Origin of the sequence: Sutcliffiella cohnii (assembly GCF_002250055.1) — a bacterium.
Classification (GTDB): domain Bacteria; phylum Bacillota; class Bacilli; order Bacillales; family Bacillaceae_I; genus Sutcliffiella; species Sutcliffiella cohnii.
On sequence record NZ_CP018866.1, the window covers coordinates 4767501 to 4825171 of the forward strand.

The following is a 57671-nucleotide window of genomic DNA, read 5'->3' on the forward strand; positions in this document are numbered from 1 at the left end:
AGAGCGTTCTAAGGGCGTTGAAGCTAGACCGTAAGGACTGGTGGAGCGCTTAGAAGTGAGAATGCCGGTATGAGTAGCGAAAGAAGGGTGAGAATCCCTTCCACCGAATGCCTAAGGTTTCCTGAGGAAGGCTCGTCCGCTCAGGGTTAGTCGGGACCTAAGCCGAGGCCGAAAGGCGTAGGCGATGGATAACAGGTTGATATTCCTGTACCACCTCATTCCGTTTGAGCGATGGAGGGACGCAGGAGGATAGGGTAAGCGCGCTGTTGGATATGCGCGTCCAAGCAGTTAGGCTGGATAAGTAGGCAAATCCGCTTATCCTAAAGGCTGAGCTGTGATGGCGAGGGAAATATAGTACCGAAGTTCCTGATTCCACACTGCCAAGAAAAGCTTCTAGCGAGGAATATGGTGCCCGTACCGCAAACCGACACAGGTAGGCGAGGAGAGAATCCTAAGGTGAGCGAGAGAACTCTGGTTAAGGAACTCGGCAAAATGACCCCGTAACTTCGGGAGAAGGGGTGCTCTGTTAGGGTGTTAAAGCCCGAGAGAGCCGCAGTGAATAGGCCCAGGCGACTGTTTAGCAAAAACACAGGTCTCTGCGAAGCCGTAAGGCGAAGTATAGGGGCTGACGCCTGCCCGGTGCTGGAAGGTTAAGGGGAAAGGTTAGCGCCTCGGCGCGAAGCTTTGAACCGAAGCCCCAGTAAACGGCGGCCGTAACTATAACGGTCCTAAGGTAGCGAAATTCCTTGTCGGGTAAGTTCCGACCCGCACGAAAGGCGTAACGATCTGGGCACTGTCTCAACCAGAGACTCGGTGAAATTATAGTACCTGTGAAGATGCAGGTTACCCGCGACAGGACGGAAAGACCCCGTGGAGCTTTACTGTAGCCTGATATTGAATTTTGGTACAGCTTGTACAGGATAGGTAGGAGCCTGAGAAGCCGGAGCGCTAGCTTCGGTGGAGGCGTCGGTGGGATACTACCCTGGCTGTATTGAAATTCTAACCCGCGAGCCTTATCGGCTCGGGAGACAGTGTCAGGTGGGCAGTTTGACTGGGGCGGTCGCCTCCTAAAGAGTAACGGAGGCGCCCAAAGGTTCCCTCAGAATGGTTGGAAATCATTCGTAGAGTGTAAAGGCACAAGGGAGCTTGACTGCGAGACCTACAAGTCGAGCAGGGACGAAAGTCGGGCTTAGTGATCCGGTGGTTCCGCATGGAAGGGCCATCGCTCAACGGATAAAAGCTACCCCGGGGATAACAGGCTTATCTCCCCCAAGAGTCCACATCGACGGGGAGGTTTGGCACCTCGATGTCGGCTCATCGCATCCTGGGGCTGTAGTCGGTCCCAAGGGTTGGGCTGTTCGCCCATTAAAGCGGTACGCGAGCTGGGTTCAGAACGTCGTGAGACAGTTCGGTCCCTATCCGTCGTGGGCGTAGGAAATTTGAGAGGAGCTGTCCTTAGTACGAGAGGACCGGGATGGACGCACCGCTGGTGTACCAGTTGTCTTGCCAAAGGCATAGCTGGGTAGCTACGTGCGGACGGGATAAGTGCTGAAAGCATCTAAGCATGAAGCCCCCCTCAAGATGAGATTTCCTTTAGCGCAAGCTAGTAAGATCCCTGAAAGATGATCAGGTTGATAGGTTCGAGGTGGAAGCGTGGCGACACGTGTAGCTGACGAATACTAATCGATCGAGGACTTAACCAATTTAAATGAACGATATGAATGATCTTGATGAAAATATATTATCTAGTTTTGAAAGAATAATTCTTTCAACTAAATATGTCTGGTGATGAAGGCGAAGAGGTCACACCCGTTCCCATACCGAACACGGAAGTTAAGCTCTTCAGCGCCGATGGTAGTTGGGGGCTGTCCCCCTGCGAGAGTAGGACGTTGCCAGGCTAACATTGTTCCACCATAGCTCAGCGGTAGAGCATTCGGCTGTTAACCGAAGGGTCGTAGGTTCGAATCCTACTGGTGGAGCCATGCTTCCATAGCTCAGTTAGGTAGAGCACTTCCATGGTAAGGAAGAGGTCACCGGTTCGAGCCCGGTTGGAAGCTTACGAAAACAGTATGGCCCGTTGGTCAAGCGGTTAAGACACCGCCCTTTCACGGCGGTAACACGGGTTCGAATCCCGTACGGGTCACCATTTTTTATATTCGGAGGATTAGCTCAGCTGGGAGAGCACCTGCCTTACAAGCAGGGGGTCGGCGGTTCGATCCCGTCATCCTCCACCATTACCAACTCACATATGGAGGGGTAGCGAAGTGGCTAAACGCGGCGGACTGTAAATCCGCTCCCTTGGGTTCGGCGGTTCGAATCCGTCCCCCTCCACCATTTAATTTATCTGCTATGTATAATTCCCCTTAATTAAGGAAGGATAAATAGTACATAATTGGATATAACATACAACTCACATTGGGCTATAGCCAAGCGGTAAGGCAACGGACTTTGACTCCGTCATGCGTTGGTTCGAATCCAGCTAGCCCAGCCAAGTGCCATTAGCTCAGTCGGTAGAGCATCTGACTTTTAATCAGAGGGTCGAAGGTTCGAGTCCTTCATGGCACATAGATATTTAACGGAAGTAGTTCAGAGGTAGTTGATTCTTTTCGAAGAACTATTCCTCTTAACTACTTTTTTTGGGGCCTTAGCTCAGCTGGGAGAGCGCCTGCCTTGCACGCAGGAGGTCAGCGGTTCGATCCCGCTAGGCTCCACCAACTATCTTAAATACGTACATAAAAATATAAAAGCGCTAGAATTATATCTAGCGCTTCTTTATATTTTCATAACGTTATTAGTACATGTAAAGAAAATGAGAAGTCTTGTGTATATATATTCATTATTTTGTCGAGTTGAGCCAACCTCAGCTTAACAGATACAATGTAGTAGAGGGTAAGAGAGTAGAAGGAGGAATTACGGTGAAAAAGTCTATCGCGATCATTGGTGTTCCAATGGACCTAGGTCAAATGAGAAGAGGCGTTGACATGGGACCCAGTGCTATTCGATACGCTGGTGTAGTAGAACGCTTAGAAAATTTAAATTTAGAAATTGAAGATCTTGGTGATATAGAAATTGGTAGTGCAGATAGAAACGCTAACTCTGAAAATAATTTAAAGAATTTAAAAGCTGTGGCAGATGCTAATGTATTATTAGCCTCTAAAGTAGATGGGGTATTTAGAGAAGGGAAGTTTCCGTTAATATTTGGAGGAGATCATAGCATTGCTATTGGATCCATTGCAGGTGTTGCTAAACACTTTAATAACTTAGGAGTTATCTGGTATGATGCCCACGGGGATTTAAATACGGCAGAAACATCTCCTTCTGGTAATATTCACGGAATGTCATTGGCGGTTAGCCTTGGATTAGGTGACCAATCATTAACTTCTATTGGTGGCTATGCCCCAAAAATTAAACCTGAAAATATTGTCATTATCGGTGCTAGATCATTAGATGAAGGTGAGAGAAAGTTAATTAAAGAAAAAGGAATCAAAGTATATACAATGCATGAAATTGACCGATTAGGTATGACTGCTGTAATGGATGAAGCAATTCATTATTTAAAAGAAAGAACGGATGGAGTCCATTTATCATTAGATTTAGATGGGTTAGATCCTCATGATGCTCCAGGTGTAGGTACACCTGTTAATGGTGGAATTTCATACCGAGAAAGCCATCTTGCTATGGAAATGTTAGAGGAATCAAAACTAATAACTTCTGCTGAATTTGTGGAAGTTAACCCTATTTTAGATGAACGAAATAAAACGGCTGAAGTGGCTGTTGCATTAATGGGATCATTATTTGGTGAAAAACTATTATAAAAACAAAAGGTGACAAAGACAAGATTTATATGCTACAACATTAGAAAAGAAAGCTCAGCTTATAAACAGCTGGCTTTTCTTTTTTATAGGAAGAATCACATTATTACATCCTAGAGAAGGAGTGTATTAAATAAACTAATCTAAAAACTCTCACTTCAAGATAATTGATAATATTTCTCAATATTTCCTTATTTTTAACAAATGTATTATTGTTTTTGTTAAAATAATAGTTAGAAAGAAATATTTGAAACCTTTTTGAATATAGGCCGTATAATATAGACGACCGCAACAAGCGGAGGTAGGGTATGGAAGACTTAATAAAAAGAAGAATAAAACAGTTAAAAAAGGGAGACCAAGATGCATTTGCAGATATTGTCGATTTTTACAAAGACAAAATATATCAGCTATGTTATCGGATGGTTGGTAATGCACATGAAGCAGAAGATATATCTCAAGAAGCATTCATACGTGCTTATGTTAACATTCATAGTTATGATCTGAAGCGGAAGTTTTCTACTTGGCTTTATCGAATTGCTACAAATCTGTGCATCGATAGAATTAGAAAAAAGAAACCGGACTATTATTTAGATGCGGAGGTAGCTGGTACAGAAGGTTTAAATATGTACTCTCAGGTTGCTGCAGATGTTGTACTGCCAGAGGATGAAATTGAGACCTTGGAACTACAAGGGGAAATTCAACAACAAATATTAAAATTACCAGACAAGTATCGTTCAGTAATTGTTTTAAAGTACATCGACGAACTGTCACTAAAAGAGATTAGTGAAATATTAGAGTTACCAATTAACACAGTAAAAACTAGAATTCATAGAGGGCGAGAGGCTCTACGAAAGCAATTGCGCCATGTATAGTATCGGAGGTGTTATTAATGAAGAAGTGTCCTGATTCCATCGTCACAGATATTCATAATTATTTAGATGGGGATTTAGAAGAGGAAAAAGAAAAACTATTGAAATCTCATTTACAGGAGTGTACAGGATGTTATCAGCACTTTCATGAGTTAGAAAAGGCAATTGCTTTAGTCCAAAGTACTTCACATGTTACTCTGAGTGAGGATTTTACAAACAAAGTGATGGCGGCATTACCGAAAGAAAAGAAAACGATAAGTGTTAACCGCTGGTTCCGAGCGCATCCATTATTAGTAGCTGCATCCATTTTTATTATATTAATGACTGGGAGCCTGTTTGGAAGTTATCAAGGCAACAATGAATTCTCTTTTTCAAAACAGCCTAACCTCATTGTAGAAAATGAAATAGTCATCGTACCAGAAGGGGAAATCGTACAAGGTGATGTAATAGTGAGAAATGGTAATATCCGAATTGAAGGAGAAGTAAATGGCAATGTTACCGTCATTAATGGGTCTGTATTGGACGGGGAAAATTATTTAGCTTCTGCCGGCAATGTAACAGGGGAAATAAAAGAAATTAATGAAATATTTGATTGGATCTGGTATCAAATCAAAACAATTTTTACTAAAGCAATTGCAGTTGTGAAAGAATAATAAAAACAAGCTTAGAATATATTTTCTAAGCTTGTTTGTTTGAGTAAAATATCTATTATATATGTTATAATACGAATGATACGTTTTCGTACATATTCTTGTACAGATGAGGAAGTGTGAGAATGCCTTTTGGACTACCCATTGGAGACTATCCAATCTTGAGCTATTTAGCCAGTATTATAGATATTTTATTAGTATGGTTTGTTGTATATAAACTAATTACCATTGTTAGGGGAACTAAAGCGGTTCAGTTGTTAAAAGGAATTATTGTTATCGTTTTAGTAAGAGTTTTTAGTTACTTACTTGGTTTAAAAACATTACAATATTTAATGGACCTAGCACTAACTTGGGGATTTTTAGCGATTATCATCATTTTTCAACCAGAGTTACGTCGTGCGTTAGAACATTTAGGTCGTGGACGGCTATTCTCACGAAGTAACGTACCAGAGGATGAAGAACAAATAAAAACGATAGAAGCCATCACGAAGTCTGTTCAATACATGGCAAAACGTCGTATTGGAGCGCTTATTTGTATTGAAAGAGAAACAGGATTAAGTGATTACATAGAAACTGGTATACCGCTAAATGCGAAAACTTCGTCCGAATTATTAATCAATATTTTTATACCAAATACTCCGTTGCATGATGGAGCGGTAATATTGCAAAAAAATCAAGTTGCTGCCGCTGCTTGTTATTTGCCATTATCAGAAAGTCCATTTATATCAAAAGAGTTAGGTACAAGACACCGTGCTGCATTAGGTATAAGTGAAGTAACAGATAGCATTACAATTGTTGTTTCAGAGGAAACAGGAAGTATTTCCCTTACAAAAAACGGTGAATTACACCGTGATTTAGAGCCAGAAGCATTTCAAGAGTTGTTAGAAAAAGAAATGCAAGCAAAAAACAAATCTGCTTCTTCAACACGTTGGCAATGGAGGGGGAAGAAGAGTGGATAAACTATTTGATAACCGTTGGGCAATGAAAATCATTGCTCTATTATTAGCACTAACATTGTACTTGTCTACGAATATTGATAATACAGCTAATCAAGCAGAAACAACTGCTTTTCCGCCTCTTTCAAATCGTGATACAGAAACGATTACAGATGTTTCGGTTAGTGCTTATTATGACCGGGAGAACTTAGTTGTTTCAGGAATACCACAAACGGTTGTTGTCACGATGGAAGGCCCTACTTCTATTGTAAAACCTGCAGCTGTGCAGCGAGAGATAGAAGTGTTTGTTAACTTAACAGATTTACAAATTGGAACACATGAAGTGCAAATACTTTACCAAAATGTATCTGACAAACTCGATGTTATAATTGAGCCTGCAGTTGCAAATATAACAATACATGAAAAGGTAACGAGAGATTTCCCAGTTGAAGTGGACTTTATAAATCGGAATAAGATTGAAGAGGGATATCAGCCAGAACAACCGATAGTTAAACCAAACGTTGTAAAAGTTACAGGTGCTAAAGAGTTGATAGATAGAATTGCACTCGTAAAGGCAAGGGTTGATTTAGATGGTATTAATGAGTCCCTTGAAGCAGAATCGACCGTGACCGTCTATGATCGTGATGGTAACGTGTTGAATGTCGAAGTAGAACCACCTGTTGTTGATGTAAGTGTTCCGATAACTAGTCCTTACAAAAATGTACCATTCCGAGTGAGCCGTAAAGGGACGCTTGAAGATGATTTAAGTATTACGAATATAGAACCACTTACGAAAGAAATTACAATTTATGGACCGAAGAATGTTATTGACAAAATAGAGTTTCTTGATAATATCAGTATTGATTTGTCAGAAATAACGGAAACAACAGAGATAGAAGTAAAGGTACCTGTACCAGAAGGTGTTAGACGAGTGGTACCAGAGACAGTTTCGATTCGAGTAGAAGTGGAAAGAGAAGAAGAAAAAACTTTTCCGAACTTATCAATCCGGTCAGTTGGACTATCCGATAACTTAGAATTAAATTTTTTAGATCCAGAGACCGGAAGGCTAGATTTAACGGTATTAGGGTCACCGACTGTATTAGCCGACTTACGTAGCAATGATATGGAATTATATATAAATGTTACCGACTTAGGAGTAGGAGAACATGAAGTGTCCCTTGAAGTAAATGGACCTCAAAATGTAACGTGGGAAGTACCCCAATCTACTATAAAGGTAAATTTAACGGAAAAGGAATAAAAAGGAGCGAATAAAAGAATGGGAAAATATTTTGGTACGGATGGTGTTCGTGGAATTGCAAACTCAGAATTAACACCAGAACTTGCATTTAAATTAGGTCGTTTTGGTGGATACGTACTTACGAAAGATGAAAGCCGTCCTAAAGTATTAATAGGCCGTGATACGCGAATTTCTGGACATATGTTAGAAGGAGCGTTAGTAGCTGGTCTATTGTCAACAGGAGCAGAAGTAATGCGTCTTGGTGTTCTATCGACTCCTGGTGTAGCATATTTAACAAAAGCATTAGGTGCTCAAGCAGGTGTAATGATCTCAGCCTCCCATAATCCAGTCCAAGATAACGGTATTAAATTTTTTGGACCAGATGGTTTTAAATTGTCAGATGAACAGGAAACAGAAATAGAAGCGTTGCTTGATCAAGAAGTAGACAAACTTCCTCGTCCAGTAGGTTCTGATTTAGGGCAGGTAAACGATTATTTTGAAGGTGGACAAAAGTATCTGCAATTTTTAAAACAAACAGTGGATGAAGATTTTTCTGGTCTACATGTAGCTCTAGATTGTGCACATGGTGCAACCTCATCATTAGCAACGCACTTATTTGCAGATTTAGAGGCAGATATTTCTACGATGGGAACTTCACCAAACGGTTTAAATATTAATGATGGTGTAGGTTCAACTCACCCTGAAGAGTTGGCAAAACTAGTTGTTGAAAAGGGGGCTGACGTTGGATTAGCATTTGATGGAGATGGAGACCGCCTAATAGCAGTTGATGAAAAAGGTCAAATCGTCGATGGTGACCAAATAATGTTTATATGTGCAAAATATTTAAGTGAACAAGGACGCCTTCGTCATAATACGGTCGTTTCTACTGTAATGAGTAATTTAGGTTTCTATAAAGGATTAGAAGCTATTGAAATTGGTACGAAGCAAACAGCAGTTGGGGACCGATACGTAGTGGAAGAAATGAAAAAAGGAAACTATCAACTTGGTGGAGAACAGTCAGGTCATATTATTTTCCTCGATTACAACACGACTGGTGACGGAATGTTAACCGGGTTACAGCTTGTTAATATAATGAAAGCAACGAAGAAAAGCCTTTCAGAGTTAGCAGCCGAAATGACAAAGTTTCCGCAATTACTAGTGAACGTAAAAGTAACAGATAAACATCATGTTACAGATAATAATCGTGTGAAATCGGTAATTGACGAAGTAGAAGCAGCTATGGATGGAAACGGAAGAGTGTTAGTACGTCCATCAGGTACAGAGCCTTTAGTTCGTGTAATGGCAGAAGCTCCAACTGAGGAACTTTGCGAACAATATGTGAACAAAATAGTGGAAGTAGTAAAAGCAGAAATGGGAACAGAATAACGCTACTATTCCTAACAAAAGATATGTATACTAGCACGAAAAATGCTAGTACTGCATATCTTTTTTATAAGTATCTTACTTCAATTCTAGGGGAATACTAATGATTTTGATTGACGATTATCCTAATCATGTGTAAGATAAATATTGTCTTTATTCGAAGATAGAAAGGAGCATAGTGGGGGAAAATAGAAAAGCGCCTGAACTAAACTGTGAGCGGAAAAGAGTTTAGTTGACGAGGAGAAGGTTTATCGAAAGTTCGGCGGATACCTTCCGGTTGTTCAGTCACAACTGTAACGTTTTAATTAAAACCATAGAGGCAACTTTATGTACAAAGATTAAAACATGATTGAAACAATATTAAATATAAATGTGGGGGCTAAATCTGCCCCTTATTAGGTGTAGTTTAGTCCCTTACTTTTTGGGAGGAAACTAACTTATGTGCGGAATTGTAGGATATATTGGAACTCAAGATACGAAAGAAATTTTACTAAAAGGCTTAGAAAAATTAGAATATCGTGGTTATGACTCAGCTGGAATTGCTGTTATTAATAATGAAGGTGTGCATGTGTTTAAAGAAAAAGGACGCATTGCGGATTTGCGTACCATTGTAGACGATAGTGTAAAAGCTACTGTTGGAATCGGTCACACACGCTGGGCAACTCATGGTGTGCCTAGCAAGGTGAATGCTCACCCACACAGAAGTACATCTGGCCGCTTTACATTAGTACACAATGGTGTTATTGAGAACTATGCCATCTTAAAAAGAGAATATTTACAAGATGTTAACTTTATTAGTGATACAGATACAGAAATAGTAGTACAGCTTATTGAAAAGTTTGTTAACGAAGGTCGTTCTGTAGAAGAGGCATTTAGCCATACGTTATCTATTTTAAAAGGATCTTACGCAATTGCTTTAATCGATAACGAAAATGATGAAACTATTTTTGTTGGTAAAAACAAAAGCCCATTACTAGTTGGTATCGGTAAAGACGGATTTAATGTTGTCGCTAGTGATGCGATGGCGATGATCCAAGTAACGGATCAATATGTAGAGCTTATGGATAAAGAAATTGTTATTGTGAAGCGTGAATCTGTAACTATTAAAAAGTTAACAGGTGAAATTGTAGAACGCTCTCCTTATACAGCTGAGTTAGACGCAAGTGATATTGAAAAAGGCACATACCCACATTACATGTTAAAAGAGATCGATGAGCAACCATTAGTTGTTCGTAAAATTATTCAAAAGTATCAAAACGATAATGGAATATTAACAATTGATTCAGACATTTTAAATGCTGTAAATGATGCAGATCGTATTTACATCGTAGCGGCAGGAACGAGCTATCATGCGGGTCTTGTAGGAAGCCAAATGATTGAAAAATTAGCAAAGGTTCCAGTAGAAGTACATGTTGCGAGTGAATTTAACTACAATATGCCAATCCTATCTGCGAAACCGTTATTTATTTTCATCTCTCAAAGTGGTGAAACAGCAGATAGTCGTGCAGTATTAGTTCAGGTGAAGGAGCTTGGATACCCAACATTAACGGTTACAAATGTACCTGGGTCGACTCTTTCCCGTGAAGCAGATTACACATTGTTATTGCATGCTGGTCCTGAAATTGCGGTTGCTTCAACAAAAGCATATACAGCTCAAATTGCAGTATTAGCTATCTTTGCATCTGTGCTAGCAGAATCGAAAGGATATTCTTTAGAATTTGATTTAGTAAAAGAACTAGGAATTGTTGCTGCTGCAATGGAAGTACTATGTGATACAAAAGAAGAAATCGAATCAATTGCACGTGACTTCTTATCAACAACGAGAAACTGCTTCTTTATCGGACGTACGATGGATTACTATGTTGGTTTAGAAGGAGCTTTAAAATTAAAAGAAATCTCTTACATCCAAGCGGAAGGATTCGCTGGAGGAGAATTAAAACACGGAACAATTGCTCTAATTGAAAACGGGACACCAGTTATCGCAATCTCTACACAAGAGCATGTAGACTTAAGCATTCGCGGTAACGTAAAAGAAGTAGTAGCACGTGGTGCAAACCCTTGTATCATTTCAATGAAAGGGTTAGATACTGAAGAAGATACATTCGTTGTTCCACAAGTACACGAATTGTTAACACCATTAGTTTCAGTTATTCCGTTACAATTAATTGCTTACTATGCAGCACTTCACAGAGACTGTGACGTTGATAAGCCGCGTAACCTTGCGAAGTCTGTAACAGTTGAATAATTATTTTTTGACCTCTACTTCAATTAGAAGTAGAGGTTTTTTATGGTTGCTTCATTTATATCCGCTTTCACCTTAAAATTCGTATTTTATATAGACTTAACGTATTTTCTCTACTATAATTTATTTTAATTAAATAAAAAACGTACAATAGGGTGAAATATAAATGAGATATTCGGTTATCTTTCAAGGTACTGCATTTACAAGTAAATCTTCAAAAGAAATACAAGTAATAAAAGATCATCTTTTTTGCATTAACGAGGACGGAATGATTGAAAAAATCGTTGCGCCAGAAGAGGAAGAGTACGATATCATTTTAAACCAGTACGGTGGAACGAACAATTTTCACCGTTTAGAGAGAGGTCAATATATATTACCTGGATTTGTTGATTTACATGTACATGCTCCACAATGGGCGCAAGCAGGTACGGCATTAGATATCCCTCTTTACGATTGGTTGAATACGTATACCTTCCCAATAGAATCAAAGTTTTCGGACATGAATTTTGCGAAAGAGGTATATAACGACTTAGTTAGTACGTTGCTCGCAAATGGTACAACGACTGCTCTTTATTTTGCGACTGTGCATAAAGAATCGAGTTTATTACTAGCTGAAATTTGTGCGGAAAAAGGTCAAAGAGGACTTGTGGGGAAAGTAGTAATGGATGATGTGGAACAAAATCCAGAATACTATCGTGACACAAATACTGCTACTGCCCTTGAAGAAACGGAACAATTTATTTTAGCTGTAAAAGAATTAGCCGAGTCAACGAAACAAGGTGTTTACCCAGTCGTTACCCCGCGCTTTATTCCGAGTTGTACAGATGAAGCGTTAGAGGGATTAGGTAAATTAGCTGCTAAATATGATACACATGTGCAGTCCCACTGTAGTGAAAGTGATTGGGAACACCAGTTTGTAAAAACAAGATTTCAAAAGAATGATGCCTTCGCACTTGATGGTTTTGGCTTATTACGAGAAAAATCAGTAATGGCCCATTGCAACTTTTTAGATGAATCCGATGTGGAGCTTTTTATAGAAACTGGAACAGCGGTTTGCCATTGTCCCATATCTAATGCTTATTTTGCTAATAGTGTTCTGCCGGTAGCCCGTCTTCATGCAAAAGGTGTTGAAATTGGGTTAGGTACAGATATTTCGGGAGGGTTTTCACCAAGTCTATATGATAATATTAAGCAGGCTGTTATTTCTTCAAGAATGCTCGAAGACGGGGTAAATACAACTTTACCAGCTGATATAAGAGGAGTAAAAGGTTCCAGTATTACAGTTAACGAAGCATTTTTTTTCGCAACGGCTGGAGGAGGAGAAAGTTTAAGTTTACCTATCGGTCGTATTCAAGAAAAGTATACTTGGGACATTCAAATTATTGATACAAAGGTCCCGTCTGCCAAATTACCAATTTACGATGATCATGAAGAGTTGTTAGATATCTTTCAAAAAATGCTGTATCACGCCCGTCCAGAAAATATTCGTGAAGTGTGGGTACAAGGGAAAAAAGTGCATAAGAGGGAAGGGAGACTAGCTCTGATAGAAAGTGGCGGATTATAGTTCTGCCCTTTTTCTATTTTTCACCAAAAAACTCTAAAATTTATTAATATTTTTGAAACTTAAAGTTCTCCAAATACGTCTTAAGTTCTATAAGAAATATTTCTCGAGTACGTTAACCTTTTTAGAAGTTTTTTCTAAAATATGATAAAGACGTGAGTGCAGAGGGAATTGCATTCGTTAGGGAGAGCGAGTCCATGGGGGAAAAAATATATTTAGTACTTTCTGATACAGGAACTGTACTGACAAAAATGATTAAGTTATATACGGGAACACCTTATAATCATGCTTCGATTGCTTTTGATAAAGAACTAGTAGAATTATATAGTTTTGGTCGGAAACAGCCAAGGAACCCTTTTATTGGAGGGTTTGTTAAAGAGAATACGAGTTCACCGATATTTTCAGGTGCTACCTGTGCTATTTATAGTTGTGAAGTAACGAAAGAGCAATTAATAAATATGAAAAATTATATTGGAATGATAGAAAGAGAGAAGCAAAAGTATAAATATAATTTTATAGGTTTGTTCGCAATAATGCTTAATATACAATTTAGTAGAGATTACGCTTTTTGTTGTTCTCAGTTTGTGGGGCGTGTTTTGTCAGAGTGTGACAACATACATTTCCCAAAACCTCTTACTCTACTAACACCAAATGACCTTCGCTTGGCCCCTTACTTTCAGCTAGAGTATGAAGGATGTATAAATAGTTATTTAAATAGTAGGAACTCACTGTCAGTTAGTAGTGTGCAGAATAATGAAGTTATAGTGGATATGTAGGATCAGCAAGGCTTATAATAAGCCTTTTTTTACTTTCTGTAATCTAACATTTAGGAGATGAGAGGAACGTGGAAAAATGGTAAAAATAATTTATCTCGTAAGACATTGTAAAGCAGATGGACAGAAGTTTGATGCGCAATTAACAGTGGAAGGGATAGAACAAGCGAAGGTGTTAGCTGAATTTTTATCGAATAAACAGATTGATACCATTATTACTAGTCCATTTTCAAGGGCTTTTCAATCTGTTCAACCGTTAGCCGACATGCTACAACTTCAGCTTGTTAAAGACGAACGGCTAGGGGAAAGAGTATTGAGTGAACATGATCACCCTAATTGGTTACATATGCTAGAAGAATCTTTTAAAAGGCTAGACCTAACATTTCCAGGTGGAGAGTCTAGTTTCCAAGCAATGGAACGAGGGAGTTCTGTCATAAACGAAATAGTCCGAAGTGATAGTAAAGTATCAGTTGTCGCAACACACGGAAATTTAATGTCGTTAATATTAAAGAATTACGAGCCCACTTTTGGTTTTAAAGAGTGGCAATCGTTAACAAATCCAGATGTATTTAAAATAACTTTTTTAGGAACAGATGTAGCTATAGAACGTATTTGGAGTATGAGCTAATTCTTGCGCCAGTTAAAACGATTTAATAATTTTAAATATTCTGTTAAAATATTAATTATCTGACATGCGTTCATCGTTCAAAGTATCCATCATGTTTACCGCATGCACTTTTCGTTTTTTAAAAGGGGGATAACGGAATGGCTAATTTATTGAAGGTAACGGTAGGGGAACTGTTAGAAAATGTTGCAAAGCGGCAAGGAAAGCGAGAAGCAGTTGTTTATGCGGATAGAGGTCTGAGATATACATATGAACAATTTAATGAAGTTTGTAGGCAAGCGGCACGAGGGTTTATGGCTTTAGGTATTGAAAAAGGAGAAAATGTAGCAATTTGGGCAACGAATACACCAGAATGGCTTGTTACGCAATTTGCGACAGGTAAAATGGGGGCTGTATTAGTAACGGTTAATACAAATTATCGTGAAGCCGAATTAGAATATTTGTTAAAGCAATCGGATTCTTCGACGATTATTTTAATTGAGCAATTTCGTGACCACTCTTATATTGATACGTTGTATAGCCTCGTGCCGGAATTAAAAAGCAGTGAGCCAGGTAAATTGGTTAGTAAAAGGCTACCTAAGTTAAAAAACGTAATTGTGCTGAGTGAAAAGAAATATGAAGGTACATTTAATTGGCAAGATGTGATAGAAAAAGGGAAGGAAATAACGGAGGAGCAACTACAGTTTCGTATGAACTCGTTGCATTATGACGATGTAATAAATATGCAGTATACTTCTGGGACGACTGGCTTTCCGAAAGGGGTCATGCTTACACACTCCAACATTGTAAATAATGGACTCAACATTGCAAATTGTATGAAGCTAACGTATGAGGATAGAATGTGTATCCCAGTTCCATTTTTCCATTGTTTTGGTTGTGTGCTAGGTGTATTAGCATGTGTTAACGTAGGGGCAACCATTGTACCGTTAGTAGAGTTTCATCCAGAAAAGGTACTGCAAACTGTTCAAGATGAAAGATGTACCGCACTCCATGGAGTTCCGACAATGTTTATTGCCGAATTAAACTTGGAAAACTTCGAATCGTTCGATCTATCAACGTTACGAACAGGAATAATGGCAGGCTCCAACTGTCCAATTGAAGTGATGAAGGCTGTAGTGGAGAAAATGGGGGCCGATGAAATTACAATAGCATATGGTCAAACAGAATCATCACCAGTTATTACACAAACGAGAACCGATGATCCAATAGAGTTAAGGGTATCATCAGTAGGAAAAGCACTTCCTAATGTTGAAGTAAAGATAGTGGAGCCAGGTACAAATAAAGAAGTACCAATTGGGGTTCAAGGTGAACTATGTACGAGAGGTTATCATGTAATGAAAGGTTATTACAACAATCCAGAAGCAACACGTGAGGCAATTGATGAAGATGGGTGGCTCCATACTGGTGACTTGGCTGTAATGGATGAAAGTGGATATTGCAAAATAACGGGAAGATTAAAAGATATGATAATTCGTGGAGGGGAAAATATTTATCCTCGCGAAATAGAAGAATTCCTCTACCAACATCCGAAAGTATTAGATGTGCAAGTAATTGGTGTACCAGACGAGAAGTATGGAGAAGAAGTAATGGCTTGGATTATATTGAAAGAAGGTCAAACAGCTACACATGAAGAATTAAAAGAATTTTGTAGAGGGAAAATATCTCGTCATAAAATTCCTCGTTTCATAGAATTTACGGTAAAGTACCCGATGACAGCCTCTGGGAAGATTCAAAAATATAAATTAAGGGAAGAAGCTCTTGGAAGATTAAGTGTGAAATAGGATGAAAGCGCTAAAACATTTTGTTTTAGCGTTTTAATTTTTAAATGCATTTTCATCCTTGTTTGATATAATGAGTAGTGTAATTGAAAGAAGGTGTAAACGTGAATAAAAAAATCGTATTACTAGGTGTCGGTGCAATTATGTTAATTATGAGTGGGATATTAGTTAACATGATTGTCAACACATATAATGATGATGAGCATATGGAGCTTGTAAAATTTCATGATCAAATATATTTTGTTTCCGGGTCAGCTACAGAAGGTGACTATACGTTAAAAGAAGAAATCGGCGTAGTGAAATATTGGGATTCTGAGTTTCCAGAAAGAGATTTTTCGTCTAACTCGTACGGGTTAAAAAAAGGTGAGATATACACTGTCCTAGAGCGAGATGATGTTTATGTCATTCCATTCGTGGATTCTGATTACACAACAAAGTACCATGTGCTAGAAGTTTATAAAGACTAAAAACCTGTTCTCTTATTGGACAGGCTTTTTTACGTCATTAAACATACTGTTGTAGTCAAATAACTTTCATTTTACATTCCTTAAAAGCAGGATTAGAGAGTGAAGAATAGAATATATTCGTTACAAATCTACAGTGAGGTGGGCTATATGGAAGAATGGATTGAAAAGTTATTCAGTATGGAACTATTGGAAGAAGCGGCGCAAAAATATAATGCTAGTACGATACAGTCCAAAAAATTAGGAGACTTTGAAAACTATGTTTATGAAGTACATAAAGAAGGAAAACCTTATATTCTAAGATTAACACATGATTCACATCGTACAAAAAAAGAGATCGAAGCGGAAGTTCAATGGATCAATTACCTTCATGATCATGGAGTAAACGTTTCTCTCGTTCACCTATCTATTATGGGTGAATTGGTGGAAGAAGTAACTGTTAATGGTTCCTCTTTTTATGTGTGTCTTTTTAATAAGGCACCAGGTGAAATTATAAGAGGAAATGATAATAGGTTTGGGTCAGCACTTTTTAAAGAGTGGGGAAAAGTGACTGGTAAAATGCATAAATTGACTAAGTTGTATAAGGAAGAGAAGAGAGAAAGGCCTCGTTGGGATGAAGATGACTTGTTACAGTTTCACCTCTATTTGAAGGAAGAGGATCGCGATATTATACAAGGTGGTAATGAGTTAGTAAAAGAATTACAACAATTACCGGAAACAGAAGATGTGTTTGGCCTTATTCATTCAGATATTCATCCGGGAAATTTTTTCTATCATGAAGGAGAAATTCATGTGTTTGATTTTGATGATAGCATGTATTTTCACTATATTAGTGATATTGCCATCCCGCTTTACTACTCAGTTTGGTTTGCCCATCGAAATGAAACGTTAGAGGAGAGGTCCGAATTTGGACAAGAGATGCTTTCTCATTTTTTAATCGGTTATGTAGAAGAAAATTCGCTATCGGAAGAATGGCTTGAAAAAATTCCGATGTTTATAAAGTTTAGAGATTATGTGCTATATACCGTCTTTCATAAAAAAGTGAATTTGGAGGTAGCGGATAATAAAACGAAAGAACTTGTACAACAAATTGGAGAGCGTCTTAAGGAAGATGAGCCTATTGTAAAATTAAATATAGATGTATTAAAGGAAATAATAGCAAAGTAGAAAGGAAAGAATGTTATGCTGAAAAAAATCACTGTCCATACAAAGAAACGTGATCAAATGATAGAGGTGACAGATACTATCCAGCAGTATGTTACAGAGCACGGTTTAACAGATGGAGCGGTAATTGTCTATTGTCCGCATACAACAGGAGGAATTACAATAAACGAAAATGCGGATCCAGACGTGAAAAGAGATATGATTCGCCGATTTGATGAAATGTATCCTTGGCATCATGAACTAGACCATCACATGGAAGGAAATACAGCAGCACATATGAAAGCAAGTACAGTTGGTGCTTCTCAACATGTCATTATCGAGAATGGTCGCCTACTTTTAGGTACATGGCAAGGTATTTATTTTTGTGAATGGGATGGGCCGAGAACGCGTACATTTTTTGTGAAATTATTATAAATAGTTAAGAGCCTAATCGTTTATACTTGCGATTAGGTTTTTTAACCAACAAAAAAAGAAATAGCACGGCTATTTCTTTTACTCATTTACTATTTGTTGCAATTCTTTTAATAATAGGTCTACGCCCTCACGGCTTAGAGTGACTTTACCGTTAGCGAAAGTATAGTTTTGGTCACTAATTTCTCCAGTCATTACACATTCCTTTTGAGGCTTGTACTTTTGGAGAATTATCATATCATTCTCAACAAATATTTCAAGACCATCATTTTCGTTAATGTTAAAGTTTTTTCTTACTTCTTTTGGAATAACGATTCTTCCAAGTGTATCCGTTTTACGAACAACACCAGTCGCTTGCATAATGCTTTCACCCTTTAAAGTATATTTGTGTTTATTATAACAGAAGTTGTTAGGTAATTTACACTATTTTCTAATAAGTTGCAATATTTTATTTTAATATTGTATCTTTAGGCAAGGCAGTAATAGCTCCACGCTTCGTTGTCGCTAGCGCACCTATTTTGTTTCCAAGCTTCGTATATTTGATTAAAGAAGACTCGTCTTCAGGAATACCTTCTTTATAAATGGAAGATAAAATACTAGCCATAAAAGCATCACCAGCTCCTGTAGTGTCAATTACCTTCACTTTTTCAGCAGGTACATAGTATGTTATACCGTGAAAAATAGCGTATGTGCCTTTCTCACCTGCCGTAACAAAAATAAGTGGAAGTTGATATGGTGCAAGTTTTCGAACGCCCATTGCTCGATTGTTTGTTTTTGTTAGAAAGTAAAGCTCTTCCTCTGTTACTTTTAACACGTCTACAAAGGGTAAAAATGACGTAATCGTTTCCCGACAAATTTCTTCGTTTTCCCATCGAAGCGGGCGGATGTTTGCATCAAAAGATACAATTAAACCATTCTTATTCGAAACGGTCACGGCATGCATTGTTGTTTCAAGTGCATTCTGTTGGAACATCGTACCGGAACTAAAGTGGAAAATGGAAGCCTCATGGAAAACACTCGGTTGAAAAGCTTCTTTTGTTACTTGAATAGTAGGGGTACTATCTTCATATCGATTAAATATCCGGTCACCGTTTGGAAGAAGGTTCACATAAACGTTGCTAAGCATTTTGTGCGGTACAGTTTGTGAATAGGTAATGTCTACCCCTTCTTCTAATAGCCTAGTCTTTGCAAATGTAGAATCTTCTTGTTCCCCAAAGACTGTCACAAAATTTGTAGGGACTCCTAACCGTCTAACACCGACCGCAACATTAACAGTGGCACCACCTAAAAACTTCTCGCACTGATTATTTTCTACACGAGTAGAAAATTGATCAATAAGAACATCTCCATAAATTAATACATATTTCATACGTAAACTCCTACTGAAAAAAAATATAAAAAGAAAAAGCTATAAGAAGTGTGCTAATTTATTCTGCAACTTCTTCAGCTTTTAACCATGTTTGAGACCAATTTTCTATTTCTTTCATTATTGGTTGAAGAGATAATCCTTTTTCCGTTAAGGAATATTCTATTCGTACAGGTGTTTCTGGAAAAACTTCACGTTTTACAATCCCGGCGCTTTCTAAATCCTTTAGTCTTTCTGAAAGTACTCTTCCGCTAATACCAATTGCTGATTCTATGGAACAAAACCGCTGAGGTCCATTCATTAATTGATAAATGACGAGCCCAGTCCATCGTTGACTAAAAAAACCCATTGCTTGTTCAAATCTAGAACAAATTTGTTTATTATTCATTGGCGATCACTCCTAGTTTTATTTTACTACATTCACGGTAAGAAGATAAATAAATAATAAACTATAATTGGAAAATATAATACTTGACGACATGAAATTACTAAAATATAATTACTTACATAAAGTAAGTATAGTGTTGTTTAAACAATAGGATATATTAAGTATAGAAAATTAAAAAGAGGTGTAGAGAAATGGGATTTCATACAAAACCCAACATTTTTGTGAGTAATGTACACTTAAAAGTAGCTAACTTAGAACAATCATTAGAATTTTATAAAAATGTAATCGGCTTTCAAGTTTTATCGAAAACTGCAAATAAAGCAGATTTAACTACTGATGGGAAGAGAGCGCTTTTAACGATTGAACAAATAGAAAACGCAACTCCAAAAAGCCCAAGAACGACAGGGCTATATCATTATGCATTATTATTACCAACACGCAAAGATTTAGGAAAAGTAATTCAGCACTTCATCGACACTCGTTATCCAGTCCAGGGCGCATCTGATCACCTCGTTAGTGAAGCTTTATATTTAGCAGATCCAGATGGAAATGGAATTGAAATTTATTCTGACCGTCCAAAAGAAGTATGGCAATGGCAAGGGGAAGAAGTATTAATGGATACAAGACCGATGGATGTGGAAGGTGTACTGAAAGAAGCAGGTGGAGAAAAGTGGACCGGACTTCCAGCAGAAACGGTAATGGGTCATATTCACCTTCATGTCGCGGATACAAAAGAAACAGTAAATTTCTACTGTGAAGGTCTAGGTTTTGAAGTTGTATGTCGATACGGAGGGCAAGCGTTCTTTATTTCAACAGGTAAGTATCATCATCACATCGGCTTGAATACGTGGGCAGGGGTTGGTGCACCTCCAGCAGCGGAGGATAGTGTTGGTCTCCGTACTTTTACGTTAGTACTCCCAGACGAAGAATCAAGAGGAAAAACAGTAGAACAGCTCAAAGCGATTGGTGCAACCGTAAAAGAAGCGGATGGAGTGATCACTACAAAGGATCCATCTAAAAATCGTATTGTTCTTCAAGTTTAATGCAAAAAGAAAGGAGTATGACTATAAGGTCACACTCCTTTTTGTTTACATATTATTGGTTGAACTATATTTAAAGTTATGTTGTCTTCTTAACGCGCTAAAATAGTGATAAATATCCGTAAATTCTATATCACGTATAAAAGAAACTGTACTTCCATCTTGGAAAATAAATTCCATCCGATGTTTTTCTTTTTCTCCATCTTGCTTTTCTTCAGGTACATGGAGAATGACTTCTTCAATTTCGTCCCAAGCATACGTATTAACTTTAAAGGAAAGTGGTTCACTCCATGATATCTCTTCTTGACTTAAATATTGATAATTGTAAGTTCCTGCTCCGATAAGGAGTAAACAAAAGAGTGCACCTACAACTGTAAGTAAAGGCGCAAATCTTGAAAAGAATGCTGCCAAAATGAGAAAAATGGCTAACGCTATACAAGAAAAGGCAAAAATCCACCGAGAAGAAACTGGTGTTTGTAAAAGGAAAACGGAAGTACTATCGAAAAATATCCCTTGTAATATAAATGGACCTACAAGTAATACTAATGGCATTGCTACTAGAGCAATAAGTGCACTTGCCATATATAGATGTTTCGTTTCGTAATTTTTCATAGGAGTGATCACCCGCCTAAAATTTCTGAAATTTAGCAAACATCTATATTTTAACGCAATTGTAATAATATTGAAAGGAAAAATTAACAGTGAACATGAAATTGTTTTGCGTCTGTCTCAAAAGGGTTATCCTCTATTTCAAATCCGAGATCTTCAATCATTTTGTAATCTTCTGTAACCTCTTGTCCACGTGTTGTTAAATAATCACCTACGAAAATAGAATTCGCTATATATAGCCCTAAGCTTTGTAATGTTCCTAAATTGTGCTCTCTTCCACCTGAAATCCTTATTTCTTTTGTTGGATTAACAAAGCGGAATAATGATAATATTTTCAAACATTTAATTGGTGTAAGTTCATTTAAATTCTCTAATTTCGTTCCTTTTATCGGATGCAAGAAATTGACAGGAATGGAATCGACATTTAGCTCTTTTAAGGAGAATGCCATATCGACAATATCTTCTAACGTTTCTCCCATTCCACAAATAACACCTGAGCATGGGGAAATACCTGCTTGTTTAACAGCCTGTAACGTATCAATACGATCGTCATACGTGTGAGTCGTCGTAATCTGCTCATGGTGTTCTTTACTTGTATTAATATTATGATTGAAGCGGTCAACACCGGCGGTTTTTAACAGTGCAGCTTGTTCATTATTAACAAGCCCTAAACACGCACAAATTTTAATATTATCCATTTCATCTTTAATTTCTTTTACCGAATCCGTGACAATGTTCACTTCCCGGTGAGTCGGTCTTCTACCACTCATAACGATACAATACGTCCCGATTTTTTTTCTTTTTGCTTCTCTAGCTCCCTCGACAATAGTCTGCTTACTAACGATAGGGTATGTATCAATTACGGTGTCTGCTCTAAAAGATTGAGCGCAATACCCACAATCTTCCGGACAAAGGCCGCTTTTTGCGTTAATAATTAAATTTAGCTTTACTTTATTTTGATAATAGTGGTGACGAATCAAGTAAGCAGCGTTCACCAGTTCTAATATCTTTCCGTTATCAGTCTGTAAAATAGATAGAGCCTCCGCTTTTGATAGTTCGTACCCGTTTATTACATCTTGAGCTACTGTTGAAAAATTCATCGTTATCCCCCTGTCTTATATGTTAACTTTTATTATATTTAAGTTAACATATAACCTTTTTATGTATCAATGTATTTTTTATATAAAAAAGAAAATTGCAAATAATTGTAACAAGGCTTATAATAGTAAATCCGGCATATAAATCCGAAACTATTTGTTGCAACACCCAAGAAAATACAGAGAGTAGTCCATGGATAAGTGTTCATGGTTTTTATTCGTTTCCTAAAAAAAGCATAGTAGGAGAGTGAATCGTTTGGGAAAAAGGCAACACCCGGATTTTCAAGAAGAAGTAGAGCGGTTAACGTTTACGAAAAAGTATATGGAAATGGTCATTCAAGCTTCCGAGCTAGACGAGGAAACATTTAAGAAAAATGCAAAAGAATCATTAGAAGGCATTGATTTAAAGGACAGTAGTTTAAGCTATTTAAACATGTCGATGAATGCGAATTTGCTTCAACGGACGCAAGAAGAGATACGAAATTTAAAAAAGATTTATAACAAACCTTATTTCGCTCGAATTAACTTTCTTAGAGATGGAAAAGAGGTAGAAGAAATCCTCTACTTCGGAAAAGCATCTCTATTTGATCGTGAAACACAAGATCCAATTATTGTCGATTGGCGTTCTCCAATTGCGAACCTTTATTACGATGGCCGACTTGGCGAAGTCAATTATGAAGCAGAAGGGGAATGTTACGAAGGAAACCTCTCGTTAAAACGGCAATACATCATTGAAGACGGTGAATTGCAAGAAATTCGCGATGTGGATTTAACAACAACGGATGAATTGTTGCAAGAGTCGTTAGCTGGTAGTTCGAGTAATCGGTTAACAGACATCGTAACGACGATTCAAGAAGAACAAAACCGGATTATTCGTGCAGACTTAAATAAACCGATTATTGTGCAAGGTGCAGCAGGAAGTGGTAAGACGACGATTGCGTTACACCGAATCTCGTATTTTATTTATACGTACGCAGAACAATTTCGTCCAGAGCAGCTCATGATCTTAGCGCCTAATAATTTGTTTATTGATTACATATCGGACGTCCTTCCAGAATTGGGAGTCGACCGTATTTTGCAAACGACGCTAATAGATTATGTGAAGGGCTGTATCGGGAAAAAGGTGCAACTTGTCCCGCCATCAGAAAAATTAAGTAAGTTTATAGATGGCAGTTTGAATAATGCCGAAATGGTTCAATGGATTTCTAGTTTTAAAGGTTCATTGGAGTTAAAGGACATTATCAATCGTTACTTAGAAGATGTATTGCAATCGATTGTCCCGCGTGGGGATTTTTATTTATCGAAGTTTAAGTTATATAGTGGGGAAAGGGTCGAGAAATTAATAGTAGAGCAGTATAACTATTTACCTTATTATCGTAGATTAGAAAAAGTTGGCGAAGTGCTTAAAAATATCGTCCGAACGGAAAAGAAAATACTTTTACAAAAGGTCGACAAATTTTATGAAGACAAAATTGAAGAGGCTTTGTTTAAGTTAAAATTAGACCCAGCAAAGCGAAAAAGCTACGTAACAAAGGCGATGGATAAAAAAGACGAGCTAATGGAAGAAATTCAGAAGGAGTCGCGAACAGCGGTACGAGCTTACTTAAAACAAGTTGCCAAGCATGATTTATATCATTATTTTGATGAGCTATTTACAAGTCGTTCTGTGTTAAAAAAGTACGCTTCCGATATTTTAGATGATTATCAAATTAATTTTTTCTGTGATTATCAGGGGAAGTTGCGTACTAAGCGGAAATTTGAAGTTGAGGACTTAGCTAGTCTTCTTTACTTACAGCATCACCTGTTCGGGGTTCCAAAAGAGTTGCGAGCACGTAATGTCGTTATTGATGAAGCGCAAGATTATAGCTATTTTCAACTGTACGCTTTGAAGAGTGCACTAAATACGGATATGTTTACAATCGTTGGGGACCTTGCACAAGGAATTCATTCCTACAGAGGTATTAACGATTGGCACCTCGTAAAGGAAGAAATTTTCCCGCGAGCCACCTATACAACATTGCAAAAAAGCTACCGTACAACAGTCGAAATTATGCAAGTGGCAAATGAGGTGCTGGCGCTGTTGCCACTAGACTTACCCAAGGTCGAACCAGTCGTACGACACGGTACTAGACCAGTCTTTTATGAATGGGCTAATGAGGCGGAGGCCGTTGAACTCGTTTTAGCGGAAATAAGTAGACTATATGACGATGGAATGAAAACAATCGCAATTATAGGAAAAACAGAAAAAGAAAGTGTCAAGTTGGAGAAGCTTATGAGTAAATACGGTAATGGGGTATACAATACCCAATTGTTACGCGAAAACGAAGAGATCAACCAAGAAGACGTCGTTATTGTACACTCACAACTCGCGAAAGGGCTAGAGTTCGATGCGGTATTGCTATGGTCGGTCGACGAGGTTTACAGCTTGAACGAGATCGAATTGAAGCTATTATACGTCGCGATGACCCGCCCGTTACATCGTTTGACGTTGTTCGGCCACTCCCCGTCCGTGTTCTTATTAGAGCATGTGGGAGAAGGATTAGTAGAATATAAATAGGATATGGTTTTGTTTAGTTTACCCCCCTCTGCAGTTGTGGAGGGGGTTTTGTTGATGGAATTGAAAGTGAGGTGTTATTAAACGGAGATTAGGCAGGAAATAGTAAAGTGTCTGATTCGGAAGTGAGTGGGATGTTGAACAGAAAATAAAAGATGTTGAACGCAAATCCCGTTGTGTTGATCAGAAGGGTTGAATAGATAGGAAAGTTACACCCAAACAAGGTGTAGTTGCGCAGAAGTGAGTGGATGTTGAACAGAAAATGAAAGATGTTGAACGGAAATCCCGTTGTGTTGTTCAGAAGGCCAGGCAAGATAGGGACAGGTACACCCAAACGAGGTGTAGTTGCGCAGAAGTGAGTGGATGTTGAACAGAAAATGAAAGATGTTGAACGGAAATCCCGTTGTGTTGTTCAGAAGGCCAGGCAAGATAGGGACAGGTACACCCAAACAAGGTGTAGTTGCGCAGAAGTGAGTGGATGTTGAACAGAAAATGAAAGATGTTGAACGGAATCTCTGTTATATTGTTCAGAAGACCAGACAAGATAGGAAAGTTACACCCAAACAAGGTGTAGTTGCGCAGAAGTGAGTGGATGTTGAACAGAAAATGAAAGATGTTGAACGGAAATCCCGTTGTGTTGATCAGAAGGGTTGAATAGATAGGAAAGTTACACCCAAACAAGGTGTAGTTGCGCAGAAGTGAGTGGATGTTGAACAGAAAATGAAAGATGTTGAACGGAAATCCCGTTGTATTGTTCAGAAGGCCAGACAGGAAAGGAAAGGTACACCCAAACAAGGTGTAGTTGCGCAGAAGTGAGTGGATGTTGAACAGAAAATGAAAGATGTTGAACGGAAATCCCGTTGTATTGTTCAGAAGGCCAGACAGGAAAGGAAAGGTACACCCAAACGAGGTGTAGTTGTGCAGAAGTGAGAGGATGTTGAACAGAAAATCAAGGTTGAATGTCCGGAATGTCTGTTGTGTTGTTCAGAATAAGCACAACCAATAAGAAAGTACATCCAAACATAATAATGAATAAAATTAATACAAAAACGTAAGTTTGCAAAGCCAAAATGAACATTTGTTATTACAAAAAGAATTTCAGAACATAAAAACTAGCTTTTTCTCAAGTGGATATATCAAAAAAATCATGATAACAATTATTTGAACTGGAAAGGGTGATGTTATGATAATAGAAGAACGGAAATTACCGGTGAAGATATTAACGTTAGAAGCGCTTTTGCGGAGGCTACCTGATAATCATCATGCACGGCTACAAATTGAAGAAGAATATGGAATAATGATGGCAGGATATAAGGGCGAAAAGGCAGTAGATTTTTATTTAAAAGAAATTCCTAAAGAAAACTATCATGTCATGACCGGTCTAAGAATTTACGAAGGGGAAAGTTTCTTTCAGATGGATAATCTAATAATCACCCCTAAATATTTATTAATTATAGAGGTGAAAAACTTAGCTGGTATCTTGTTTTTTGATCATCAATACCAACAGTTAATTCGGACACTTAATGGGGTAGAAGAGGTATTTGATTATCCTATTGTACAAACAAATAGGCAACGGAAGAAATTGAGTAATTGGTTAGTGGAAAATAAGTTTCGTCCCGTACCTATAGAAACATTAGTTGTAATTAGTAACAAGAAAGCCATAATAAAATCTTCTATATACCTTGAGGAAGTGATTAGAAGCCCGAGTCTCCCTATTAGAATTGATAATTTGGAATCAAAGTATAAAACGAAACTCTTCACTGAGAATGAGATGAAAAAATTAAAAAAATTACTCTTAAAGAAGCATGTTGAAGAAAAATTAGATTATATGACAAGGTTTAGCATGGAGCAAACTGACTTAATAGTAGGACCGCATTGCCCAATTTGTTATAGTTTAGAAATAACGAAGCAGCCAAAAGGATGGATATGTAAAAATGAATGTAACTTTACCTTAGTGCAGTTATTAAAGAGTTCGTTACTAGATTTCCGATATCTGTTTTCTAGTACGATTACCAATAATCAGTTTAGATATTTTATGAGAATTAAATCGAAATCGACATCTAATCACATGATCCGTTCACTAGGCCTAAAACCCAATGGCGCACAAAAAAACCGCACCTACCACATCCCCTACTAACTTCGGTCTACCCTTTTTCCTCTTTTTATTAAATATCCAACGACCATAATAAAAAATATTATTAATATGACTTGCCCAACCCAATTCCACTCGAGCACATAGTAAACAGAGGTAGCTTCGATTAACAAGGCGGGAATTTTCCCTATTGAACTTGCAAGGGTAAAGGAAACTAAACTCATACTACTTAGTGAACCAGCTAACGTCACCAAACCGGATGGTGCAAAAGGGAACAGGCGAAAGGCTACGATTAAATAAAAGGCTTCCCAGCCGCTAGTATTCTGTAGCTTCCTTAAAGGTTTGTAACGATCAAGTATGTTTGGTGCAAAAGTTTTTACCCCCATGCGGTATAAATAAAAGCTTACAATCGCCCCGACAGATTCGCCTAGAAATGAGATAACCGTACCATGCCAAAAGCCGAAAAACGTAATGTTAGCGGCTGTTAGAAAAACACTCGGAATGATCGCTAAAATACTAATTACGATATTGATGATAATACTAATAATAATTGCTAATGCTCCAGCAGATTGAAGCCATTCCAAAACTATATCTTGAGCCATTAATGGAACCTCCACAGAATAATCAAACATTTTTACTTTACATACCATATAGGGGTATGTTAATCTATAATCGACAGGGGGTCAAGTGATGGAAAACCTTACTGATAAAAGTATACAGGATTCATGTTGTCATACGAAATCTGATGTGAGAAAAAGTCATCATTCGGAAGAAGTTAAAAAAAACCTTACATCTCGTTTAAATAGGATTGAAGGCCAAGTGCGTGGAGTAAAAAGGCTAATTGAAGAGGATACTTACTGTGATGACGTATTAACACAGATCGCGGCTATTCAATCTGCGCTAAATAGTGTTGGTAAATTGCTATTAGAAGGGCATATGAAGTCTTGTATTGTCGAACGTATTCAAGAAGGCGACACAGAAGTAGTCGATGAATTATTAGTTACCGTAAAACGATTAATGAAATAAAAGGAGAGATAAAGATGGAACAAGTAACGTTAAATGTTGGCGGAATGTCATGTGGTCATTGCGTAAAAGCAGTAGAAGGTAGCGTTGGAACATTAGATGGAGTTCAAACAGTTCAAGTTGATTTATCAGCTGGTAAAGTGACAGTGGACTTTGATGGCTCCAAAGTTTCAGTTAATAAAATTAAAGAAGTAATCGATGAAGAAGGTTACGATGTAGAGTAATAGATACTACGTGCTGACATAAGGGCACGTTTTCTTTTCAGATAAATATACCCCCGTGTGGTATAGGAGGGATTCGCAATGAGTTCTAACTCAAAAGAAGTAACGATGCAGATAACTGGAATGACGTGTGCTGCATGTTCAACGAGAATAGAAAAAGTGTTAAATAAAATGGACGGTGTCGAGCAAGCTAACGTGAACCTTGCGGTGGAAACGGCAAAAGTTCAATTTGACGCTAAAAAAATAACAGTTGCCGATTTAGAAAGTCGTGTAGAAAAGCTAGGGTACGGAGTTATTTCCGAAAAAGCGGAGTTCGATATTACAGGAATGACGTGTGCAGCGTGTTCTAGTCGTATAGAAAGAGTACTAAGCAAAATGGAAGGTATTCATTCTGCAAATGTAAACTTAGCGCTAGAAACTGGAACAGTCGAATTTAATCCAGCCGAACTTAGCGTGGCCGACATTATTGCTCGAATTGAAAAAGCTGGCTACGGTGCCATGGAAAAGGTAGAAAATGAAAAAGAACGGGTTGACTTTCGACAAAAAGAATTAGAAAAGCAAACAGGGAAATTTATTTTTTCCGCGATTTTAACTCTTCCCCTACTATGGGCGATGGTTAGTCACTTTTCGTTTACTTCGTTTATTTACTTGCCAGAAATGTTTATGAATCCGTGGGTTCAATTAGCTCTTGCAACTCCAGTGCAATTTTACATCGGGTGGCAATTTTACGTAGGAGCGTACAAATCACTCCGAAATAAAAGTGCCAATATGGATGTGCTCGTTGCACTAGGTACGTCCGCGGCTTATTTCTATAGCATTTATTTAGGAATTGAAGCAATTGGCACAAATGCTCATATGGTGGACTTGTACTTTGAGACGAGTGCCGTTATTATAACGCTTATTATTTTAGGGAAACTTTTTGAAACGAGGGCAAAAGGCCGTTCATCGGAAGCGATAAAAAAATTAATGGGCCTTCAAGCAAAAACGGCTACAGTTGTACGTGATGGAGTGGAACAGGAAATTCCGTTAGAAAAAGTAATGGTGGGCGATATTCTTTATGTAAAGCCTGGAGAGAAAATTCCTGTCGATGGGGAAATTATCGAAGGCCGTTCCGCTGTTGATGAATCGATGTTAACGGGAGAAAGTTTACCAATCGATAAAACAGTAGGTGACCCTGTTATCGGTGCAACCATTAATAAAAATGGTTTCTTAAAAATGAAAGCAACAAAGGTTGGACGTGAAACAGCCTTAGCTCAAATTATTAAAGTTGTAGAACAAGCGCAAGGATCGAAAGCGCCAATTCAACGTTTAGCGGACAAAATTTCTGGTATTTTTGTACCTATCGTTGTAATCATTGCGATTTTAACATTTGTTATTTGGTATGTAGTTGTAGATCCAGGGAATTTCGGGGGAGCGCTCGTAAAATTAATTGCTGTCCTTGTTATCGCATGTCCATGTGCACTTGGGCTAGCAACACCTACTTCCATAATGGCGGGTTCGGGTCGTGCTGCAGAACTAGGAGTTCTCTTTAAAGGTGGAGAGCATTTAGAACAAACACATCATATCGACACAGTTGTTTTAGACAAAACTGGAACGGTAACGAATGGAACACCAACACTTACCGATGTTTTGTTTGTAAACGAGGAAAAAGAACAAGAAATACTAGCTTTAATAGGAAGTGCAGAAAAACAATCAGAGCATCCGTTAGCTGAAGCAATTGTAGAAGGTATTCAACAAAAGGGGATTACGGTTGTGGACCCAACTGCATTTGAAGCGATACCCGGCTACGGTATTGAAGCTATTGTTGAAGAGCGAAAAGTATTAATTGGTACAAGAAAACTGATGAATAAGTATGAAGTGACTATTGAAAAAAGCACATTAACTAAAATGGAAGAGCTCGAAAACGTTGGGAAAACAGCCATGCTCATTGCAGTTGACAATGAGTTCGTTGGAATTGTTGCAGTTGCCGATACAGTAAAAGAAACTTCGGCTGAAGCAATTAAGCGTCTGAAAGCTTTAAATATAGAGGTTATTATGATAACTGGAGACAATGAACGTACGGCAAAAGCAATTGCTGCAGAAGTAGGGATAGATCGTGTCATAGCAGAAGTGTTACCGGAAGGAAAAGCGAAGGAGATTGAAAAACTGCAAGGAGAAGGAAAAAAGGTTGCGATGGTTGGGGACGGTATAAACGACGCGCCGGCTTTAGCAACAGCTAATATTGGGATGGCAATTGGTACTGGTACAGACGTAGCAATGGAAGCAGCTGATATTACGTTAATGCGTGGCGATCTAAATAGTATTGCAGACGCGATTATTATGAGTAAAAAAACAATTAGAAACATTCGTCAAAATTTATTTTGGGCATTCGCTTATAATTCGATGGGGATACCGATTGCAGCGATAGGCTTATTAGCCCCTTGGGTAGCTGGAGCCGCGATGGCATTTAGTTCTGTATCTGTCGTATTAAATGCGTTACGTCTTCAAAAAGTGAAACTGTAAAGGATGATTCTTTTGAAAAAATGGGTAATAGCAGCAGTTGCGTATTTAGCAGTTGTCATTGGTGCTTACTATATTGTAGGAGCTTTTGTAGATAATGAACCAGTTGATCATGCAAGTGAACATGACGCAGAGAAACAAACTCCAGAGCAACACGCTCATGATGAGGAAGAAAACAGTGACGACCATGCGCACCACGACCATGGCGATTCACCCTCACATAGCGAGAACGAAGTATTTCCAAACATCGAATCACAGGATGATAAGTTAGTAGTAACATTGCTAGATGAAGAGAATAATCCGGTAGATGATTTGAAAATGAACCATGAAAAATATATGCATTTAATCGTCGTAAGTGAGGATATGGAGACATTTTTACACCTTCATCCTGAGCGGATAGCTCCTGGTGTGTTTGAAGCAGACCATTTGCTCAGTGAGGGGATGTATAAAGTATACGTTGATATTGTCCCTACTAATTTAGCATATGAGATTGAGCCACTGTCACTGATGATGGGAGATCATGCTCACCATGAACATGGCCCCGATCTAACGGCAGAACAAAATTGGACGAAAACGACAAATGGATACGAGGTAACGTTAACTAGCCCGTCCTTTTCTGTTCAAGGGGATGTACTATTGCAATTTGAGATTGATGGCGGGGAGCCAGAACAGTATTTAGGAGCATTAGGTCATGTTGTAATTATTGATGAAAGCATGGAGCAGTTCATCCATGTTCATCCAACAAATGATGTGAATCCGACATTTAATGCTCACTTTACGGAGGCTGGGCTATATAAATTGTGGGCAGAATTCAAATTAGATGGAAAAGTATACGATTTTCCTTTCGTAATCGAAATCACGGAATAAAGGGGACGGCATAGCTTGGAAGAAAAAAATGTGAAATTAGCGATAAACGGTGGAATAGGCTTTGGGGCAAAATTAACGCCGAAACAACTGATGTTAATTGCTTCTTATATGGATGAAAATGATGAATTAGAGCTCACAACATTTCAACAGCTATATATCGATATTCCCGAGGAGAAAATGGATGAAATAGTAGCAGAGTTCGAGCGTGTAGGTTTATCTGTTTATCCGGTCGGTAATTTCGTGAAAAGCTTACGGACGTGTAATTTCTGTAAAGGGGCAGAAGAAGAGGGAATGCCTGTTGCAATCGAATTAAATAAAAGAATCGCTGGAAAACCTGTTCCTTTTACACTTCGACCTGCCTACACAGGCTGTCCAGTCGCTTGCGGTGAACCATTAGTCAATGACATAGGAGTAATAAAAATGAAGGAACATTACGATCTTTATGTTGGTGGAAAAGCAAAAGGGAAAGATGCTATGACTGGTGTGATATTTGCTGAAAAATTAGAAGAACAGAAGCTTTACGAAATAGTAGAAAAGTTAATTAATATATATGCGGAAAATGGTAAGAAACGCGAACCGTTTACGAAATTTGTTCATCGGTTCGGGCTAGATAATTTAAAAGAACATGCAATGTAAGTCGGTGGTGGGAATCTTAGTGATTCCTGCCGTTTTTATTGCAGTCGAGCTGTTACGTCCTCTAAAACACCTTCATTTTTTATTCGAATATTTACACACCTGAAAACCCTATCTCTATTTTCTAAATAAGCTGTAACGTTTTCCAAGAGGTAACGTCTAACGAGGTAAGAAAGATACGTGTAGGAGGTATGGAGCGTGAACAAAAAGGCGATTATCTTTTCGTTATTAGTAGCACTCGTCGTAACCATTTTTGGCTATATTTATTATTACAGTAAGCCGTATGTTGTAAATGGCTATGGAGATGTTCCGTTAATTGTATTATCGAATAAAAAGTTTGTGTTTAATGTCTCAGAAGAGATTGACGAACAATCATTAACGGACGAGACGATATTTGTTACAAATAAAAATGGCGAACGGGTTCCTATAACTGTTGATAGTACCAGTAACACAATAAGTATTTTGCCACCTTCTAACGGATATGACATCGATATGGGACCATACAAACTAAAGCTTAGTAATAAAATAAAATCGATAAATGGGGAAAAAATTCGATCAGGTTTAGAAGTAGTTTTCGACGCGAAAGAGAATTTACCGTCTGTTACATCAAAGAAGGAACTCAATCAACTATTTTCCCAACGTCTAAAAGAGATGCAAAAGGAAACAAAAAGCTTCTTTGGCTGGGCGCGTGGTGAAACCTTTACTTCATCAGACGAAGCAATGGACAGCAGCGATAGTGGAATGGCGATGAGTGGCGCAGAGGCGGAATACTCCGAAACTAACATACAAGTTACTGGTGTCGATGAAGCGGATATCGTGAAAACGGATGGAAGCTATATTTACCAAGTGATAGATAATAGATTAACCATCACCAACGCACAACCGGTTGAAAATGTTGAAAAGGTCGCGGAAGTACGTTATCAAAACTTTTCCCCGTTCCAACTTTATGTTGATGGAAATAGGTTAGTAGTAATCGGAAACGACTGGAAATCATATGCAGGAAACAATGCTCGAGGGGGGATGGCGATACTTCCTATTTATGAATCTGCAAAGGTAATAATTTATGACATTACGAATAAAGAAGAGCCAGTTGAATTGCGAGCAGTCTCATTAGAGGGGCATTATTTAACATCGAGAAAAATAGATGACTACGTGTATTTAATTACAAATTTATATCCGAATATATGGGAGTTAAGTGAAAATAGTGAAATAGATTTACGGCCAAGATATATGGACACTATCTCAGGGGCAGATACGAAAATTTCACAACCAGAGTACGAAGATATTTATTATATTCCAGAGTCGAATGAAAATAACTTTATGAATATAATAGCAATAAACATTAAGGATTCAACAGAAGAAATTTCTACCGTGTCGTATTTGGGAAGTGGTCAAGAGCTATACATGAACAGAGAGCACCTTTATACGACCGTTCCAACGTATAATGTGGAAGATTCTTTTTATGGGACAATGCATACTGATATTTATAAGTTTTCTATTAACGGTCCAAATATTGAGTTTGTCAATACTGGAACAGTTGATGGGCGACTCTTAAATCAGTTTTCAATGGATGAACATAATGGCTATTTCCGAGTAGCAACGACGAAAGGGGATGCTTGGGATGAGCGCTCTCCATCCTCTAATAATCTATTTATCCTAGATGATCAACTAAATATTATAAGTACGGTGGAGGATTTAGCTAGAGGGGAAAGAATATACTCCGCACGCTTTATGGGAGATAAAGGATATATCGTAACCTTTAAAGAAGTAGATCCACTATTTGTGTTCGATTTGAGTGATCCTTATGGGCCAAAAGTGTTAGGAGAGTTGAAAATTCCAGGATTCAGTAATTATCTTCATCCGTACGATGAAAATCATTTAATTGGTTTTGGTCATCATACACGTTTAGAAAAGGGAGAAATAGGTGTTCAGCCGCGAGTTGTGCAAGATGGTGTGAAAATATCATTATTTGATGTTAGTGATCCGACTAATCCGACAGAGAAATTTTCTGAAATTGTAGGCAATGAATTTTCTTATTCTCCTCTAAATCACGACCATAAAGCATTGTTGTTCAACAAAGAAAAAGATATTTTTGCCTTTCCGATTACAACATACAACGAAAGGGGACTTTTACAGTTCCAAGGGGCACTTGTATATGGAATTGATCCGAAAAAAGGATTTACGCTTCATGATGAAATTACACATGCTGAAAAAACGAACAGTTACGAATCGTGGGAGGATGGTATTTTGAGGGTGCTCTATATTAACGATTATTTGTACGCTGTTTCGCCTAATAAAATATCGACACATAAAATAAGCTGGTAGTTTCAAATAATTGAAGTTGCAAAAAAGGTTGCCTTTTTCGTACGGGGCAACCTTTTTTGGCGTAGTAATTAAGAAATTATATAGAGCGTTATATCCACTATATCAAAAAAGAAACACACTCAACTCGCATCGTCTAAAGCTCGAGAGTTGAATGTGTTTCTAATAAGAACGCGTTAATTTAGTGGCGGTCTTGGGTTGTCACTGCTAGACCAGCCTTCGTAAAGACCGATATCATCAAAGGCACTTAAAAATGCATTATATTCTTCACTGCCTTCCCCATATAGATCGGTAGCAGATTGAAGAATTGCTTCGCGAAACTCAGCGAATGAAGCATCGTAATGCAAATAATCATACGCACGGTACCAAGTGTCTGCTACAACCTCTCTACCCATTCCATATTCTTCAGAAACTAAATACGCAGAATGTTGTAAAATAGTACAGTTAATGTGTACCCCACCGTTATCCATATTAGCAGGAAGGTAATAGTACTCATCCATATGTGCTGGATAACGTCCTTCTCCATCGATACTATAAGCCCAATATTGAGCACCAACTTTGAATTTACCAGGTTCTTCGCTGCTACGTAAGGCTGTACGGCCATCAGCGATCCAATCCGATCCCATAATATCTTCACCAACATCCCAACTACGGTCATCCACGATGCTTGCAAACGTATCAGAATATGCTTCGTTAATAGCTCCTGTTTCAAAGCGGTAACGTAAGCCACCGTTATAGTGAGTAATTCCATGTACCATCTCATGTGCAGTAACATCGAGAGAGGCTAGTGGGATAAATTGTCTACCGTCACCGTCACCGTACGTCATCATTGCAATACCATTACTCCAGAACGCGTTGTTGTATGCTCTTCCGTAATGAACACGAGAGCGAATGGCCATTCCGTTATCGTCTAACGAGTTACGTCCATGATTGTTTAAGAAATAATCATAAACAATTTTAGAGTTTGCGTGAGCATCAACAGCCGGACCTTGTCCAACCGCTTCCCAAGAAATACTGTCACCAGCGTATAAAACATCTTTCCATGACGCATCCTTGTTAGAATATAACCAAATTTGATTGCTAGTGTTTCTCATATTATAAGTAAAAATACCATCCATTCCGGGTACTCTTGTATCCGCTAAGTAGAAAGTAGATCCTTCACCGCTTGTTGGAATATTTCCGTGAGATAGATCTAAATTTTTCGTTACACCAGTTGTACCTAAACCAGAGCCACCTGCTGGTTTTAGACGACTAGCCCTTTCAATTGCTCTTGGGTTCGGTCCGTGATTAGATTCTTCCGATTCAACTGAAGCAAATTCTAAAATATCACTAAAAAACCCTAACCCATACATAGCATTGTAGCTATCGATGATTTCTCCTGTATGAGCATCTACATATACGTTCCAGTTCCCTTGTTCTTCGTTGTAATATTCTAAGTTAATTTTGTAAGCTAAGCGGGAGTTATTTTCAACTGGATAAATAACAAGCTCCGACTGTTCGATATCTACCTCTTCAGGTGCGTTTACTTCTTCTTTTGCCATTTGTAAAGCGGCAGACTCTTCAATTCCAGGTGTAGTATTAATATGTAACTCGTCTATTTTCGTATTAAATGTCCCATTTACTGATACAATCTCGTTTTCTTCATTGAAATGTACATTTAATTGATGGTGTTCAACTGGGATGCCGTTTTTTGTTTGTTGAAATCTAATATGTGTCATGCCAAGTTCATCTGTATTGGTACGAATTTCTGTTAAATCAGTAGTAGGGTTATTCATTTGGAAAAAATGTTTATGTTTGTTTAAAAACTTTTTTGCATTTTGAGCATCGGCCCTATTATGTTTTTCAGAAAGTAACCCAGTAACGAATGATGGGGGGCCCTTTTGATCATTTACTTTAACAACCTTAACGTCGCCTTTATTTAATGTTTTGAATTCAGATAGGGAATCGCCTGCTGCAAACGATGACCCACTAGAGAAAAAAAGATTACCTAGTAAAACGAATACTGCGAATATTGCTATCAACTTTCTCAAAAAACATCCCTCTTTCCTATTTTATTTAGTTAGTCGAAAATACCGGAACCTGAATGATACTTTGACTAACTTGAGCGTAAAAGAATGGAAAGGAAATATCAACAGAAGATTCTGTCAATTGGCGCGATGTAAATAAACGCATGAAAAAAATTTTTCATACGTTAGTCCGATGAAAAATAATTAGTTAGTCTATTTGGCAGATTGAATAGTTAAAAAAGAAAAGTTTTTTAACTGAAAAATAGGGAAATAGGGACAACGTGAAAGATACGAGGATGAAGCCATTTTAAAAAAATTGTCGACCATTTAGTACGATAGTCTTCTGTTAAGTGTATTTGTGCAAAATATGAACATTTACCTGTATCGATTGTAGGGAAAAATTTATAAAGAATAGTTGTTCATTCACGTTTTAATCAGTATAATTCACCTGTTGAAGTAACTTCCTTTAACGAAACGAGCCTACGAGGCATACTATGAAACAAATGGTATGGAAAATAGGCTGATGACACATTTAGACATTATATTTCCCAGGAAAAGAAAATTTGTCGATTAGTGGACGGACTAAATAAAAGGTTGACGTTTCGAACAATTGTTAGAAAGTGCTATAATAAAACGATACTAGTGTGATGAATAATTTGAGTAGATAATATATTTATGTAGGGGGAGCCTTATGAAAACAACGCTTCATTTATTATATGGTGGAAAATCAGCAGAGCATAAAGTATCTTTGCAAACTGCATTAGCGGTAACGAAAGCATTAAATAAAGATAAATTTAATGTTTTCCCGTTATTTATAACAGAAGAAGGCCAATGGGTACGCGGGAAACAACTGACAGGGGAAGTAGAAAGTGTAGCACAATTGCAACTAACTGATAAAGGCACTTCCATTGCTCCATTAGCATTAACAGAGGTTAATGAACAAACAGACGACAAACCTGTCATTTTCCCTCTGCTACATGGTCCAAATGGAGAAGACGGTACGGTGCAAGGAATGTTAGAACTATTAAATTTACCTTATGTCGGTAACGGAGTCTTAGCTTCATCAGCTGGAATGGATAAAGTAATAATGAAGCAACTTTTTGCTCAAGCTGGTTTACCACAAGTCGGATATGTACATTTCCTCCGTTCTGAATGGGAGAAAAATGACGAATTAGCTTATAAAAAAGTGGAAGAGGAGTTAGGTTATCCTGTATTCGTAAAGCCTGCTAACTTAGGTTCTAGTGTTGGGATTAATAAGGCAAAAAACCGCGAAGAACTCGCTTCTGCTTTTAAAGAAGCTTTTGATTTTGACCGAAAAATTATTGTCGAGCAGGGCTTAGAAAATGCAAGAGAAATTGAAATAGGTGTGTTAGGAAATGACGAGCCTCAATGTTCTGTTTTAGGTGAAATTGTTCCGAAAAAAGAATTTTATGACTATAAAGCGAAGTATGAAGACGGAAATACAGCAATGATCATCCCTGCTGAAGTGGATGAGCAAACGTATGAAAGTGTTAAAGAAATGGCGATCAAAGCTTTTAAAGCAATCGATGCCTCAGGGCTAGTACGCGCCGACTTCTTCTTAACAAGAGATGGTGAGTTATACATTAATGAAGTAAATACGATGCCAGGCTTTACTCCATATAGTATGTTTCCTTTATTATGGCAACACACTGGGGTTGCTTACCCAGAATTAATTGAAAGACTCGTGCAACTAGCAAAAGATAGACATGATGAAAAACAAAAAATCAAGTTTACATTTTGATTGTAGGGTAGGGGGAGGACGAATCGTTCTCCCTTGTTTATACGTTAACAGTTATAAAAAAACATAGAGATTAAAGGAGGTATTACAATGATTAAACGCACATTATCTCAAGTTGCAATGATGGCTAACGGCAGTCTAGTAGACGCTCAATTTAAGGATGTTGTAATACACGGAGTGACAAAAGATACGAGAGAAGATTTAACAAATAGTTTATACATACCAATCGTCGGTGAAAATTTTAACGGGCATCAATTTGTAGAACAGGCGATAAAGGAAAAAGGAGCTGCAGCATCTCTCTGGCAAAAAAGTGAGCCAAACCCACCGACTAAAATACCACTCATATTAGTAGAAGATACAGTAGAAGCTCTTCAGCAAATGGCTAGAGTGTATCGCGATGAACTACAGTTAACCGTAATAGGTATAACAGGAAGCAATGGGAAGACAACGACGAAAGATATTGTTACATCTTTATTAAAAACAACGTTTCGAGTACATAAAACAGCGGGTAATTATAATAACCATATAGGTCTTCCGTTAACGTTACTTTCTATGCAGGAAGATACAGAGGTTGCTGTGTTAGAAATGGGTATGAGTGATTTTGGAGAGATTGAACTGTTATCTGAAATTGCAAAACCAGATGCGGCTATCATAACAAACATTGGAGAATCACATCTGCAGGAATTAGGTAGTCGAGCGGGAATAGCAAAAGCGAAATTAGAAATCGCGGTAGGGCTAAAGGAAAAAGGGATTTTAGTTATTAATGGGGATGAGCCGTTATTGACGGAAAACGTATCGTCCATGCCTTTTGAAATAATTACATTCGGTATGAAGGAAAAAAATGATTATAAAACAACTATCGAAGAAATTAGTAAAGATAATACAAGGTTTTCTGTAAACGGATTGACGTATACTATTCCTGTTTTAGGTCAACACAATGTAATGAATGCTGTTGCTTCCATTGCAGTTGCCCATCATCTGAATGTAAGTCATCAAAGTATAATGGAAGGTTTAGAAAATGTTTCTATTACAGGCATGCGTAATGAAGTGGTGCATGGGAAAAATAAAGTAACACTAATAAATGATGCTTATAACGCAAGTCCTACGTCGATGAAGGCGGCTATTGACCTTTTAGCTAGCCTAAAAGGGTTTAACAGAAAAATTGCTGTATTAGCTGACATGCTGGAGCTAGGGGAAGACGAAAAACAATTTCATTACGATACAGGTGCACATGTAAGCGGAAAAGATATTGATTATGTTTTTACGTTTGGACCGTTAGGAACGGATATTGCGGCAGGTGCTAAAAGTGCTATGAAGAAATCGAATGTCACTGCTTTTCAATCGAAAGAGGAACTAATTAGTTTTTTAAATGGTTTTGTCCAGCCTGGTGATATCGTTTTAGTTAAAGGCTCTCGCGGAATGAAACTAGAAGAAGTAGTTCAAAGCTTATCCTAATAAAAATATGCGAGAATAAATGAATATAGAAGGGCTAACAAAGCTAAAACTATTGACGGAAGCATAACATCAATCGTTCATTAACTGGAAGGTTAAATTTGTGGAATCAATTCTTTATTGTCTTGTTTAATAAAGAGTAAAAACATAAATTATGATGATAAGGAAAGTAATCGTGAAGACTGTATTGAATAATTGGTCTTATTGCAATTGTGTAACAGTAGTGTTATGATTACAGAATGTGTTTTTCACATTTCTATTTATAACCAATAACCTTCGCCCGTAATGAATAGATTAATTTGTATAGATAGGAGTAGGAATAATTTGGCTTTATTTAAAGATTTAGGTTTATCAGAACAATTGATGAAATCAGTTGAAAGAATGGGGTTTGAGGAAGCAACTCCAATTCAAGGTGAAACAATTCCGATTGCGCTTCAAGGAAAAGATGTAATAGGTCAAGCGCAAACAGGAACAGGTAAGACGATTGCGTTCGGTTTACCGTTAATTGAGAAAATTGATGTTAATGACAACAACATTCAAGGGATCGTTATCGCTCCAACTAGAGAATTAGCAATTCAAGTTGCAGAAGAATTATATAAAGCGAGCTACCATAAGCGAGCTCGTGTTTTATCGGTATTTGGAGGACAAGATATTAATCGCCAAATCCGTTCTTTAAAGAAATTCCCACATATTGTTGTCGGAACTCCAGGTCGTGTTTTAGACCATATTAATAGAAAAACAATCCGTTTACAAAATGTGCATACAGTTGTACTTGATGAAGCAGATGAAATGTTAAACATGGGCTTTATTGAGGATATTGAGAAAATTTTAGCGCAAGTTCCTGCCGAGCACCAAACACTTCTTTTCTCAGCAACAATGCCTCCGCAAATTAGAGCAATCGCTGAACGCTTTATGACTGAACCGGTAAATGTAAAAGTTAAAGCGAAAGAAGTAACAATGCCTAATATCCAACAATATTACATTGAAACTCATGAGAAGAAGAAGTTTGATGTGTTAACTCGTCTTTTAGATATTCAATCACCTGAATTAGCGATTGTTTTCGGTCGTACAAAACGTCGTGTTGACGAATTAGCGGAAGCGTTAAATGTACGTGGATATGCAGCAGAAGGTATTCATGGAGATTTAACCCAAGCGAAACGTATGAGTGTACTTCGTAAATTTAAAGAAGGTACTGTTGAAGTTCTTGTTGCGACAGACGTTGCAGCGCGTGGTCTAGATATTTCTGGCGTAACACACGTATATAATTTCGACCTACCACAAGATCCTGAAAGCTATGTTCACAGAATTGGTCGTACTGGCCGTGCAGGAAAAAGTGGTCTAGCAATTTCATTCGCAACGCCTCGCGAAATGAGTTACTTAAACCATGTAGAAAAAGTAACGAAGCGTAAAATGGAAAAAATGAAAGCTCCTACTCTTGATGAAGCATTAGAAGGTAAGCAAAAAGTTTCCATGGAGAAGTTAACAGCTGCGATTGAAGGGGATAACCTTAACTACTATCGTAATGCTGCAGAACAACTTCTTGAAGAGCATGATTCTGTATCAATAATTTGTGCAGCATTAAAGGTATTAACGAATGAACCAGATCAAACTCCGGTTAAATTAACGGAAGAATCACCGGTTTACCGTAAAGACTCTAGGGATAACCGTTCTCGTGGCGGAAGCGGTGGAAAAGGTAAAAACAATAATTGGTCTAAACGTCCAAGTAACAATAAACCTTCAGGTAACAAACGTCAAGGTGGCGGCTATAAACGCTCTCGTAAAGAGCGCGTCTAAAGAGGAAACTGTTCTCTATTATAGAGAACAGTTTTTTTTATACTTATGATAAAAGGAAATAGTTTTTATTAGCTTTTTAAAGGGAATATTATTGAAGAATGTACTAGGGAAAAGGAGTTAATATAATGACTATTGTAAAGCTTGGATATGTAGCGATGAGTGTCACGGTAGCAAATGCTTCTCCGTCTAAAACGATGACGTTTAAGCAATTTCAAACATTAGCAGACCGTGAAGCAGCAATTGAGAAGTTAGAGCGTATCGCAATTGAAAATTTAGAAAACTGTTTACGTTTGTTGAAACATAATGTTGGTAATAATATACGTTTTTTTCGCTTTAGTTCAAAATTAATACCGCTTGCGAATCATGAAGAATTAGCAGATTGGAACTACATACAACCGCTAAAATCAAAATTAAAAGAGATAGGTGAATTTTTAAAAGCACATCCTATTCGTGTTGACTTTCATCCGGATCATTTTGTTTTATTAAACTCCACTAAAAAAGATATTATGAATCAAAGTATTAAAACACTTGCTATGCATAGAGCTTTGCTTAAAGGAATGGGAATTGACCCAACGCATCGTTGTGTTCTACATGTTGGTGGAGCCTACAACGACAAGGAACAAGCACTAGAACAATTTATTCATAATTGGTCGTTATTACCGCAACCTCTACAAGAAATGATTATGTTAGAAAACGATGATACAACTTTTCATATCCAAGATACATTATACCTTTGTGAAAAATTAAACATCCCGTTAGTATTCGATTACCACCATCACATAGCCAACCATGACAATGAGAATTGGGAAGAAGAATGGGAAAGAATTGTAAGTACATGGTCCCACTCTCCACTTCCAATAAAAATGCATATTTCTAGCCCTAAAGATGATAAAATGTTCCGAGCTCATTCCGACTATATTGATCCAGATATGTTTATGGATTTTTTAAATAAAATAAAGGGAAGTGTTCCGGAGATTGATTGTATGATAGAAGCGAAAATGAAGGACCACGCTCTCTTTCAATTAGTAAAAGATATAAAAAAATATCCAAACGTGGAAATGTTAGATGGAGCTTCATTTAGTATTGTTTAATAAAACCCTTCCAATTAATGAGAAAGTGTACTTTAATTAAAGTATAGTAGTAAATGTGGAAGGAGAGAGAAATATGAGACCTGAACCTACACAGAGAATTCATCGAAAAGCACTTACAGTGTGGAGAGTCATTGCATCACTACAGGCTGTATTTAATTTAGCTTTACTAGTTGGAGGAATATGGGCTGTTCGCTTTTTTAATTGGCCAACATGGATTATTTATATCGCCATCGCCATTTTTGTTATATCGTGTGTTATTAATATATGGATATTGCCGACATTAAAATGGAGGCGTTGGCGTTATGAAATACATGAACAAGAAATTGAATTGCAACATGGTATTATTGTTAAGAAACGAACGCTCATACCAATGGTCCGAGTACAACATGTTGATACGAATCAAGGTCCGTTTTTAAGATACTATAAATTAGCAACTGTACATATATCAACAGCCGCCAAAATGCATGAAATACCTGCATTAGGAGAAGAAGAGGCCGATCAAGTTCGCGATCGTATTTCAACGTTAGCGAGGGTGGCGGAAGATGATGTTTGAACGAAGACGAATGCATCCAGCCGCTACAGTAGTGTTGTTTATTAAACAATTAAAAGATTTAATTGTGCCGTTTATTTTCATTTTTATTTTTGGTGCTGCTGGTAATTCATTTAACCTTTTTTCGATTTTTTTCATGATTTTCGGTTTATTGGCGGCATTGTTAACTGGGGTGTTACAGTGGCTCCGTTATTATTACTGGGTGGAAAATGGTGAATTACGAACAGAGTACGGAATTTTTGTAAGAAAGCGTCGGTTTATTCCGATTGAAAGGATACAATCCATCGATACGTCTGCAGGAATCATTCAACGGTTATTCCGAATCGTTAAATTGCAAGTGGAAACTGCGGGCGGAGGACAAGAAGCTGATGTGATGATCTCGGCTGTAACAAAGGAAGAAGCAGAAGAGTTGCGTAACATTTTATTAGCGAAGAAAAAGGAAATAGTAGAGAATGCACCAAGTTTCGAAATAGATAGCAATGAAAAAGAAGTAGAAGAAAACATAGAAGTGCAAGAAGAAATCACACATACATATCGCATAACGTGGGGAGATTTACTAATAGTTGGTACAACATCTGGAGGTATCGGTGTTGTTTTATCTGGTGTGTTTGCGACTGCTACTCAATTAGAACAATTTATTCCTTATGAAAGGGTGTTTACCCAGTTTGGCGAATTTTTGCAAAGAAGCGTTGTTATTATTTCTATTTTCATTTTTCTAGTTTTGTTCATTTCATGGATTATTTCAATTGGAATGACAATGATAAAGTATGGAAATTTTACCGTTGTAAAGCGTGAAGATGAGATCGTTATATCAAGAGGAATAATAGAAAAAAGACAGATGACCATTCCGCTCGAAAGAATTCAAGCTATTCGGGTAACGCAAAACTTATTACGACAACCGCTTGGATTTGCTACCGTTTATGTGGAGAGTGCAGGGAGCTCTTCTGGACAAGAATCCGATCACTCTACTATTTTATTTCCGTTATTAAAGAATAAGGACGTAAGCAAATGGCTACATGACTTTGTTCCGGATTATAAGTTACAGGAGGATGTACATCCTTTACCTAAAATAGCACTTGTCCGTTATTTAGTTCGTCATGTCGTTCCTGCTATTGTTGTCAGTGGACTACTCGCTTATTTTATTCCACCATATGGATATTTTGCCCTGCTACTAATCCCGATAGCGGGCGTGTTAGCTTATTTTCGTTATAGGGATGGAGGTTGGAAGTTAGACGGAGACCTACTTCAACTATCGTTTAGAATCATTAACAAAAATAAAGTAATTTTAAAGAAAAAGCGAATACAGTCACTTGAGTGGCGAGAGTCTTTATTTCAACGTCGTCAAAATGTAGGAACGTTAGAAGCGGCAATTAAGTCAAGCTTCACGTTTAAAAACTTTAAAGTGATAGATGTAAAAGTAAAAGACGGAGCAAATGTGTATAAGTGGTACTCCTATAAAAAATAAAATGGATGAGGAATGTTCCTCATCCATTGTTTTTAGAATTGACTCAATATCCCTAAAATAACAAGAGCGATTAATATAATCCAAACGACATTTTGTGAACTGGAACCGCTTCTTCGTTGTGTCATGCCGCGGGGGAAAATATCTCGTAGCGAACGAGTATAGTTTCCACGACCAACGAAAATTGGCGATAAAGCAAAACCACTTAAGAAGCCAAAAAGATGAGCGGTACCATTAATATTCCGCATTCCACCACCTAATAAACTCATAACTAAGCTGACTCCGAGAATAACGATGACAATTTGTGCGTTCGAGGAGCTAATATGTTCTGGACGAAAAAACACCATATAAATATAAATTCCAAATAACGCAAAAATCGCGCCTGATGCTCCTAGGTGGACATACATAGAAGGTTTTAAAAGGAACGTAGCAATATTGGCAATGATTCCACCAGCAAAGTATAGGGCCAAGAATTTCACTTTCCCTAATATACGTTCCAATCCGGGACCAAACAGTATGAGAGAAATAGAATTAAATAAAAGATGTGTTAAAGAACCGTGTAAAAAAATAGGTGTTATTAATCTCCACCATTCTCCTTGTTCTACAGCAAAGTTAAAGCCTACAGTCGTTTGGTAAAAAAGGTTTGAAAATGGGAAAGATAGAGCGATAAACAACCATAATACAATATGTATAACGGTTAAAGCGGTAATAATAGGATATAATCGAGTAAACGTACGAAAATTTTCGGTTCGAACAAACATGGAATCTCTCCTTTATATAAACGTAATTATATTTAATTGGACATCTCTATTATATATGAAAAAAAGGTGATCGTATGATAAAAGGAATCGGTATCGATATTATTGAACTTTCAAGAATTGAAAAATTGATGGAACGTCAACCATCGTTTATAAATAGAATACTTGCAGATGAAGAACGGACGCAATTCCATACATTAAAAGGAAAACGGAAACTTGAATTTTTAGCAGGTCGATTTGCGGCAAAAGAAGCCTTTTCTAAAGCGTATGGTACAGGAATTGGCAAACATTTAAGTTTTCATGATATTGTCATCGCTAATGAGCCGACAGGTAAACCATATATTCAAAAGCCTGTAGGAGAAAATATCCATCTTTCTATTTCTCATAGTGAACAATATGCAGTTGCACAAGTAATTATTGAAAGCTTGTCAAGCTAGTCTGCATATTCCTAAAACTCCGCTCATATACATGTTCTAGAAAGAGAGACAAGGTGTCACGTACGAGGTATCCAATTACTAGTTGACCTTTTAACTAGTAACATATATTCCTCTACAATTCTCACTTTTCTCAAATAGGTAAACATGTATAAGGCAAAGGAGATGAAGGAATTGAGGAAGATTTGGCTATTATTAGCAGTAAGTATTGTGTCAGTCCTAATTTTAGCAGGGTGTGGTACAAAGTCACAAGAAGATGTAACAGGAGCTCTAAAAGAAAAAGTTTCGGAGATGACAGGTTACAAAGCGAATGCAAAGATGACGTTGCAAACTGGTGCAGAACCTCAAGTTTACGAAGTGGAAATTTGGCATAAAAAACCAACATTTTATCGCGTGAACTTAAAAAACTCTGAAAAAGATCAAAACCAAATGATTATTCGTAACGATGAAGGAGTATTTGTATTAACTCCAGCGTTAAACAAAAGCTTCCGTTTTCAAAGCGATTGGCCGAAAAATAGCAGTCAAGCTTATTTATACGAATCGTTAGTTAATGATATTATTAATGATCCGGAAGCTACTTTTACGGCAACGGAAGATGGGTATGTATTTGAAACGAAAACGAATTATCAGAACAATAAATTGTTACCAATGCAAGAAATTACATTAGGGAAAGATTACACACCAGTTTCGGTAAAAGTGTTAGATCCGGACCGACGTGTATTAGTGCTTGTAGAATTCTCTGACGTAGAGTTTAACTCTAAATTTGACGATGACTCGTTTAATGTAGAGAAAAATATGACAAGCATGAGACTAGATGAAGAGCTTCCAACGATGGGTGCAGTAAATGAAGAAAGTAAATCATTCAGTGTATTTTATCCAGAAGATACTCCAGCTGGTACAGAGTTGAAAGACGAGCAAGAAATTGCTACAGAAACTGGAAAACGCGTCATTATGACGTATGAAGGAGATAAATCCTTTACATTAGTACAAGAAACAGCGTATGTAGCTCCTGTTAGTACAGTATCATTTATGAGTGGCGAGCCAGTAGATTTAGGCTTTACGGTCGGTGCGCTAACAGAAAATACGATAACTTGGACGCTTAACGGAGTAGACTACATGTTAGCCTCCAATGACCTATCAAAAGATGAGATGCTAATGGTAGCGCGATCTGTTCAAGGTCAAGTAATAAAATAAATGTTCATATTACAGGTCCATTATTGGGCCTGTTATTTTGTCTTATTTTATAATTTTTTGACTAATCTAACAATATTCAAAGTGACATTTTTGCCTATTTTAGATAAGATAAAAGGACAAAGTATACAGTATTAAAGGAAGTGCTTAAAGCCATGTCAAGTTTTCATCGAGACTCTTGGGTGGAAGTAGATTTAGATTGTATTTATAACAATGTACAGTCAATGAAAAGTTTTTTACCAGATGGGGTTAGTATTATTGCGGTCGTGAAGGCGAATGCTTATGGACATGGTGATGCTCAAGTCGCCAAAACAGCGTTAGATGCAGGTGCCACATATTTAGCGGTCGCTTTTATAGATGAAGCTCTGTCTTTAAGGCAGCAAGGGATAAAGGCACCAATACTTGTATTAGGTGCGTCTAGAGTGAAAGATATTAATATTGCCTTACAGGAAAATATAACTTTAACGGTTTTTCGAAAAGATTGGTTAGTCGAAGCAATTCAACAACTGAACGGCAAAAATCCATTAAAAATTCATTTAAAGCTTGATACAGGAATGGGGAGACTTGGTTTTACTTCCATGAGAGAGGTGGATGAAGTTTTACAACTAGTAGATGAAACCTCTTCGTTTGAATTAGAAGGAGTGTACACACATTTTGCAACTGCAGACGAATTAGATACTACTTATTTTGAACAACAATATACAACATTAACGGATATGATTGGTTTTATAAAAGAAAAAACATCCATTCGTATGATTCATTGTGGAAATAGTGCAACAGCACTTCGCTTTCCCGATAAAGTATTTAATGCCGTTCGATTAGGTATTGCTATGTATGGACTAACTCCTTCAAACGAAATGATACATCTACTTCCTTTTGAGCTGCAGGAAGCCTTTTCCCTTCAGTCAAAACTTGTGCATGTAAAAAAGTTAGCAGTCGGACAATCTGTTAGCTATGGAGCTACCTATACAGCGGAAGAGGAAGAGTGGATAGGTACAGTACCAATCGGTTATGCTGATGGTTGGTTAAGAAAATTACATGGTGCTCACGTATTAGTAGATGGAAAAAGAGTTCCAATCGTAGGTAGAATATGTATGGATCAATTAATGATTCGACTACCGCATGAACTTCCTATCGGTACTAGAGTAACCCTTATTGGCGCTCAAAAAGATGAGAAAATTAGTAGCAATGATATTGCACGTTTATTAGATACAATAAATTACGAAATACCTTGTATGATAAGTTATCGAGTGCCACGTATTTTTCGGAGAAATAAGAGTATAATGGAAGTGAGAAATTATTTACTGGACAACTAATGTTAAAACATTCTTATGCATAAAACAGAAGTCGTTTGGTGGATAATAGAGAAGGAATGTAATTTTAGCTTTGCAATTATTTATAATAATGGTATTATGGTATTTGGAATAGTATTAATGGTCTGTAGTTCTTGGAGGTGTAAGCTGTGTCAGAATCCAGCGCAACAACTGAAATTATGGTTCGATTACCTCAAAACTTAGTATCCGAATTAGATGGATTAGTGAAACAGGAAAACGGAAATCGAAATGAGTTAATTTATCAAGCTACAAAAATGTATCTTCGAGAGCGCAAAAAGCGACAAATACGTGAATCTATGAGACGTGGCTATATGGAAATGGCAAAGATCAACCTAAATATTGCATCAGAAGCATTTCTAGCAGAATATGAGGCAGAGCATACAGTTGAGCGCTTAGTTAGCGGGGGGTAATCAATTGATTGTCAAACGCGGTGACGTTTATTTTGCTGATTTATCCCCTGTAGTTGGGTCTGAGCAAGGAGGCGTTCGACCAGTTCTGGTTATACAAAACGATATTGGTAACCGGTTTAGTCCGACCATTATCGTAGCAGCCATAACAGCACAGATTCAAAAAGCTAAACTCCCGACACATGTCGAGATTGATGCGAAACGCTATGGCTTTGAACGTGACTCTGTAATATTGTTAGAACAGATTCGAACCATTGATAAACAAAGATTAACGGACAAAATCACTCATCTTGATGAAGAGATGATGGATCGAGTTGACGAGGCTTTACAAATAAGTTTAGGTCTTATTGATTTTTAATATAGCAATAGTATGAGCTCCTCTTTCAGTATGAGGTGCTTTTTTTTATACTTTTTACAAAAAAGTAGAATATGCTAACTCATAAGCGGCCAAATATATATCAAATGCTAAGAAGTTTCATTTAATGTGTAAATGGGTATATAAAGTACGTTACGATAGTTTATTAGCACTAAAAGATTGAGTATTTCGAAACGTTTAAACAAATCCAATTGACAGTCAAAACAATTAGCTTTTATAGTTGTAGTAGTGCCAAGTTCGAATAACGGAACAATGTGTAAAGGGGAAGAGTTAAATGAAAAGAGAAATTTTACAGTTTGTTATAGGGAATGAGGAAAGAATATCGGAAAAATGGATTTACAAGATGGATGAGGTTGGGGAAAAGAAAGAATACCAAGTCATTTCAGAGAAAATGTACATAACGACTAGTAGAGAATATATTAATTTACTTTTAAATAATATAAGTCAAGATTTAGATGACTTATCTACCGTTTTACATGATTTTGCAAATCGAATTATTCGTTTCGGATGGCCGCTAATTTACGTAACCGAAGGACTAACAGTATTTAAAAATACTATATTTGAACTAATGTCTGACCAAAAAGATGACACGCTTAAACTAAAGTTGCAATCAGACTTAGACAATTGGCTGAAACCAGTTCAAGATGAAATAATAAAAACATACACTGGTTCATGGGAGCATACAGTTTCCATGCAAAAAATTGCTCTACAGGAATTAGCTGCGCCTTTAATTCCGGTATTTGAAGGGATTTCTGTCATGCCGTTAGTTGGTACAATTGATACAGAAAGAGCTAGACAAATTATGGAAAATTTACTACAAGGAGTAGTAAAACATCGTGCGGAAGTTGTTTTAATTGATATAACTGGTGTACCGGTAGTAGATACGATGGTTGCGCAACATATCATTCAAGCGGCAGAAGCGGTTAGACTTGTTGGTGCTAACTGCCTGTTAGTAGGTATTCGTCCGGAGATTGCCCAAACGATAGTGAATTTAGGCATTAATCTTGATCAAATTATTACGAAAAATTCATTGAAAAAAGGGATGGAAGCGGCATTAGAAATGACAAATAGAACGATAGTGAATGTGGGGGATCGTCATTGAGAATACCTATTTTAAAACTTTACGACTGTCTTCTAATTTCGATACAGTGGGAATTAGATGATCAGACAGCTTTACAATTCCAAGAAGATCTCTTAAATCGGATCCACGAAACAGGAGTAAGTGGAGTGGTTATTGATTTAACATCTATTGATATGATTGACTCTTTTATTGCAAAAGTATTAGGTGATGTTATAAGTATGTCCAAATTAATGGGAGCCCAAGTTGTTCTTACTGGTATTCAACCTGCAGTAGCTATCACTTTAGTAGAATTGGGCATTCATTTAGATGAAGTGTTTACAGCGCTTGATCTAGAAAAAGGTTTGGAGAAATTACAACAGGAATTGGAGGATTAGAAAGATGACTGTCCAATCCTGTGTTACGATTAGAAATGAGTGGGATATAGTAGCGGCTCGTCAAATGGGTAGAAATGTGGCGAAAGAAATGGGCTTTGGTACGGTTGACCAAGCGAGAATTACTACTGCTATTTCCGAGTTAGCGCGAAATATTTATTTATATGCGGGAACAGGTCAAGTTTGTTTAGAAGCAGTGACGGAATATAGTAAAACGGGGCTGCGTATTATTGCGCAAGATAACGGGCCGGGAATTGCTAATATTAGGCAAGTGATGGAAGACGGATATTCCACTTCTGGGGGTCTTGGAGCGGGGCTTCCTGGTGTAAAGCGGTTAATGGATAGCTTTCAAATTGACTCTAATGTTGGAGAAGGTACTCGAATCGAGGCGGTGAAATGGGTTCGATAATCTAGGAGGTAGACTTATGAAGCTACAAGGCTTTGAAAAGACATATAAAGAGATTCTATCTGCTTATTTACGAGACCAATCGGAGGAAGTCTTATATAGAGGTCAAGAATTTAGTAGAAAATTATTAGCTGAAAAAATTTCCCCAGATGAAATAATTAGTGTACATAAATCGATGCTACAGGACCTTTCACCTGAAATAGCAGATGATATACTTCATTCGTTAGATTTCTTATTAGAAGTAATGATAGGGTACGGCATAGCGTATCGTGGTCATCAAAGTTTAATAGATAGACAGCAAGAATTGCAAACGGAAATTGACATAGCAGCAAGAGTGCAGCAGACAATTTTAGAGACGAAAATCCCTAATTTACCTGAGGTAGAAATTGGTGTAGTTAGTGTTCCTGCAAAAAAGATGAGCGGTGATTATTTTCACTTTTTACAAGATGAACATTCTTTCGGTGTTGCGATTGCGGATGTTATAGGAAAAGGGATACCAGCAGCAATGTGTATGTCGATGATTAAGTATGCGATGGACAGTGTATCTGATACTAGTAAGGATCCTGTATATATACTTAGTAACTTAAATAGAGTAGTTGAGCAAAATATAGATGCAAGTATGTTTATTACGATGTTCTATGGAATGTATGACTTGAATAACCATCTATTTACATATTCATCTGCGGGGCATGAGCCACCTTTGTATTACGATTCGAATGCAGGTGAGTTTGTTGAAATTGAAGCAAGAGGTATTGTACTAGGGGTAGACCCTAAGGCTAAGTATGTTCAATATGAAAAACAAATCCAAAAGAATGATATGGTAGTGCTATATTCAGACGGTGTTACGGAGTGTAGAACGGAAGAAGGATTTATTGAAATTGACCTTATTACTCAAATGATTCAAGAAAGTATCGAAGAACATCCTCAACAAATAGCGGAAACAGTTTTTAAAAAGTTAGAGAAATTACAACACTTTTCATTACGGGATGATTTTACACTAATCATTTTAAAAAGAAGTGTTTAATAAGAATAAAAACGGGTATTAAAACAGTAGTGAGTGAGCTAGTCTCGAAAACAATGGGTAGTAATAACCTTTTATACAATAGATGACTACTTTTTTAATGGGGTGAGATGATGAATATGGATATCCAGATTAATACCGAAAACGAACAAACGACCGTTTTCTTAACTGGTGAAATAGATGCGTTTACTGTTCCGAAAATTAAGGAAAGTGTAAGTCCTATATTACATGAATTTAAAGGCAAAATTGTTTTTGATTTATCTGAAGTTAGTTATATGGACAGCACCGGTTTAGGGATGTTTGTAGGTTTTTTTAAATTAGTTAAAGAAAACGAGGGAGAGTTCGTGCTAACAGGTTTATCTCCTCGTTTAAAAAGATTATTTGATATAACAGGATTAGCTGGAATTATGAAAGTAAAATAAGTTCAAGGTGGTGCAGGAAAAGATGAATCGCACGTACGATTATATTGAGATGGTATACCCAGCTAAACCAGAATACGTGGGAGTCATTCGGTTATCCCTCTCTGGAATCGCAAATCGCATGGGATTTTCCTATGATGAAATAGAAGACATGAAAATTGCAATAAGTGAAGCTTGTACGAATGTAGTGGACCACGCTTATCAGGGTGAAGAAAGTGGGAATATTCGTATTGGATTCGGTGTTTATTCTAATCGTCTAGAGTTAGTTGTTGCGGATAATGGCCAAAGCTTTAATTTTGAAGAAATCAAAAATGAATTAGGTCCAATCTCAAAAACCCACCCTGTGGAAACTTTGCCTGAAGGAGGTTTAGGACTATTCCTAATCGAAACGCTAATGGACACCGTCAAAGTGCACAATAATCAAGGCGTAACGGTGTTCATGACAAAGTATCTACAAGGAGAGCAGGTGGAATGGGATGAAGAAAAAGTCTCAGCCCAATAAACTAGATGTTGACCAGCTACTACTCCAATATCAACAAAATGAATGTAAAGAGGCCCAACTACAATTAGTGGAGCACTATAAACCGCTTGTGGAATCGCTTGCGAGGAAATATTCAAAAGGTAAAGCGTTCCATGAAGATTTATCCCAAGTTGGTATGATAGGGCTTCTAGGGGCGATGAAGCGTTATGATGCGAGTTTTGGAAGAAGTTTTGAAGCATTTGCAGTTCCTACTATTATCGGAGAGATAAAAAGGTTCCTGCGAGATAAAACCTGGAGCGTACATGTGCCCAGAAGAATTAAAGAGATTGGTCCCCGTATAAAAGTGGCGGTTGAGGAATTAACGACAAAATTCCAAAGGTCGCCGAAAGTAGTAGAAATAGCTGAGTTTTTAGAGGTTTCGGAAGAAGAAGTGTTAGAAGCTATGGAAATGGGGCAAAACTATCAAACGTTATCGGTTGATAACGCCATTGAAGCGGATTCTGACGGTAGTACAGTAACGATATTGGATGTAGTTGGCTCAACGGAAGATGGATATGAAAAAGTAGACCAACGACTGTTACTTAAGAAAGCCTTTTTTGTTTTATCAGAAAGAGAACGTCAAATTATTGAATGTATCTTTTTTGAAAACTTAAGTCAAAAAGAAACGGGTGATCGCCTCGGTATTTCCCAAATGCACGTTTCTAGACTACAGAGAAAAGCTTTAGAAAAACTGAAAAAGGCAATAGGGAAAGAACAATTAGATTCGGAGATTTTAACATGATCGAACAACTAACACATCGTCATGTACAAGTGAGTGCATATCAAAATGCGAAAAATGGTAAATATTATTGTGGAGATAGTTACTACATTAACGCTACGAATGACTTTTTCATATGTGTAGTAGCTGATGGGCTAGGTAGTGGTGAATATGCTTACGAATCATCTAAATCAGTAGTTGAAGTGGCGAGGGAATATGAAAACGAAAATGTCGCCACCATTATGGAAGAATGCAACAAAAGTTTACGGTTAAAAAGAGGAGCGGCTGTCTCTATACTTAAAGTGTATTACGAAGAGGAGAAACTGGAATATAGCTGTATCGGAAATATTCGCTTTTTTTTATATCCACCTGATGAAAAATTAATTTATCCGTTACCGGTTAAAGGCTACATGTCCGGTAAACCATTGAAAATGAAAACACATTCTTATGTTTACGAAGCAGGTACTAGATTCTTTATATACTCTGATGGAATTGAGATACCTTCTGTTCGAAATTACTTAAAAGGAATGTTACCCCCTTCCTTACTGATGAAACTAGTAAAGTATCACTCAAATGAAGGGGAAGATGACGTAACGATTATATCGGGAGAATTTTTATAGTGGCTAACGATTTGTTAGCCTTTTTCTTCGTTTTAGGAACCTATAAATTTTTGTTGTTATGCCTAGGACAAGCAGCGATCATGAATATGATTAATCAACATTAACGGCAATGTTTGTATCATATGCTCTTTTGTTGTTTTAGAAAGATTTTGATATGATGAATGTAGAAGGATTGACTAGGAGGTTAGTAGATTGGAATGGAATGAAAAAGAACAGCAATTGTTACAAAAGCTATCTCATGAAATACAAATTCCAAAAGGGCAAGTAAAAAAAGTTATTGATTTGATTGAGGAAGGCAATACAGTCCCTTTCATAGCTAGATATAGAAAAGAACAAACAGGTTCGTTAGATGAAGTGCAAATTCGAAATATTTTTGAGAAATGGCAGTACTTGCAAAATATTGAGAAAAGAAAAGAAGAAGTACTTCGTCTTATAGAAGAGCAAGGGAAGCTTACGGAAGAGTTAAAAATTCAAATAATGAAATCCGACAAACTTCAGCAAGTAGAAGACCTATACAGACCGTATAAACAGAAACGAAGAACAAAAGCAACTGTAGCGAAAGAAAAAGGACTAGAGCCATTCGCTAATTGGTTACTTACATTTCCTCTAAACGTAAAGGTGGAAGAGGAAGCTTCTAAATTCCTTTCAGAAGAAAAAGAAGTGAGAGAAGTCGAAGAAGTCATCCAAGGAGCAAAAGATATTATCGCGGAAGTTGTCTCAGATGATGCGTCTTTCCGTCAATGGATTCGTGATATTACATATAAACAAGGTGTTATTACGTCATCTGTAAAAGATGAAGAAAAAGATGAACGTGGAGTATATACCATTTATTATGAGTATGAAGAACCGGTGGGAAAAATTTTACCTCACCGCATTTTAGCTTTAAATCGTGGAGAAAAAGAAGAAATTTTAAAAGTTTCGATAAAGGCTCCTGTTGATAAAATACATACTTTTTTAGAAAAACGAGTTGTCAAAAATTCAAGTTCTGCAGCTGCGTTCATTGTGAAGGAAGCAATGGAAGATAGTTATAAAAGGTTAATTGAACCAGCAATTGAACGGGAAATTAGAAAAGAGTTAACGGAAAAAGGGGAAGAGCAGGCGATACATATATTTTCCGAAAACTTAAGGAAGCTTCTATTACAACCACCATTAAAAGACAAAGTTGTACTAGGTGTAGACCCTGCCTACCGGACAGGGTGTAAGCTTGCTGTTGTTGATGCAACTGGAAAGTTACTGCATATAGGAGTTGTTTATCCGCATGCACCCGTAAATAAACGTCAACAAGCAAAAGATGAAATGATAAAAGTAATAACAAAATATAATGTCGAAGTAATTGCGGTAGGAAATGGTACGGCATCGAGAGAAACAGAACAGCTTGTTGCAGAGGTGTTAAAAGATAATGGACTATCCACTTTCTACTTAATTGTAAATGAAGCAGGAGCAAGTGTTTATTCTGCTTCGGAATTGGCCCGTGAAGAGTTCCCTGACCTACAAGTAGAGGAAAGAAGTGCAGCTTCGATCGCTCGTAGACTTCAAGACCCTTTAGCTGAATTAGTAAAAATTGATCCGAAATCAGTTGGGGTTGGTCAATATCAGCATGATGTAACACAAAAACGATTAGCAGAGTCGTTAAACTTTGTCGTCGAAACGGTTGTTAACCAAGTTGGTGTGAATGTTAATACCGCATCTACCTCGCTATTGCAATATGTATCTGGATTATCTAAAACGGTCGCAACGAATATTGTAAAAAAGCGTGAGGAACTAGGACGTTTTACGAGTAGATCAGAATTGAAAGGGATTCCTCGCTTAGGAGCTAAGACTTTTGAGCAATGTATTGGGTTCCTACGAGTAATCGATGGGAAAAATCCACTCGATCGCACGAGCATTCACCCTGAAAGCTACAGTGCGACAAAAACATTATTGGATAAACTGAATTTGTCGGTCAGTGACATAGGAACGGAACAATTACAAGCTGCGATAAAAGAGTTAGATGTAAAACAAATGGCGGAAGAATTAGAAATTGGTGAAGTAACGTTACGAGATATAATGGAATCTCTAGTACGACCAGAAAGAGATCCGAGGGATGATATGCCTAAACCGATATTAAAACAAGATGTACTTCAATTAGAAGATTTATTACCTGGCATGGAGCTTGAAGGCACGGTAAGAAACGTCGTAGATTTTGGTGCTTTTGTCGATATCGGTGTTAAACAGGATGGTTTAGTGCATATTTCCAAACTTAGTAATCAATATGTTAAGCATCCGCTAGATGTTGTTTCGGTAGGAGATATTGTTACTGTATGGGTAGAAGATGTGGATGTGAAAAAAGGCCGAGTAGCTCTAACTATGTTACAACCAGAACTACAAACGGTTTAAATAGAGAAGAAGACTAGTTCGTCTAGTCTTCTTTTATATCTGTTGTGTTTTGTTTTTCATAATAAAAATACCAACATTGATTTAAAAGCTTTATTTGATATCGATTTTTTTCTTTGTAGGCACGTTGCATTTGTTTCATAAACCATGTAGGCATATGCATACCACCTTTATCTTTTTTTAAGGTATTATCATACTATGCATTTTATTACGTATTGGTTCGAGTGAGGGATTGTTATGGATGATCAAAAAGTACAGATGTTAGTAGAAGAACTTTCATTGGAATACTTCCAAAGGCCGTTCGTAAATAGAGCTTACTTTAATCATCGGCTGCGAACAACAGGTGGAAGGTACTTAACGCATACAAACGACATAGAATTAAACATAAAGTATTATGAAGAGTTCGGACTGGATGAACTCATTGGAATAATAAAACATGAACTTTGCCATTATCATTTGCATATTCAAGGAAAAGGCTATCAACATAGGGATCAAGATTTCAAAGTACTTCTAAAAAAAGTGGGGGCACCAAGGTTTTGCCAACCGATAGAAGGGTTGAAGCAAAAGCGTACAACTGGCAGCTATCGACACTATGAATGTACTGGCTGTGGATTACAATATAGAAGGAGAAGAAAGGTTGATATTAACCGTTACGTATGCGGGAAGTGTAAAGGGAGATTACAAGAAAAATAAAATATTGACTTCTGTTTTCAGATGTGATAAATTATCAAGGTCGCTTCTCACAAAAGCTAAGGCACTTCGGAAAATTAGGAAAAATTCCTATCTTGAATAGCCTTGACATTTTAAAGAAGTGAAAGTAAAATAAAACTTGTCCGACTCATAATGTTTTGGACAAATGGTTCACTATTCCACCATAGCTCAGCGGTAGAGCAACGAGCAATTGCTTCGATGA

General features: G+C 37.4%; 53 protein-coding genes, 8 tRNA genes and 2 rRNA genes (1 of these 63 only partly in view). 54 read left to right on the forward strand and 9 right to left on the reverse strand.

Annotated elements, in window-relative coordinates; translation table 11 throughout:
* The 24 genes from BC6307_RS23925 to BC6307_RS24040 form a co-directional block, all read left to right on the forward strand.
* Positions 1–1703: ribosomal RNA gene (locus BC6307_RS23925) — 23S ribosomal RNA — on the forward strand (it extends 1232 nt beyond the left edge of the window).
* A gap of 78 nt (positions 1704–1781) precedes the next feature.
* A 5S ribosomal RNA gene (gene rrf / locus BC6307_RS23930) occupies positions 1782–1898 on the forward strand.
* 9 nt (positions 1899–1907) lie between these two features.
* A tRNA-Asn gene (locus BC6307_RS23935) sits at positions 1908–1982 on the forward strand.
* A gap of 1 nt (position 1983) precedes the next feature.
* Positions 1984–2057: transfer RNA gene (locus tag BC6307_RS23940), tRNA-Thr, on the forward strand.
* A gap of 14 nt (positions 2058–2071) precedes the next feature.
* A tRNA-Glu gene (locus BC6307_RS23945) sits at positions 2072–2146 on the forward strand.
* A 12-nt stretch (positions 2147–2158) separates the two neighbouring features.
* Positions 2159–2234, forward strand: a tRNA-Val gene (locus BC6307_RS23950).
* Between the two features lie 16 nt (positions 2235–2250).
* Positions 2251–2334: transfer RNA gene (locus BC6307_RS23955), tRNA-Tyr, on the forward strand.
* An 82-nt stretch (positions 2335–2416) separates the two neighbouring features.
* Positions 2417–2491: transfer RNA gene (locus tag BC6307_RS23960), tRNA-Gln, on the forward strand.
* A gap of 1 nt (position 2492) precedes the next feature.
* Positions 2493–2565 (forward strand) — tRNA-Lys (locus BC6307_RS23965).
* Positions 2566–2638: 73 nt separating this feature from the next.
* Positions 2639–2714: transfer RNA gene (locus BC6307_RS23970), tRNA-Ala, on the forward strand.
* Between the two features lie 201 nt (positions 2715–2915).
* Entirely contained in the window at positions 2916–3815 is a 900-nt protein-coding gene (gene rocF / locus BC6307_RS23975; RefSeq protein ID WP_084380643.1) for an arginase, read from the forward strand.
* Between the two features lie 305 nt (positions 3816–4120).
* Positions 4121–4684: an RNA polymerase sigma factor SigW gene (sigW, locus tag BC6307_RS23980; protein WP_066419765.1), complete on the forward strand. Its 564-nt coding sequence runs from the start codon at positions 4121–4123 to the stop codon at positions 4682–4684.
* Between the two features lie 17 nt (positions 4685–4701).
* Positions 4702–5334, forward strand: a complete 633-nt coding sequence (locus BC6307_RS23985) for an anti-sigma factor family protein (RefSeq protein WP_066419767.1) — start codon at positions 4702–4704, stop codon at positions 5332–5334.
* Between the two features lie 122 nt (positions 5335–5456).
* Positions 5457–6290, forward strand: a complete 834-nt coding sequence (gene cdaA / locus BC6307_RS23990; RefSeq protein ID WP_066419768.1) for a diadenylate cyclase CdaA — start codon at positions 5457–5459, stop codon at positions 6288–6290.
* Positions 6283–7524 (forward strand): CdaR family protein, encoded by a 1242-nt coding sequence (locus BC6307_RS23995; protein WP_066419770.1) that lies wholly within the window; start codon positions 6283–6285, stop codon positions 7522–7524. The genes cdaA and BC6307_RS23995 overlap by 8 nt, the downstream gene beginning before the upstream one ends.
* 18 nt (positions 7525–7542) lie before the next feature.
* Positions 7543–8889: a phosphoglucosamine mutase gene (gene glmM / locus BC6307_RS24000; RefSeq protein WP_066419772.1), complete on the forward strand. Its 1347-nt coding sequence runs from the start codon at positions 7543–7545 to the stop codon at positions 8887–8889.
* 436 nt (positions 8890–9325) lie between these two features.
* Entirely contained in the window at positions 9326–11131 is a 1806-nt protein-coding gene (glmS, locus tag BC6307_RS24005; RefSeq protein WP_066419775.1) for a glutamine--fructose-6-phosphate transaminase (isomerizing), read from the forward strand.
* A gap of 163 nt (positions 11132–11294) precedes the next feature.
* Positions 11295–12692, forward strand: coding sequence for a guanine deaminase (gene guaD, locus BC6307_RS24010; protein ID WP_066419776.1), 1398 nt, complete (start codon positions 11295–11297; stop codon positions 12690–12692).
* A 194-nt stretch (positions 12693–12886) separates the two neighbouring features.
* The gene (locus BC6307_RS24015; RefSeq protein WP_066419777.1) at positions 12887–13465 is read left to right on the forward strand and encodes a hypothetical protein; all 579 of its coding nucleotides are present in this window, start codon (positions 12887–12889) and stop codon (positions 13463–13465) included.
* Positions 13466–13541: 76 nt separating this feature from the next.
* Positions 13542–14090 carry a histidine phosphatase family protein gene (locus tag BC6307_RS24020; protein WP_066419778.1) on the forward strand — a complete coding sequence of 183 codons (549 nt, stop codon included), beginning with the start codon at positions 13542–13544 and terminating at the stop codon, positions 14088–14090.
* Positions 14091–14227: 137 nt separating this feature from the next.
* Positions 14228–15868, forward strand: a complete 1641-nt coding sequence (locus BC6307_RS24025; RefSeq protein WP_066419779.1) for an AMP-binding protein — start codon at positions 14228–14230, stop codon at positions 15866–15868.
* A 101-nt stretch (positions 15869–15969) separates the two neighbouring features.
* A complete protein-coding gene (locus BC6307_RS24030) occupies positions 15970–16332 on the forward strand; it encodes a hypothetical protein (RefSeq protein ID WP_066419781.1) in 363 nt (120 codons plus the stop codon).
* Positions 16333–16479: 147 nt separating this feature from the next.
* The gene (locus BC6307_RS24035; protein ID WP_066419782.1) at positions 16480–17496 is read left to right on the forward strand and encodes a phosphotransferase enzyme family protein; all 1017 of its coding nucleotides are present in this window, start codon (positions 16480–16482) and stop codon (positions 17494–17496) included.
* Positions 17497–17511: 15 nt separating this feature from the next.
* Positions 17512–17907 carry a secondary thiamine-phosphate synthase enzyme YjbQ gene (locus BC6307_RS24040; protein WP_066419783.1) on the forward strand — a complete coding sequence of 132 codons (396 nt, stop codon included), beginning with the start codon at positions 17512–17514 and terminating at the stop codon, positions 17905–17907.
* Positions 17908–17985: 78 nt separating this feature from the next.
* Here the strand turns inward: BC6307_RS24040 and BC6307_RS24045 are convergent, their stop codons facing one another.
* The 3 genes from BC6307_RS24045 to BC6307_RS24055 all read right to left on the reverse strand — a co-directional run bounded on the left by BC6307_RS24045 (position 17986) and on the right by BC6307_RS24055 (position 19658).
* On the reverse strand, positions 17986–18264 hold the full coding sequence (locus tag BC6307_RS24045) for an AbrB/MazE/SpoVT family DNA-binding domain-containing protein (protein ID WP_066419784.1): 279 nt from the start codon (positions 18262–18264) through the stop codon (positions 17986–17988).
* 88 nt (positions 18265–18352) lie between these two features.
* Complete coding sequence (locus BC6307_RS24050) at positions 18353–19273, reverse strand: carbohydrate kinase family protein (protein ID WP_066419785.1); 921 nt, start codon at positions 19271–19273, stop codon at positions 18353–18355.
* A 58-nt stretch (positions 19274–19331) separates the two neighbouring features.
* A complete protein-coding gene (locus tag BC6307_RS24055; RefSeq protein WP_066419786.1) occupies positions 19332–19658 on the reverse strand; it encodes a winged helix-turn-helix transcriptional regulator in 327 nt (108 codons plus the stop codon).
* A 191-nt stretch (positions 19659–19849) separates the two neighbouring features.
* Between BC6307_RS24055 and BC6307_RS24060 the strand changes: the two genes are divergently transcribed.
* The gene (locus tag BC6307_RS24060; protein WP_066419788.1) at positions 19850–20701 is read left to right on the forward strand and encodes a VOC family protein; all 852 of its coding nucleotides are present in this window, start codon (positions 19850–19852) and stop codon (positions 20699–20701) included.
* Positions 20702–20746: 45 nt separating this feature from the next.
* On the opposite strand, the gene BC6307_RS25155 is transcribed toward BC6307_RS24060, so the two are convergent.
* Both BC6307_RS25155 and bioB read right to left on the reverse strand, forming a co-directional pair.
* A complete protein-coding gene (locus BC6307_RS25155) occupies positions 20747–21310 on the reverse strand; it encodes a hypothetical protein (protein ID WP_066419789.1) in 564 nt (187 codons plus the stop codon).
* 83 nt (positions 21311–21393) lie between these two features.
* On the reverse strand, positions 21394–22407 hold the full coding sequence (gene bioB, locus BC6307_RS24070) for a biotin synthase BioB (RefSeq protein ID WP_066419791.1): 1014 nt from the start codon (positions 22405–22407) through the stop codon (positions 21394–21396).
* A gap of 253 nt (positions 22408–22660) precedes the next feature.
* Here bioB and helD point away from each other — a divergent pair, with 253 nt between their 5' ends.
* Both helD and BC6307_RS24080 read left to right on the forward strand, forming a co-directional pair.
* Positions 22661–24961 carry an RNA polymerase recycling motor HelD gene (gene helD, locus BC6307_RS24075; protein ID WP_066419793.1) on the forward strand — a complete coding sequence of 767 codons (2301 nt, stop codon included), beginning with the start codon at positions 22661–22663 and terminating at the stop codon, positions 24959–24961.
* Positions 24962–26141: 1180 nt separating this feature from the next.
* Positions 26142–27095 (forward strand): nuclease-related domain-containing protein, encoded by a 954-nt coding sequence (locus tag BC6307_RS24080; RefSeq protein ID WP_066417730.1) that lies wholly within the window; start codon positions 26142–26144, stop codon positions 27093–27095.
* Here BC6307_RS24080 and BC6307_RS24085 read toward each other — a convergent pair.
* On the reverse strand, positions 27092–27652 hold the full coding sequence (locus BC6307_RS24085) for a TVP38/TMEM64 family protein (RefSeq protein WP_066417732.1): 561 nt from the start codon (positions 27650–27652) through the stop codon (positions 27092–27094). The genes BC6307_RS24080 and BC6307_RS24085 overlap by 4 nt on opposite strands.
* Positions 27653–27740: 88 nt before the next feature.
* Between BC6307_RS24085 and BC6307_RS24090 the strand changes: the two genes are divergently transcribed.
* The 6 genes from BC6307_RS24090 to BC6307_RS24115 all read left to right on the forward strand — a co-directional run bounded on the left by BC6307_RS24090 (position 27741) and on the right by BC6307_RS24115 (position 34618).
* Entirely contained in the window at positions 27741–28076 is a 336-nt protein-coding gene (locus tag BC6307_RS24090) for a metal-sensitive transcriptional regulator (RefSeq protein ID WP_066417735.1), read from the forward strand.
* A 14-nt stretch (positions 28077–28090) separates the two neighbouring features.
* On the forward strand, positions 28091–28297 hold the full coding sequence (gene copZ, locus BC6307_RS24095; RefSeq protein ID WP_066417736.1) for a copper chaperone CopZ: 207 nt from the start codon (positions 28091–28093) through the stop codon (positions 28295–28297).
* 78 nt (positions 28298–28375) lie between these two features.
* Positions 28376–30796 (forward strand): heavy metal translocating P-type ATPase, encoded by a 2421-nt coding sequence (locus tag BC6307_RS24100; RefSeq protein ID WP_066417738.1) that lies wholly within the window; start codon positions 28376–28378, stop codon positions 30794–30796.
* A gap of 12 nt (positions 30797–30808) precedes the next feature.
* Entirely contained in the window at positions 30809–31660 is an 852-nt protein-coding gene (locus BC6307_RS24105) for a DUF8832 domain-containing protein (protein ID WP_066417740.1), read from the forward strand.
* Between the two features lie 15 nt (positions 31661–31675).
* Positions 31676–32296, forward strand: a complete 621-nt coding sequence (locus tag BC6307_RS24110; protein ID WP_066417746.1) for a nitrite reductase — start codon at positions 31676–31678, stop codon at positions 32294–32296.
* 195 nt (positions 32297–32491) lie between these two features.
* On the forward strand, positions 32492–34618 hold the full coding sequence (locus tag BC6307_RS24115; RefSeq protein ID WP_066417747.1) for a beta-propeller domain-containing protein: 2127 nt from the start codon (positions 32492–32494) through the stop codon (positions 34616–34618).
* 173 nt (positions 34619–34791) lie between these two features.
* Here BC6307_RS24115 and BC6307_RS24120 read toward each other — a convergent pair whose 3' ends face one another.
* Positions 34792–36645, reverse strand: coding sequence for a M4 family metallopeptidase (locus tag BC6307_RS24120; RefSeq protein WP_066417748.1), 1854 nt, complete (start codon positions 36643–36645; stop codon positions 34792–34794).
* A 667-nt stretch (positions 36646–37312) separates the two neighbouring features.
* Between BC6307_RS24120 and BC6307_RS24125 the strand changes: the two genes are divergently transcribed.
* From BC6307_RS24125 to BC6307_RS24150, 6 genes are all read left to right on the forward strand, one after another.
* Positions 37313–38383: a D-alanine--D-alanine ligase gene (locus BC6307_RS24125; RefSeq protein WP_066417749.1), complete on the forward strand. Its 1071-nt coding sequence runs from the start codon at positions 37313–37315 to the stop codon at positions 38381–38383.
* A gap of 87 nt (positions 38384–38470) precedes the next feature.
* Positions 38471–39835, forward strand: coding sequence for a UDP-N-acetylmuramoyl-tripeptide--D-alanyl-D-alanine ligase (locus tag BC6307_RS24130; RefSeq protein WP_066417752.1), 1365 nt, complete (start codon positions 38471–38473; stop codon positions 39833–39835).
* 282 nt (positions 39836–40117) lie between these two features.
* Positions 40118–41626 carry a degradosome RNA helicase CshA gene (cshA, locus tag BC6307_RS24135; RefSeq protein ID WP_066417754.1) on the forward strand — a complete coding sequence of 503 codons (1509 nt, stop codon included), beginning with the start codon at positions 40118–40120 and terminating at the stop codon, positions 41624–41626.
* 125 nt (positions 41627–41751) lie between these two features.
* Positions 41752–42717, forward strand: a complete 966-nt coding sequence (gene uvsE, locus BC6307_RS24140) for a UV DNA damage repair endonuclease UvsE (protein ID WP_066417756.1) — start codon at positions 41752–41754, stop codon at positions 42715–42717.
* A 73-nt stretch (positions 42718–42790) separates the two neighbouring features.
* The gene (locus tag BC6307_RS24145; RefSeq protein ID WP_066417758.1) at positions 42791–43270 is read left to right on the forward strand and encodes a PH domain-containing protein; all 480 of its coding nucleotides are present in this window, start codon (positions 42791–42793) and stop codon (positions 43268–43270) included.
* Positions 43260–44732, forward strand: a complete 1473-nt coding sequence (locus tag BC6307_RS24150) for a PH domain-containing protein (protein ID WP_066417761.1) — start codon at positions 43260–43262, stop codon at positions 44730–44732. Before BC6307_RS24145 ends, BC6307_RS24150 begins: the two co-directional genes overlap by 11 nt.
* 32 nt (positions 44733–44764) lie before the next feature.
* Here the strand turns inward: BC6307_RS24150 and BC6307_RS24155 are convergent, their stop codons facing one another.
* Positions 44765–45490 carry a rhomboid family intramembrane serine protease gene (locus BC6307_RS24155; protein ID WP_066417763.1) on the reverse strand — a complete coding sequence of 242 codons (726 nt, stop codon included), beginning with the start codon at positions 45488–45490 and terminating at the stop codon, positions 44765–44767.
* Positions 45491–45564: 74 nt separating this feature from the next.
* On the opposite strand from BC6307_RS24155, the gene acpS reads away from it, so the two are divergent.
* The 14 genes from acpS to BC6307_RS24225 all read left to right on the forward strand — a co-directional run bounded on the left by acpS (position 45565) and on the right by BC6307_RS24225 (position 56761).
* Complete coding sequence (acpS, locus tag BC6307_RS24160; RefSeq protein ID WP_066417765.1) at positions 45565–45924, forward strand: holo-ACP synthase; 360 nt, start codon at positions 45565–45567, stop codon at positions 45922–45924.
* A gap of 162 nt (positions 45925–46086) precedes the next feature.
* Positions 46087–47115: a LolA family protein gene (locus tag BC6307_RS24165; protein WP_268874278.1), complete on the forward strand. Its 1029-nt coding sequence runs from the start codon at positions 46087–46089 to the stop codon at positions 47113–47115.
* Positions 47116–47267: 152 nt separating this feature from the next.
* Positions 47268–48428 (forward strand): alanine racemase, encoded by a 1161-nt coding sequence (gene alr / locus BC6307_RS24170; RefSeq protein WP_066417774.1) that lies wholly within the window; start codon positions 47268–47270, stop codon positions 48426–48428.
* Between the two features lie 146 nt (positions 48429–48574).
* On the forward strand, positions 48575–48856 hold the full coding sequence (locus BC6307_RS24175) for a CopG family ribbon-helix-helix protein (RefSeq protein WP_066417778.1): 282 nt from the start codon (positions 48575–48577) through the stop codon (positions 48854–48856).
* A 4-nt stretch (positions 48857–48860) separates the two neighbouring features.
* Positions 48861–49211, forward strand: coding sequence for a type II toxin-antitoxin system endoribonuclease NdoA (gene ndoA / locus BC6307_RS24180; RefSeq protein ID WP_066417781.1), 351 nt, complete (start codon positions 48861–48863; stop codon positions 49209–49211).
* 292 nt (positions 49212–49503) lie between these two features.
* Positions 49504–50331 carry an STAS domain-containing protein gene (locus BC6307_RS24185; RefSeq protein WP_066417784.1) on the forward strand — a complete coding sequence of 276 codons (828 nt, stop codon included), beginning with the start codon at positions 49504–49506 and terminating at the stop codon, positions 50329–50331.
* Positions 50328–50684 carry an STAS domain-containing protein gene (locus tag BC6307_RS24190; RefSeq protein WP_066417793.1) on the forward strand — a complete coding sequence of 119 codons (357 nt, stop codon included), beginning with the start codon at positions 50328–50330 and terminating at the stop codon, positions 50682–50684. Before BC6307_RS24185 ends, BC6307_RS24190 begins: the two co-directional genes overlap by 4 nt.
* A 4-nt stretch (positions 50685–50688) precedes the next feature.
* A complete protein-coding gene (locus BC6307_RS24195; RefSeq protein ID WP_066417794.1) occupies positions 50689–51090 on the forward strand; it encodes an anti-sigma regulatory factor in 402 nt (133 codons plus the stop codon).
* Positions 51091–51106: 16 nt separating this feature from the next.
* A complete protein-coding gene (locus BC6307_RS24200) occupies positions 51107–52111 on the forward strand; it encodes a PP2C family protein-serine/threonine phosphatase (protein WP_066417796.1) in 1005 nt (334 codons plus the stop codon).
* Between the two features lie 110 nt (positions 52112–52221).
* Positions 52222–52530: an STAS domain-containing protein gene (locus tag BC6307_RS24205; RefSeq protein WP_066417801.1), complete on the forward strand. Its 309-nt coding sequence runs from the start codon at positions 52222–52224 to the stop codon at positions 52528–52530.
* A 22-nt stretch (positions 52531–52552) separates the two neighbouring features.
* Positions 52553–53029, forward strand: coding sequence for an anti-sigma B factor RsbW (rsbW, locus tag BC6307_RS24210; protein ID WP_066417802.1), 477 nt, complete (start codon positions 52553–52555; stop codon positions 53027–53029).
* Positions 53004–53789: an RNA polymerase sigma factor SigB gene (gene sigB / locus BC6307_RS24215; RefSeq protein WP_066417803.1), complete on the forward strand. Its 786-nt coding sequence runs from the start codon at positions 53004–53006 to the stop codon at positions 53787–53789. Before rsbW ends, sigB begins: the two co-directional genes overlap by 26 nt.
* Positions 53786–54385 (forward strand): PP2C family serine/threonine-protein phosphatase, encoded by a 600-nt coding sequence (locus BC6307_RS24220; RefSeq protein ID WP_066417808.1) that lies wholly within the window; start codon positions 53786–53788, stop codon positions 54383–54385. Before sigB ends, BC6307_RS24220 begins: the two co-directional genes overlap by 4 nt.
* Positions 54386–54577: 192 nt before the next feature.
* Entirely contained in the window at positions 54578–56761 is a 2184-nt protein-coding gene (locus BC6307_RS24225; protein ID WP_066417818.1) for a Tex family protein, read from the forward strand.
* Between the two features lie 22 nt (positions 56762–56783).
* Here BC6307_RS24225 and cmpA read toward each other — a convergent pair whose 3' ends face one another.
* Positions 56784–56915, reverse strand: coding sequence for a cortex morphogenetic protein CmpA (cmpA, locus tag BC6307_RS24230; RefSeq protein ID WP_094366254.1), 132 nt, complete (start codon positions 56913–56915; stop codon positions 56784–56786).
* A gap of 80 nt (positions 56916–56995) precedes the next feature.
* Between cmpA and BC6307_RS24235 the strand changes: the two genes are divergently transcribed.
* On the forward strand, positions 56996–57451 hold the full coding sequence (locus tag BC6307_RS24235) for a SprT family protein (protein ID WP_066417820.1): 456 nt from the start codon (positions 56996–56998) through the stop codon (positions 57449–57451).
* The last annotated feature ends 220 nt before the right edge of the window (positions 57452–57671 follow it).

Coding starts and splice junctions, on each gene's coding strand:
- sigW (WP_066419765.1), top strand. CDS start 4,121: ATGGAAGACTTAATAAAAAGAAGAATAAAACAGTTAAAAAAGGGAGAC.
- BC6307_RS23985 (WP_066419767.1), top strand. CDS start 4,702: ATGAAGAAGTGTCCTGATTCCATCGTCACAGATATTCATAATTATTTA.
- cdaA (WP_066419768.1), top strand. CDS start 5,457: ATGCCTTTTGGACTACCCATTGGAGACTATCCAATCTTGAGCTATTTA.
- glmM (WP_066419772.1), top strand. CDS start 7,543: ATGGGAAAATATTTTGGTACGGATGGTGTTCGTGGAATTGCAAACTCA.
- glmS (WP_066419775.1), top strand. CDS start 9,326: ATGTGCGGAATTGTAGGATATATTGGAACTCAAGATACGAAAGAAATT.
- guaD (WP_066419776.1), top strand. CDS start 11,295: ATGAGATATTCGGTTATCTTTCAAGGTACTGCATTTACAAGTAAATCT.
- BC6307_RS24015 (WP_066419777.1), top strand. CDS start 12,887: ATGGGGGAAAAAATATATTTAGTACTTTCTGATACAGGAACTGTACTG.
- BC6307_RS24020 (WP_066419778.1), top strand. CDS start 13,542: ATGGTAAAAATAATTTATCTCGTAAGACATTGTAAAGCAGATGGACAG.
- BC6307_RS24025 (WP_066419779.1), top strand. CDS start 14,228: ATGGCTAATTTATTGAAGGTAACGGTAGGGGAACTGTTAGAAAATGTT.
- BC6307_RS24035 (WP_066419782.1), top strand. CDS start 16,480: ATGGAAGAATGGATTGAAAAGTTATTCAGTATGGAACTATTGGAAGAA.
- BC6307_RS24040 (WP_066419783.1), top strand. CDS start 17,512: ATGCTGAAAAAAATCACTGTCCATACAAAGAAACGTGATCAAATGATA.
- BC6307_RS24045 (WP_066419784.1), bottom strand. CDS start 18,264: ATGCAAGCGACTGGTGTTGTTCGTAAAACGGATACACTTGGAAGAATC.
- BC6307_RS24050 (WP_066419785.1), bottom strand. CDS start 19,273: ATGAAATATGTATTAATTTATGGAGATGTTCTTATTGATCAATTTTCT.
- BC6307_RS24055 (WP_066419786.1), bottom strand. CDS start 19,658: ATGAATAATAAACAAATTTGTTCTAGATTTGAACAAGCAATGGGTTTT.
- BC6307_RS24060 (WP_066419788.1), top strand. CDS start 19,850: ATGGGATTTCATACAAAACCCAACATTTTTGTGAGTAATGTACACTTA.
- BC6307_RS25155 (WP_066419789.1), bottom strand. CDS start 21,310: ATGAAAAATTACGAAACGAAACATCTATATATGGCAAGTGCACTTATT.
- bioB (WP_066419791.1), bottom strand. CDS start 22,407: ATGAATTTTTCAACAGTAGCTCAAGATGTAATAAACGGGTACGAACTA.
- BC6307_RS24080 (WP_066417730.1), top strand. CDS start 26,142: ATGATAATAGAAGAACGGAAATTACCGGTGAAGATATTAACGTTAGAA.
- BC6307_RS24085 (WP_066417732.1), bottom strand. CDS start 27,652: ATGGCTCAAGATATAGTTTTGGAATGGCTTCAATCTGCTGGAGCATTA.
- BC6307_RS24090 (WP_066417735.1), top strand. CDS start 27,741: ATGGAAAACCTTACTGATAAAAGTATACAGGATTCATGTTGTCATACG.
- copZ (WP_066417736.1), top strand. CDS start 28,091: ATGGAACAAGTAACGTTAAATGTTGGCGGAATGTCATGTGGTCATTGC.
- BC6307_RS24100 (WP_066417738.1), top strand. CDS start 28,376: ATGAGTTCTAACTCAAAAGAAGTAACGATGCAGATAACTGGAATGACG.
- BC6307_RS24125 (WP_066417749.1), top strand. CDS start 37,313: ATGAAAACAACGCTTCATTTATTATATGGTGGAAAATCAGCAGAGCAT.
- BC6307_RS24130 (WP_066417752.1), top strand. CDS start 38,471: ATGATTAAACGCACATTATCTCAAGTTGCAATGATGGCTAACGGCAGT.
- cshA (WP_066417754.1), top strand. CDS start 40,118: ATGAATAGATTAATTTGTATAGATAGGAGTAGGAATAATTTGGCTTTA.
- uvsE (WP_066417756.1), top strand. CDS start 41,752: ATGACTATTGTAAAGCTTGGATATGTAGCGATGAGTGTCACGGTAGCA.
- BC6307_RS24145 (WP_066417758.1), top strand. CDS start 42,791: ATGAGACCTGAACCTACACAGAGAATTCATCGAAAAGCACTTACAGTG.
- BC6307_RS24150 (WP_066417761.1), top strand. CDS start 43,260: ATGATGTTTGAACGAAGACGAATGCATCCAGCCGCTACAGTAGTGTTG.
- BC6307_RS24155 (WP_066417763.1), bottom strand. CDS start 45,490: ATGTTTGTTCGAACCGAAAATTTTCGTACGTTTACTCGATTATATCCT.
- acpS (WP_066417765.1), top strand. CDS start 45,565: ATGATAAAAGGAATCGGTATCGATATTATTGAACTTTCAAGAATTGAA.
- BC6307_RS24165 (WP_268874278.1), top strand. CDS start 46,087: ATGAAGGAATTGAGGAAGATTTGGCTATTATTAGCAGTAAGTATTGTG.
- alr (WP_066417774.1), top strand. CDS start 47,268: ATGTCAAGTTTTCATCGAGACTCTTGGGTGGAAGTAGATTTAGATTGT.
- BC6307_RS24185 (WP_066417784.1), top strand. CDS start 49,504: ATGAAAAGAGAAATTTTACAGTTTGTTATAGGGAATGAGGAAAGAATA.
- BC6307_RS24195 (WP_066417794.1), top strand. CDS start 50,689: ATGACTGTCCAATCCTGTGTTACGATTAGAAATGAGTGGGATATAGTA.
- BC6307_RS24200 (WP_066417796.1), top strand. CDS start 51,107: ATGAAGCTACAAGGCTTTGAAAAGACATATAAAGAGATTCTATCTGCT.
- BC6307_RS24205 (WP_066417801.1), top strand. CDS start 52,222: ATGAATATGGATATCCAGATTAATACCGAAAACGAACAAACGACCGTT.
- rsbW (WP_066417802.1), top strand. CDS start 52,553: ATGAATCGCACGTACGATTATATTGAGATGGTATACCCAGCTAAACCA.
- sigB (WP_066417803.1), top strand. CDS start 53,004: ATGAAGAAAAAGTCTCAGCCCAATAAACTAGATGTTGACCAGCTACTA.
- BC6307_RS24220 (WP_066417808.1), top strand. CDS start 53,786: ATGATCGAACAACTAACACATCGTCATGTACAAGTGAGTGCATATCAA.
- cmpA (WP_094366254.1), bottom strand. CDS start 56,915: ATGCCTACATGGTTTATGAAACAAATGCAACGTGCCTACAAAGAAAAA.
- BC6307_RS24235 (WP_066417820.1), top strand. CDS start 56,996: ATGGATGATCAAAAAGTACAGATGTTAGTAGAAGAACTTTCATTGGAA.